The organism is Promicromonospora sp. NPDC052451, from assembly GCF_044547525.1.
Classification (GTDB): Bacteria; Actinomycetota; Actinomycetes; order Actinomycetales; family Cellulomonadaceae; genus Promicromonospora.
Genome location: NZ_JBIUAP010000017.1, coordinates 1 through 55359 on the forward strand (window position 1 = coordinate 1; position 55359 = coordinate 55359).

Below are 55359 nucleotides of genomic sequence, written 5' to 3' on the forward strand. Positions count from 1 at the left end.
TTCACACACGCGTGCACATCCAGGCTCGCGGCGAGCTCCTTGACCCGCGCCACCAACCGCCGCGTCCCCATCCGCGCCAGCTCCTCCAGGCGCGCGGGGCCGCAGACCTGCTCGTCGATCAGGACACGGTGCTCCACCGACAGGTGCGACGTCTCCCGCACCAACAGGGTGGCCCGCCACTGCGAGAGCACCCCAGCCCGCAACGCCGCGAACGTGTGGGGCATCTGCGTCACCCACACCCGGGACGTGGACACGAACCCGGCCCCGGCCTGCGGACTGACCCGCAACGCCGCACCCACATGGCACGGCACACCACGACCCTGACGCTCCACCCGAACCGACTGCCTCGACTCCTCAGCCCGCGTCGCCTCGTCCAGGGCGACCACCAGGCGGGCCTGCGTCGCGGTCACCGCAGCCTTCACCGCCTCCAACTCACCCAACACATCCACCCACTCGCCCTGGACCTCCCGCGAGACCAAGCCCGACACGGGCATGTCAGAGGCACCCGGCAGAATCAACCCCGCCAGCGCCTCCCGCACAGCCCGAACATCAGCCACAGTGCCGACGCCACCAAGCACGCGCTCTCCGGGTCCCCCTGCACCACCACCGGGCAGCACACCATCAGGCAGCCCACCCTCGGGCAGCACGTTGGGCAGCACCGACCCGACAGGCTGCCCGCCCGCCAGTCCCCGCACCCCACCCGATCGCGTCATACCATCATCCTATGGCACACCTGTTCGATGCGCTCGACGAAGATGCCCGCCTGTGGACAAGCCACGAACGACCACTCACCACCCCTCGGCGCCACACCAAGAGCGCAACGACAGGGCAGCACCCCACCCACCCGAGCAAGCCACCACCCGCACCCGCAGCCCCTCAGCCCTCCGGCTCCACGACACAGGAACGGACCCGGTCCAGCGCAGCGCCCATCGCCGCCCGCATCGGCTCGGCGGTGCCGAGAACCTGCGCCAGCAGGGAGCCGCCCTGCAGCGCCGCGAGGAGCGCGAGGGCCAGGTCGTCCAGGTCGGCGTCGGGCCGGAGCGTGCCACGGTCGCGCATGGCCCGCAGCGCATCGAGCAGGGCCACCCGCCAGCGCTCGTACCCCGCGCGGATCTCGGCGCGCGACGCCGCGTCCCCGGCACACAGCTCGGCCGCCAGCGTGCTGAGATCGCAGCGACCGCCGACCACTCCCTGCCGGGCCACCGCGGCGTCGGCCCAGGCCTCGAGCGCCTCCATGCTGTCGAGCACACCTGGTGCACCAGGTCCGACGGCGGCCTGGCGTGCGATGACCGCCCCGATCAGCGCCTGCTTGGTGGCGAAGTAGTGGTAGAGCTGCGACCCGCTGACGCCGGCGGCATGGCGCACCTGATCGGTGCTCGTGCCGGCGACACCGTGCGCCGCGATCAGGCCCGTCGCGGCATCCAGGATCCGAGTGCGGGTCGCCTCGCCCTTCGGCGTCAGACGCCGCACGATCCGCTCCACCATGAGCCGACCCTAGCAGTCTGGGTCACGTGACCCAGAAAACGGGCAATCAGCACTCAGTGTGGTCGGAGTCATGGCAGATCTTGACGTTACATAGAGCGATGCCGGACCCTCGAAGGAGACGGGGCACCTGCCCCGTCCAGCCCGTTCCCGTTCCACGCAAAGGAGATGGCAATGAGCGACAACCCCGAGCTCGTCCACGTGGCGACCTTCTGCGGCAAGTGCGACTGCGGCTGCCCGGAGCTCTTCGTCGACCCGACGGCCGACCCCCTGAAGCAGATCGTGATCACCGACGACTTCGGCCAGCGCATCCAGATGAGCCACGACCAGCTCGCCGACCTCGTGGAGCAGGCCCGCAGCGGCGCCCTGGACGCCGCGGCCCTCCAGCCCGCCTGACCGGCGCCGGAAACCCACGGCCGGAACCCGTCACCCGGTGAGCATGAGCACGCACATCACCACCGTCCCGCCGCTCATCAGGGCACCCGCAAGGTGGTCGGCACCGCCGCGCTCCCGTCCGGCACCATGGACCAGGAGCACGACGGTGCCGACCACGAGGGCAACGACCAGGGCAGCGCCCCAGGCCGCGGCCCCGTCCGTGACGGTGGGGTGCGGACCGTGCGCCGCGTGGTGCGCCGCGGGCCCACGGCCCATCACCGCCACGGCCCACACCATCGCCAGCATCATCACGGCGTGCACCGCCAGCGCCCCCGCGTCGGCCCCGCGGCCGGGTTCGAGGGCGCGCCACGCGGCGAGCGCCGCGAAGAACCCCGCCCCCAGCGCGAAGAAGGCGACCTGCGGGAGCACCGGGAGCGCGACCCACCACGGCCACATCATGGCCACCATGACGAGGCTCATGCCCAGGTGGAGCAGGTGCTCCGCGACGGCGAGCGGCAGCCGGGCGGCGGCCAGCCACCACAGGGAGCGGACGCCGAGCCCGCCGAACACCGCGGTCATCGCCCACTGCGCCACCGGCTCCGCCGTCATCCGCTCCCCCACCCCTCGCCCACGGACTCACGTGAGGAGAGTGTCACCGACGAAGCCCCCCTCGGCACACCCCGGCGGCACGGCGAAGACCGCCGAACCGATCGGGACGGTCCACTCGTTGAGCAGGTCGAGCTGGTCCAGGCGCCGCTGGATCGGCGTGAACTGCCGGTCGACGTCCGCCTGGAAGGACACGAAGATCAGCCCGGACCGGGAGAACGAGCCACCCGCCGGGCGCTCGTCATAGTTGTAGGCGCGCCGGAAGATCCGCTCGGCCGAGTCCTCGCTCCGTGCCCGCCGCAGGTGGGAGAACTCCGCGATGACCGGGAACCCGATGGCGGTGGTCGCCTCGAGGTCGGGTTCGTCGAGCTCGTCGGTACCCGTCAGCGGCGCGCCGTTGGACAGGTACCGCCCCACGGACTGCTCGCGGCCGCCCCGGTCGAGCCGGTCCCACGTGTCGAGGTCCATCCCGATCCGGCGGACGACCATGCTCGTCCCGCCCGACAGCCACCCGTCGGTGCTCCACACGACCTGGTCGAAGTCCGCCGTCCCCGGAACCGGGTTGGACGTCCCGTCGACCTGGCCGAACAGGTTCCGCATCGTGGTGCCGGGCCGGACGCTGCCGTAGGCGCGCCGGAACCCCTGCTGGCTCCAGCGCACCGACGCGAAGCTCCGGGCGTCCTTGAGCAGCATGCGGGCCGCGTGCGCCACGGTGAGCGCGTCGTCCGCGGCGATCTGGAGCAGCAGGTCGCCGTCGCTGAACTCCGGCAGCAGCCGGTCGACGGCGAACGGCGGCAGCGCCCGCAGCCACTCCGGGGAGCGTCCTCGGGCGCGAGCCACGAACCGTGGCCCGAACCCGAACGTCACCGTCAGCCGTGCAGGGGCCACGGCCAGCTCCGGCTCGGAGTCGGCCAGGGCGGGTTCGCCCCGGGTCAGCCGGGCGGCGTCGTCGGAGAGGATCCGCATCAGGCGCGTCAGGTCGTCACGGCCGGTGTCGTCCAGGAGGTCGAGGGCGACGAAGAGGCCGTGCGCCTGGGCGTCGGTGCCGATGCCCGCCTGGTGCGTCCCGTGGAAGGGGACGGTCCGGTCGCCGTTCAGGCCGGCCGCCTCGGCGGGCCCCTCGGTCGTGCTGTTCAGGGCGAGGTCCGCACCGATGGCCGTGGCCGCGCCGACGCCGGCGACAGCTCCTCCGAGGAGGAACTGCCGCCGGGTCGACCCGGTCCGGCCGGTGCGCGCGCCCGTTCCGGGCCGCGGCATCAGCCGTCCATGTCCATGCTGCCGTCCATGCTGCCGTCCATGCTGCCGTCCATGCTGCCGTCCATGCTGCCGTCCGTGCCGCCGTCGTCCCCGCCCACGTAGTTCTCGTTCGCACCCGAGTAGTCCTTGACGGGTGCCGTGAACTCGTAGGTGGAGTCGTCGGAGAAGGCCAGCGTGAACGCCACCTCGTCGCCGGCCCGCAGCGGCCCCGCGAGGTCCATCAGCATGATGTGGCTCCCGCCCGGCGCCAGGTCGAGCGTGCCGCCCGCGGGGATCACGAAGCCGCCCTCGACCTCGCGCATGACCATCTCCCCGGCCTCGCCCTCCACGGTCTCGTGGAGCTCCAGGGCGGACGACGCCTCGGTGGTCGCCGAGACCACCGTGACGTCCTGGGAGCCGTTGTTGCTGAGCTGCCCGAAGGCCGCGGACATGCCGGAACCGGCGGCCTTGACCCAGCCGTCGGCGAGGGTCACGCTCTGCCCGGCGGGCGCCGCGACGTCCTCGGGCGCGGCGTCGGCAGCGGTTCCGCAGCCCGCGAGGGCGAGCGTCGCCGCCACGAGGAGCGCACCCACCCGGGCGCTGGTCGTGCTCCGGCGGATGGTCGGCCGGTTGATCAGAAGGTTGTGCACAGGAGTACCTCTCACGCTGTTCCCGACGCGCCAGGTTCGTCCCCGGAGTCGTCGGCACCGGCCGCGTGACCGCGGCGGCGGAGAAACTGGACGAGTGCGAGCAGCGCCACCGCGACGGCGGCACCGCCCGCGCCGACGAGGACGACCCGCCAGGGCCCCTCGTCGTCCTGCGCGACCTGATCCTGCGTACTGCCCTGTGCGTCGCTCCCCGGGCCGGCCGACGGGTCGGCCGCGGGCGACGAGCCGGCCAGCGGCTCGCCGTCGCCCACCGAGAACGGCACGACGCCCGAGATGGGGTGCCCGTCCGAGGACACGACCCGCCACCGGATCTCGTAGCCGGCCTCCGGCATGCCCTCGTCGAGCACCGCCGTGACCGTGGGGCCGTCGATCGTGGGGGCCGCCGACACCCAGTCGGTGCCGTCGCCGTCGGACACGACGACGACGGCTCCCATGTCCAGCACGTCGGCCGAGAACGTCAGCGACACCGTGTCGGGTGCCCGGTCCAGGACCTGGTCGGACGCCGGATCGCTGGAGACCAGCTTGTCGTGGGCGGACGCCGGGGCGGCCGTCGCGAGCAGCGCGACGACAGCCCCCGTCAGCCCGGCCACGAGGGGACGGGTTCGGGGCATGGCAAAGACCTCTCCTCCGACGTCGCCGGGCGACGTCGGCACGCACAGGGAACTGGGATCAGATCGCGTGCGGTGCGGGAGGTCCCCTGCGGAGCAGGGGTGAGAGCTGGGGCCCCGGGTGCAGGGGCCGGAAGGTGGCCGCGACCACGGCCGGGAGCGCGGGGCGCACGACGAGGCGTGCGCCCTCCACGACGGCGCGCCCGCCCAGGAGCCAGGCCGCGGCGCGGACGGCGAGCTGGCGCAGCCGGAGCAGGAGCAGCTCGCCGCGGTACAGGACGACGACAGTGACCGCCGCCGCCAGGGCGTGCCAGACCCACATCGTGACGTCGGCGTGCGCCATGCCCGCCGCGTGGTCCGCCGCGGCGCCCGCGGCCGGCATCGGCGGGACGACCGCCCCGTGGTGGTGCCCTGGGGTCGGTGCGGGTCCGTCCGAGGCGGGTGTGCCGAGCAGGAACAGGACGTGGAAGAAGAGCTGGCTCGCGACGACGGAGGCGGACAGGCCCACGAGCGACAGGCGGCGCCCGGCCCAGGCGATGCAGATCGGCAGCGAGAGCGCCAGCGGGACCAGCACACCCAGGGGGCCCGGCATCGCACCACCGGCGGCGAGGTGGGACGCCAGCGCGACGAAGGTCGCCGACGAGGCCGCCAGACCACCGCGCAACGCACGCACGCGCCTGGCGTGGTCGTCGCGTCCGCTCGTCACGCGTCCTCCGTCCCCCCGGCCTGCCCGAGATCCTGTCATATTAGCGTCATGCGCTCGCTCTCCAGGCTGGTCCCTGCGCTGGTCCCTGCGCTGGTCCCTGCCGTGGTCCCCGCTCTGGTCGTCGCCACCCTCGTCGCCGGGTGCGGGACCGCCGGGCCCACCGCACCCACCTCGGCGACCACACCGTCGACCACCGTGTCCGGCCCCGCACCCCGGGCGCTCGCGACCGGGCTGGACGTCCCGTGGTCGATCGCCTTCCGCGACGGCACCCCGCTCATCAGCCAGCGCGGCACCGGGGAGATCCTGGAGCTGCTCGACGACGGCACCACCCGCGCGATCGGCACGGTCGAGGACGTCCGCGCCGTCGGCGAGAGCGGGCTGCTCGGCCTGGCCGTCGACGACCAGGACCGCCTGTACGCCTACTCGACCGGCCCGGACGGCAACCGCGTGCAGCGGTTCGACGTGACGGGTGAGCCCGGGGCCCTGCACCTCGGCGACGCCGAGACCCTGATCGACGGTCTCCCGGCCGCGGCCAACCACGACGGCGGCCGCATCGCGTTCGGCCCGGACGGCATGCTGTACGCCACCGTGGGCGACGCCGGGAACCCCGACGACGCCCAGGACCGCACGGTGCTCGCCGGGAAGATCCTGCGCCTGACGCCCGACGGCGAGGTGCCCGGCGACAACCCGTTCCCCGGGTCTCCCGTGTACAGCTACGGGCACCGCAACCCGCAGGGCATCGCCTGGGCCGACGACGGCACGATGTTCGCCGCCGAGTTCGGCCAGGACACCTGGGACGAGCTGAACGTGATCACCCCGGGCGCCAACTACGGCTGGCCCGTGGTCGAGGGCATCGCGGACGACGACCGGTTCGCCGACCCGGTCCAGCAGTGGAGCCCGGCCGAGGCCAGCCCCAGCGGCATCGCCGTCGTCGACGGCGCGATCCTCGTGGCCAACCTCCGCGGCGAGGTGCTGCGGTCCGTGCCGGTCGCCGACCCCACGACCGCCACCGAGCACTACGCCGGCGAGTACGGCCGGCTCCGCGACGTCACCCTCTCCCCCGACGGCGACGTGTGGTTCCTCACCAGCAACACCGACGGCCGAGGCAGTCCGGGACCCGAGGACGACCGCCTGCTCGCCGTCACTCCCGCACCGTGAAGCCCTGGTTCCTGCCGTACGTCACCATCGACTCCTCCCAGGCCACGAGTCCGTCCGCCAGCGACGCCGACCCGGTGTACGCCTGGCCGACGGTGTCGGGGAAGACGCTGTTGGCGTAGACCTGGTACGGCAGGTACTGCCAGCCCTCCACCACGCCGGTGGCCGACGCCGAGAGCACCTCGTTGATGCGCTGCCCGCCGAAGTACGCGGGTTCCTTGGCGAGGAACTCGGGGCTGGTGAGGTCGGCCGTCGTGGCCGGGAAGTTGCCGTGGTCCAGCCGGACCTGCACACCGTCGCCGGCGTTCGCGTACTGCAGGAAGCCGTAGGCCAGGGCCTTCTTGTCGCTGGCCTCGGTCACCGACAGCGCCGAACCGCCGTTCTCCGCCGTCTCGTTCGCGCCCTCGGTCCACTGCGGCATCGGGGCCACCCGCCAGTCGCCCGACGCCGGGGCGGCCCCCGACTCCAGGTTCGCCGGCATCCACGCACCGGTCACCAGCGCCGCGATGGTCCCGTCGCCGAGCCGCTGGAACCACTCGTCGGACCACTCGGGCACGTTCGCCACCAGGTCCTCGTCCAGGAGCCGCTGCCACATCTCGGCGAACTTCGCCGAGCCCTCGTCGGCGAGGTTCACGGTCACCGTCGTGCCGTCCACGGTGAACGGCCTGCCGCCGGCCTGCCAGATCATCGACGTGGCGAACCCGGCGTTGCCGTCGTCCGCGATGATGTGGGTGCCGGCGTCGTACGCGTGGATCTTCCGGGCCGCCTCGACGAACTCGTCCCACGTGGCCGGCACCTCGACGCCGGCCTCCTCGAAGGTCTTCGCGTTGTAGAACAGGGCCATGGGGCCGGAGTCCATCGGCAGGCCGTACACGGCGTCGCCGTCCGTCACCGCACCCCAGGTCCCGGGCGAGTACGCGCCGTCCAGGTCGCCCGCACCGAAGGGCGTCAGGTCCGCGAGCGACCCGGAGATCGAGAACTGCGGCAGGGCGTAGTACTCGACCTGCGCGACGTCGGGCACGCCCGAGCCGGCGCTGATCGCGTTCTGCAGCACCACGTAGTGGTCGTTGCCCGTGCCGACGTTCGCCAGCTCGACGTCCACGTTCGGGTACTCGGCCTCGAAGCCCTCGACGACCTCGTCCAGCGTGGGCTCCCACGCCCAGACCAGCAGGTCGCCGCCCTCCTCCAGCGCGCTGGTCACCGCTTCCGGGGACAGCGCGGCCCCCGCGGCCAGGCCGGCGTCGGGCGCGGTGGCGCACCCGGCCAGGGCGGCCGCCGCGACGCCGGTCACGGCGAGCGCCACGCGGGCGCGCCGGTGAGAGCTGAACTTGCCGAGGGGCACAGGGACTCCGTTCGGATCGACGTCGACGTCTGCCGGGCAGGCCTCCGTACGGTAACTCCAGATCTCTCACCCCTGCGGGTGCCGCGCCCGCCAGAGCAGCTTGCGCAGCTCGTCGAACCAGAGCACGGAGGAGGCCGCGCCGAGCGCCACGGCCCACTGGGCGGCGTCGAGCGCTGCGGTGCCGAACGCCACCTGCAGGACGGGCACGTGCACGACGGCGACCTGGAGCACGACGCCGAGCCCGACGGCACCCCAGAGCCAGGGTCCCCGGAACATCCGGTGGAACGCGCTGGTGGTCTCGGAACGGGAGTTGAGCACGTTGAAGAGCTGGGCCAGCACGAGCGTGGTGAACCCTGCGGTGCGCGCCACGGTGAGGTCGTCGGTGCCCTCGACGAGGCCGCCGGGCAGGAAGATGTCGATGGTCAGCAGGGTGGCGACACCCATGACGAGCCCGATGCCGAGCACGCCGGTCCACATGCGGGCGTCGATGATGCGCTCGTGCGGGCTGCGCGGGGGCCGGGCCATCACGTCGTCGGTCTCGGGGTCCACGCCCATGGCGAGCGCGGGGCCGGAGTCGGTGACGAGGTTGATCCAGAGGATCTGCGTGGCCAGCAGGGGGACGACGACGGTCTCGCCGCCCGCGGCCCCGTCCAGCCCGACGACGCCGGCGAGCAGCACGCCGAGCAGCACCGTGCAGACCTCGCCCATGTTCGAGGAGAGCAGGTAGCGCAGGAACTTCTTGATGTTGTCGAAGATGATCCGGCCCTGGCGCACGGCGGCGACGATGGTGGCGAAGTTGTCGTCGCCGAGGATCATCGTGGCCGACTCCTTGGTCACCTCCGTGCCCGTGACGCCCATGGCCACGCCGATGTCGGCGGTCTTGAGGGCGGGGGCGTCGTTCACACCGTCGCCGGTCATGGCCACGACGTGCCCGTCGGCCTGGAGCGCGTCCACGATCTGCAGCTTGTTCTGCGGGGCCACGCGGGCGTACACGGAGACGGTGCGGGTGGTCTCGCGCAGGCCCTCCGCGTCCAGGTGGTCCAGCTCGGTCCCCGTGACGGCGCGGGCACCGGGCTCCACGATGCCGAGGTCGCTCGCGATCCGGCCGGCCGTGACGGGGTGGTCGCCCGTGATCATCATGACGCGGACGCCGGCGCGGTGGGCCTCGGCCACCGCCGCCGCGACCTCCGGGCGCGGCGGGTCGATGATGCCGACCACGCCCAGGTAGACCAGGTCGGACTCGTGCTCCTCCAGGCCGTCCGGACCGGTGCCCTCCTCCACCCGGCGGTACGCCACCCCCAGCGTGCGGTACGCCTGGCCGGACAGACGCTCGACGTCGGCGAGCGCCGCCGCCCGCCGCTCGTCGTCGAGCGGGACCGTCTCCTCGCCGACCTGGAGGCCGGTGCAGCGCGGCAGGAGCACGTCGGGGGCACCCTTGGTGACGAGCGCCCAGGCACCGTCGCCGGGCGGGTCCACGAGCGCGGACATGAGCTTGCGCTCGGACGTGAACGGCACCTCGCCGCGCCGCTCGAACCCGGCGACGCGGTCCGTGGTGCCGGCGAGCTTGTGCGCCGCGACGAGGAACGCGGCCTCGGTCGGGTCGCCCTGGACGGTCCACTCCCCGTCGTGCTCGACGAGCTGGGTGTCGTTGGCCAGGGAGCCACCGCCCAGCACCATCAGGACCTCGCGGGTGAGCCGCTCGTCGGTCAGGGGCCCGGAGCCGGCCCGGACCTCGCCGTCGGGCCGGTACCCCACGCCGGTGAGCGTGGCCTCGCCGGAGGCGGTGACGACGCGCTGGATCGTCATCTCGTTCTTGGTCAGGGTGCCGGTCTTGTCCGACGCGACCACGGATGCCGAGCCGAGCGTCTCCGCGGAGTGCAGCTTCTTGACCACGGCGTTGCGGCGGGCCATGGCCTGGACCCCGACCGCCAGGACCACCGAGAGGATGGCGGGCAGCCCCTCGGGCACGGCGGCCACGGCGAGCGAGACGCCGAGGAGCAGGACCGTGACGAGGTCGGCGGGCGTGCGTACGTCGTTGACGAGCGCCGCCAGGACCATCACGACCACGGCGATGCCGATGACGGTGAGGCCGAGCACCTTGCTGACGTGCGCGATCTCGCGCTGCAGCGGGGTGTCCTCCTCCTGGGTGGAGTCGAGCAGGCGCGCGATGGCACCCATCTGCGTGTCCATGCCGGTGGCCACCACGACGGCGCGGCCGACGCCCTGGGCCACGGCGGTGCCCTTGTAGACCATGTCGAACCGGTCGCCCAGGGGCGCGGGCTGCGCCAGCACCGCCGTGTCCTTGAGCACCGCCTCGCTCTCCCCCGTCAGCGACGACTCCTGCACGCGCAGCGCCGTCGCGCTCATCAGCCGCGCGTCCGCGCCGACGGCGTCCCCCTCGGCCAGCACGAGCACGTCGCCGGGCACCAGCTCGGCGGACCGCACCGTGCGGCGCCGGCCGTCGCGCAGCACGGTCGACATGGCCTCGGTCATGGACCGCAGGGCCGCGACCGCGCTCTCCGCCCGGCTCTCCTGGACCAGGCCCAGCACCGCGTTGAGCACGACGATCGCGGCGATGACGACGGCGTCCACCGGGACGCCGTGCGCCCCCTCGACCCACCAGACCGCCAGGGAGATGCCCACGGCCACCAGCAGCAGCGTCACGAGCGGGTCCCGGAACTGGTCCAGCACCTTGCGCCACACCGGGACGGGCGGTCGGGACCGCAACTCGTTGGGGCCGTGGGCCGCCAGCCGGCGCGCGGCCTCGGCGTCGCTCAGCCCGACGGCGGGGTCGACGCCGAGACCGCGGGCCACCTCCTCGGCGTCCCGCAGCGACGGGTCCGGCGCAGGCGGTGCGGCGGACAGGGGCGGGGTGGGCTGCTGCGGGGTGGCCACCCTGCGATCATGCCCCCGTCACGGCGGCACGACACCCCCAGCACGAGGTGATCGCCGCCCGACCGATCATTTCCGCCCGGCGGCGTCGTCGACCCTGGCATGGACGACTTTCTCTCCGACGGTGCCGAGCTGTTCGCGACGAGCTGCGTGGCCGACTACGCGGCCGCCTACCCGTGGTGGGAGGCGGTGCTCGGCGCGAAGCCGTCGTTCGACGCCACCCCGACGGAGTCGGTGTGGGAGGTGGCGCCGCACCGCTGGATCGTGCTCGAGCAGCGGCCCGAACGCGCCGGAAACGCGACGCACACGCTGTTCGTGCAAGACCTCGACGCCCGTGTCGCGGCGATCTCCGCGCGCGGCATCGAGCCGAGCGACCACGAGACCTACGGCGACGTGCGCAAGGTGATCTACCGCGACCCGGAGGGCAACGAGCTCGGCTTCGGCGGCAACGGCGGGTGAGCCCGGCCGCGCCGTCCGACGACGTAGCCGGCCACGCCGCCCAGCAGCAGGGCGCCCGCGGCGGCGAACAGCGCGGCGGTGCCGGGCGGGAACGCGCCGCCCGGGACGTACGTCGTCTCCGGTGCCACGACCGTCCGTTGACGTGCGCCGACGCCCCTCACTAGCCTCCGGGTGGTCGGTGCGCGCCGGAGCCCGCCGACCCTGGCCCCGAACGAAGGAGTTCCGCCATGAGCACCTCGATCTCCCGCCGCTCCCTGCTCGTCTCCGGCGCCGCCGTGGGCGCCTCGACCCTGCTGGGCGTGCCGGCCGCGAGCGCCGCCGGCCGCGACCCGGACGACGCGGTGGTGACGCCGGTCGCCGAGGTGCTCGACAGCGGTGAGCAGGTGACCGCGCTGCGGGTGTCCTCGCGCGTGCTGGGCCGCGTGGAGCGGGCGTCGCTGACGACGTCGACGTTCACGGTGCACGTGACGGCCACCAACCCGCTGACCGGCCTGGTCGCCTACGAGCAGGACCGGGTGGTCACGGCGGCGGGCTGGACGAGGCGCGGCGAGATCCTGCTGGAGCTGGCGCACGGCTGGGGTGTGAGCGGTGGCGACACCCTGCAGTACCTGGGCGCGTTCGGACGCAACGTGGTCCTGGACCTCGACCACGCGGTGACGCAGGCCGAGCCGTTGCGGAGCCACGGCGGCGGCTCTGTCGTGCTCGGCCCGTTCCGGCAGGGTCGCCTGTCCGACCCGGAGGTGGACGCGTTCTCCCGGCACGTGACGGCGTCGGGGCTCAACTACCGGTTGTTCTCCCCGCCCGGCGGGGGTGGCCGGCACGGCGCGGCGCTGGTGGTCTGGCTGCACGGCGGCGGCGAGGGCGGGCTGCTGACGGACGGGTACGACTACTACGACAACGAGACGCCGCTGCGGGCCAACCGGGGTGCCCTCGGCTTCGCCACGCCGGAGGCCCAGCGCCTGTTCGGCGGTGCGTATGTGCTCGCGCCGCAGTCGACGTCGGCCTGGATGCTCGACGGCGACGGTTTCGCGCCCCTCGTCCTGGAGGCGATCGAGGAGGTCGTGGCGGCGCACCGGATCGACCGACGCCGGATCCACGTCGCGGGTTGCTCCAACGGCGGGTACATGTCGCTGAAGATGGTCGCCGAGCACCCGGACAGGTTCGCCAGCTCGGTGCCGGTCTGCTGCGGCATCGGTCCGCGCGACGGCTCCGGCACCTACTTCATCTCCGACGGCGAGCTCACGGCGATGACGACGCCGACGTGGCTCGTGGCCTCGGCCGACGACACCACCCTGGACCCCGAGGACAACACGGTCCACGCCCACGAGCGCATCGCCGGCTCGATCATGAGCCTGTACGACACCGTGACGTGGGACGGGAACTCCTATCCCGGGCACTGGTCGTGGATCTACGTCGCGCGCAACGACCCGCGGCACGACGGCGTGCGCCTCTGGGAGTGGATGGCCGCGGCCCGGCGCTGAGCCCGTCCGGCGCCCTGCCGCGTCGAGGTGCGCGGGGCGCCACTGCGGGCGGATCCTGGAGGTACCGGGACGTCCGGGCCCGGTACCGACGGGAGGCGGACGACATGGAGATCGTTCGAGGCGAACGGGCGGCGCAGGAGATCGTGGGCCTGCGCGAGACGGTGCGCATGGACGCGCTCAGCGACTTCTTCGCCCGCGCGATGCGCACGGCGAGCGAGGCCCTGGCGGCCCGCGGGATGGAGCCGGCGGGGCCGCCGGTGGCCCTCTACACGGGGATGAGCGACGAGTCGTGGGACGTCACCGCCGGGTTCCCCGTGCCGGCGGGGGCTGCGCCGTCCGACGAGGTGGTTGCCGCGATGCTGCCCGGCGGGGCGACCGTGGAGGTGGTGCACCACGGGTCCTACGACGGCCTGCCGGGCACGCACGGCGAGCTCGCGGCATGGTTCCAGGAGAACGGCATGGTCGTGCCGACGGTGGTGTGGGAGGAGTACGTCGTCGGCCCCGACACCGAGGCGGACCCGGAGCGCTGGCAGACACGGATCGTCTACCCGGCGGGCTGATCCGGCGTCCCGTTCCGGCCGCGCCACCACCCGACAATTCAGACAGGTTAAATTCACCCGCAGGACGGTGCGTCGTCGGGTCCGCGTCGGCGGGGCGCACCAGACTCTCCCCCGGTAGTCCCAACCGAGAGGGAGGTCAGCGTGTCCGAGAAGAAGAGCATCGCGTCCAGCCTGGTGAGTCTGCTCGTCGTCCTGTCCACGATGGTCGGCTTCGCCGCCGCCACCGTCTCCGTCGCGCCCGCGGCGGAGGCGACCGTCTACAGCTCCTGCACCCACAGCGGCTGCGCCGAGGCGTACGACTCGCGGGCGATCTGGAGCTCCAAGGGATACCCGAGCACGCGCGGCTGGGTGAGCTGGCCGGACGGCCAGTGCAACTTTGCCGGCGGCACGTACAACAACTACGAGGGTGAGCTCCCCGCCGGCCACTCCTACCTCGAGTTCGACGTCACGCCGCGCGCCTGCGGCGCCGCGCGGCAGTCCTACCGGCTCGTCCTGGACCGCACCACCGGCGTGGTCTACTTCTCGCCCAACCACTACGGCGACTTCTACCGCATGTGACCCGCCCCCGTGCGCCGCGTCCCGACCGGTCGCGGCGCACGGGCCCGGCCGACCGGGACGGATAACCTCGAACCATGACGCACGACCTGCCCGTGCTCGTCGTCGACGGGACGCGGTTCAGCGACCTCGACGGCTTCGCCCGCGAGTTCTCCCGGCTGCTGACCGGGTACACCTGGAGCGGGAACCTCGACGCCCTCAACGACGTGCTCCGCGGCGGGTACGGGACCCCCGCGGGCGGCTGGGTCCTGAGGTGGCTCGGCTCGGAGGCCTCCCGGGCGGCGCTCGGCCACGCCGCCACGGCCCGCCGCCTGGAACGGCTCCTGCCGTCCGTCGACCCGTCGAACCGGGCGGCGGTCGAGGCCCGGCTCGCCGCCGCGCGTCGTGGCGAGGGGCCGACCCTGTTCGACGAGATCGTCGCGATCATGCGTGAGCACGGGCCCGGCGGCCGGGAGGCGGCGAGCGGGGTCGTGCTGGAGCTGCGGTGAGGCATGCTGTACCCATGCCGAAGACCCTGCCCACGAGCCCCACGGTGATCACCGACGACAGCGAGGTACGCCTCGTCGCCGGGGCCGACCAGTTCGCCGTCCGTCTCAAGGACGGGCACCTGCACGTCCGTGCCATCGACACCAGCGGTGGTGAGGCCCAGCTCGTCGTGATCCCGACGTCGCGCAGCACCCTCAACCTGGAGATCTCCCACCCGGGGGCGCCCGGACCGGTGCCCGTGGAGGGGCCGACCGTCCGCTGAGCGTCACATTGGAGGTGCTCGGGCCACAGGCCGGGTATTGTCGATGCACCCTCGCGTCCGCGGACCGCACCGGCCCGGCGAGCGCGCGGGCCTGTGTCTCGGTCGGCGGGCGGGCGGGGTGATCGCATGAAGGTCAAGGCTCCTGACGGAGTCGATGCGGGGAAGCAGGCGCTCCCCAACGTCGACTTCTCGGCGTACCTCGAGACCGGCGGACTCCCGTGGCAGCGGCGTCAGCGCGTGTTCGAGGCCATGGCACGTCTGCAGGTCGAGCGGTACCGGGTGGCGAGCGCGCTGGAGCACAACCGGCGGGTCTCCGGGCGCATCATCGGCCGGGGCCCGGTAGGCATCAACCGCGCCCTCGCGGATGCCGCGAAGTCCTGGCGGAGCGTCGAGTCCGTACGCCACACCGGCACGGTCGGCCAGCTCATGACCAGCCTCCCGAACAACGCGTTCCTCATCGAGCGCGGCCTGCGGATGGTCAGTCTGTGGAGCTACTCGGGCCTCGAACCCGAAGCTCGCCTCGTCCTGTCCGGCGAGGACCCCTCGGTCTACTTCTTCGTGTTCGCCCCGATGCAGATGAAGATCATCGACGGCACCAGCGTGCTGCTGGACGGCCCCAGCCTCCGGGGCGACCTGACCGTCATGGAGGTCACCGACGCCGCGTGCCTGGCCGCTGCCCGCGGCTACTGGGACGCCGTGTCGGCGACCAGGTACCCGTGCGACGCGGAGACGGCGGCCCTGGTGGAGCTGTCGCCGCGGCAGCGCCGCATCGTGACGCTCATGCTCACCAGCTCCTCGGACGAGGAGATCGCCCGCAAGCTCGGCGTGAGCGTCCGGACCGTGCGGGCGGACATCGCCGCCGTCCTCAGCCTGCTGGACGCGCCCACGCGCTTCGTCGCCGGCCTGCGGCTGCGCGAGCGCCTCGGCGTGCCGGCCCCGCAGCCGACGGACCCGGTGCGTTAGTCACGCGCCGTCGACCGCCCGGTCGTCCTGGAGCCGCGCCGCCACGGTGCGCACGAACAGGAAGAGCCAGGTGAGCAGCAGGGAGAACCCGACGAACTCGACGGCGGTCAGGTTGAAGTAGCCCACGGGCCACATCAGCAGGACCACGAACGCGAACGCGCCCACGAAGAAGGACGACGTGACGAGGAAGGTCCGCGGCAGGCGGGGCACGAGGAACGGCGTGGCGACGATGAGCCCCGCGAACAGCACGGTCATCACCGACGCGATGACCGTGTGCAGCACCTTGGCGATCTCCACGGTCACCCAGCCCAGCGCCACGAGCAGGACGGCCACCCCGACGAGCCATGCCCGGAGCACCTCGAGCCGCCGCAGCTCCCCGGCGGCCGCACCGGTACGCAGGTCACCGATCACGTAGTGCGACAGTGTCGTCATCGCGAGGCCCGCGAAGACCAGGGTCATGTTGAACGCGTACGCCGAGAAGCCGCCGCCGACGCCCAGGGCGCTGAAGTTGACCTGCCACCAGTGCTTGTCGTTGGCCGAGAGCATGCTCGCCAGTGCGCCGCTGACCAGGAACAGGGCGAGCAGGTTCGCGATCGCAACCGACGTCAGGGCCGCGGCCACCAGCGTGAGCACGTAGGCCGCCACGGCGGCCGACACCCCGACGAGGACGGCGGCCATCACCGCGTCCAGGCGCAGCTCCCGGAACGCCAGGTCGAAGACCGCGAAGGCCGAGCCGGTCAGCAGCACGACGATGCCGGCCGCCGTCACGGTGAGCACGAAGGCGTCGAAGGCGCGCCGCCACCTGCCGGCCGTCATCCCCACGCGGGGCACGCGCGCGGAGCGGACGTAGCCGGTGCAGAACGCCACGGCCCCGGACGCCCCTGACGCGACCGCCGCGACCATGCCGACCGATCCCCCGCCGAACAACGGGACGGCCTCGCCCCCGAACACCACGACACCCGCCACCAGGCTCACCGCCAGCGCGGCGAGCGCGAGGAGCAGTGCACGGTTCTCCGTCGCGACCGACCCGGGTGCGGGCTGCAGCAGCCGCTCACGTACCGACATTCCTCGTTGCCTCCCAGGTTCGGATCCTATGCGGACCAACTGGTCGGCGGCCGGAAAGTTCCCGGAAGGCGCTTGACCCTACCCTGAGGGGAGGGTTGAGGGTCCTTCCCAGGAGGTGCGGTCCATGGCCTACACGATCACCCACGTCTCCCGGCTGTCGGGAGTAACGCTCAAGACGCTCTACCACTACGACCGGATCGGGCTGCTCGTTCCCGCGCGGGACGAGCGCAACGACTACCGGACCTATTCGGACGGCGATCTCGAGCGTCTGCAGCAGATCCTGTTCTTCCGCGAGCTCGACATGCCGTTGGACGCGATCGCACGGGCCCTCACGGACCACACCTCCCGGCTCGAGTGCCTGCTGGACCAGCGCGCCATGCTCCGTTCACGCGGTGCACGGCTCGCCCAGGTACTGGCGACGCTCGAGCAGGCCATCGCACACGAGAGAAGGGGAGAACCCATGACCGCCGACAGCATGTTCACCGGCCTGGACCAGGCCGGATGGCAGGAGGCGCTCCAGGACCAGAACGCGCACCTGCAGGAGACCTACGGTGTGGAGCTCGACACCGCGGGAGTCGACGCCGACGCGATGAACGCGGCCGCCGCCGAGGCGACCGCGTTCATGTCTGCCATCGCCGACGCGCTGCGGGGCGGGCTGCGCACCGACGACCCGACGGTGACCGGCGCGATCGAGCGTCACATCGCGGCGCTCGCCGTCGCACATCCGACGGATGCCGCCGGCTTCGCCGACCAGGCTCGGTTCTTCGTCACGGACGACTTCCACCGGCAGATGCTCGAGCAGCAGCAGACCGGGCTGGCGTACTACCTGCTGCACGCCGCCGAGTCGTACCGCGACGCCGCCTGACGAGCGAGGGACGACGTCCCGGAGGTTGCGGGGCGTCGTCCGCCGGCGCGGCGCGGATCCGACCCGGTCACAGCTCCTCGTACGTGGCCGGGTCCTGGTTCGCGGTGCGACCGTCCGGCCGGCCCAGGGCGGTGAGCCGGGCGACGTCCTCGTCCGTGAGCACCACGTCGAAGATCGCGAGGTTCTCCCGCTGCCGGGCACGTCCGGCGGCCTTGGGCAGGGGGATCGCGCCACGGGCCACGTGCCAGGCGAGCACCACCTGCGCCGGGCTGACCTCGTGCCGGGTCGCGAGCTCGGCGACCACCGGATGGCTCAGCAGGTCGTTGCCGCGCCCGATCGGGGTCCACGACTCGGTCAGGATGCCGCGCTCGTGGTGGAACGCCAGGGCCTCGGTCTGCGGAAAGTACGGGTGCAGCTCGATCTGGTTCACCACCGGCAGCACGCCCGTCTCCTGCGCGAGGCGGTCGAGGTGCTCCGGCAGGAAGTTGCACACACCGATCTGCCGCACCAGCCCCCGCTCCCGCGCCTCGACGAGGGCGCGCCACGCCTCGACGTACCTGCCCACGGACGGGTTGGGCCAGTGGATGAGGTACAGGTCGATCGCGTCCAGGCCCGTGCGCAGCACGCTCTCCTCGACCGTCGCGATCGCGTCGTCGAACGCGTGGTAGCGCCCCGGGAGCTTGGAGGTCACCACGATCTCCTCGCGCGGCACCGCGGAGCGCCGGACGGCGGCGCCGACGGCACCCTCGTTCTGGTAGCTCGCGGCCGAGTCCAGCAGCCGGTACCCGGCCGCGAGCGCATCACCCACCGCTGCCGCACCCGCCTCGCCGCGCAGCCGATAGGTGCCGAAACCGACGGCCGGAAGCGTGTAGCCGGACGGCGACGTGACTGCAGGGATGGACATCGGCGAAGCTCCTCGACATGGACGGCAGGTAGCTCGACGCTAGCAAGCCGCCGGGCCGGGCTCAGAGCTTCTGGGCGAACCGCACCGGCTCGACGCTCTCACTGCCGTGCCGGGCGGCCCAGTTCTCCAGCGACGTGCGACAGGCGTGGTCGATGTGGTGCAGCCCGGACAGGTCCACCTCGACGGGGCGGTCCCGCGGGAGCGCCTCCAGCTGGTCGAGCAGCCTGGGCAGCCGCAGGAACGTCGCGCTGCCCCGTAGGCGTGCGGTGAGCGGACCGGTGCCCGGGTCGATCACCTCGAGGTGCACGCGCGAGGTGTCCCACGCGGTCTTGACCACCGAGAGGGCCAGCCCCACGAGCACCCCCTCGAACATGCCGACCGAGACGATCGCCACCGCGGTCGCCATCAGGACGAGAGCCTCACCCCGGTGCCCGTGCCACAGCCGGCGGACCTCCGCCAACGGGATCAGCTTGAACCCGGCGTGGACCAGCACGCCGGCGAGCGCGGCGACGGGGATGAGGCCGAGCGCCGCGGGAACCAGCGCGGCGAACAGCAGCAGCCAGACGCCGTGCAGCACCCGGGACGCCCGCGTGCGGGCTCCCGCCTGGACGTTCGCGGCGCTGCGGACGATGACCGCGGTGAGCGGCAGGGCGCCCAGCACGCCGCACACGGCGTTGCCCGCGCCCTGTGCCATGAGCTCCTGGTTGTACCGGGTCCGGGGCCCGTCGTGCAGCCGGTCCACCGCAGCCGCGCTGAACAGGCTCTCGGCCGAGGCGATCAGCGTGAAGGCCAGGATCGTGCCGATGACGCCGACCTCGGCGAGCCGGGCGAAGTCGCCCGGACCGGGCGGCTGGATCGAGTCGAGCAGGCCGTGCACCTCGACCATGGCCACCGACGGGCCGAGGAGCGCACCCGCGCCGATCGCCAGGCCGACCGCCGCGAGCGGCGCGGGAACGACCCGCAGCCGCTGCGGCACCTTCTTCCACAGGACGAGCACGGCGATCGTGCCCAGGCCGAGAGCGAACGACGTCAGCGCCGTCGGCGAGCGCCAGACGTCGGCGAGCAGGCCGGGCAGGCCGGCGATCTTGGCCAGGCTCGCGCCGGGTGCGTCGAGCCCCGCCATGGAGTAGAGCTGCCCGGCGATGAGCACGAGACCGATGCCGGCGAGCATCCCCTCGACCACCGAGACCGAGATCGCCCGGAACCAGCGGCCCAGCCGCAGCGCGCCCATGAGGAGCTGAAGCAGGCCGGTGGCGAGCACCAGGACCCCCAGGACGGAGATGCCGAACTGCTGCACGGCCTGGTACACCAGCACCGTCAGCCCGGCCGCCGGGCCGCTGACCTGCAGGCTGCTGCCGGGGAGCAGGCCGGTGACCAGTCCGCCGACGATCCCGGTGACCAGTCCCAGCTCCGCCGGCACACCGGAGGCGACGGCGACGCCCACGCACAGCGGCACGGCGACCAGGAACACCACGAACGATGCGGTCAGGTCGGCCAGGAAGATGCCTCGCCTCGACGTCGGCACGCCCGCCGCCGCACCCCGTACGGCGCTCACAGCGGCAGGAACTGGTCGGCGTGCGCGCTGTGCGCGAGCACGGTTCCTGTGTCCACCTCGTAGAACCAGCCGTGGAGGCGCAGCCGGCGGTCGTGGCGGGGCACGATGTTCCCCGCGGTCCGGAGCTCGAAGAGCTGCCCCGGGCGGGCGCCGGTGATCAGCGAGGGAATGGCCCGGGAGCCGGAACAGGTCAGGAACAGGACCTGCGAGGACTGGCCGTGAGCCAGCTCGTCGAAGTGCTCGCGCTGCCGCGCGACGTGGTCGGGGAAGGACCGGGCGTGGTCGAGAAGATGCTGCATCAGATACCCCCTGGTGCGCCCCGTGGGCGCATCGGTCGTCAACGGTGGTGGAGAACGTCGGGTAGGTGAGGTGCACGGCGAACCCTGGACGGGTCGCAGCCGGGATTCGGCCGCTCTCGGCTGTACACAAGTCTTGCCACCGAATCTCAGAGCAACATCAGAGAGGGGGTGAAACAATCTGCCCATGGACCAGGACGCGCGCCGTGTGTTATTGGTCGAGGACGACGTGCGACTCTCCGACCTGCTCGTTCGGCTGCTCACGGCGGAGGGCTACAGCGTGGTCCCCGTCTTCGACGGCCAGGCCGGGCTGCACCACGGGCTGACCGGCACGTGGGACGCGCTGATCATCGACCGCACGCTCCCCGTGATGGAGGGAGTCGACCTGGTCCGCCGCCTGCGCTCCCGCGGGGTGACGACGCCGACGATGCTGCTCACCGCGCGCGGCACCACCGAGGACCGGGTGGAGGGGCTCGACTCCGGCGCCGAGGACTACGTGGTCAAGCCGTTCGACAGCGACGAGCTGCTGGCGCGGCTGCGCGCGCTCCTGCGCCGCCACTCCGACACGTCGGCCGTCATCGACCTCGGCAGGCGGCGGCTCGACGTCGGCACGCGCAGGGTGCTCTCCCCCGACGCCGACCCGGTCGAGCTGTCCGCCCAGGAGTGCGCGCTGCTGAGCGTGATCGCGGCCAACCCGGGCCGGGTCCGCAGCCGGGAGGAGCTGCGCCGGCGCGTCTTCCAGAACGCGGACAGCCCGAACGCCGTGGACACCTACGTCTACTACCTGAGGCGCAAGCTCGGCCACCAGACGATCCGTACCGTGCGCGGGCTCGGCTACCAGCTCGGGACATCGTGACCACTGCCATCAGCGACCGCCGGCTGCTGCGCAAGGCGTCCCTGGCCGTCGCGCTCCAGACCGGGGCGGCCGTCGCGGTCGTCGTCTCCGCGGTGATCGCCCTGGTGTACGTGGTCGGGCTCGAGGCCCGGCGTGACGCGTCGGAGAGCAAGCTGCAGGCCAAGGTGGCCGAGACGGGCAACCACCACGTCATGCTGGACGGCACCGACACCGTGGTCCTGGACGGCATGCCCGCGAACTGCCCCGAACGCCATGTCCGCGAGACCGCGGCACGGCTGTCCGACGGCCAGTCGCGCATCGACGTCTGCGGCAGCCCGTTCCTCGCCTACGTCGGTCGGGCGCCCGACGGCACCCGCGTCACCGCGATCATGAACTTCGTCGAGCAGCAGGAGGAGACGGAGCGCCTGACCCGGCTGTCCCTCGCGGCCGGCGCCCTCGGCGTCCTGGCGTCCGCGCTGATCGGCTGGGCGTTCGGTCGCCGCGCCGTCCGCTCGCTGGGCGAGGCCCTGGCCCTGCAGCGCCGCTTCGTCGCCGACGCCGGCCACGAGCTGCGCACTCCCCTGGCCATCGTGCTCACGCGCGCCCAGCTCCTGCTGCGCGGCCCCACCCACGACGAGGACCAGCGCCGGGAGCTGCAGCAGCTGACCATGGACGCGAAGGTCGCCGCGGAGGTCGTGGACGACCTGCTGCTCGCCGCCGAGATCCAGCACCGGCCGCTCCCCCGGCTGCCGGTAGACCTCGGCGCCCTCGTCCATGAGGTCCGCGCGTCGTTCGCGGCACGCGCGGAGCTGGCGGGAGTCGTGCTCGCGGTCGACACCCAGCCCGGCACCGAGCACGTCGTCGTCGGTACCGCGAGCGCCCTGCGCCGCGCGGTGTCGTCCCTCGTCGACAACGCCCTGGCCCACGTGGCCCACGGCGGCCGCGTCGTGATCTCGCTGCGCCCGCGCGGCCTCGGGACGGCCCTGACCGTGACCGACGACGGCGAGGGTCTCGACCCGGCACAGGCCCGGGAGCTGACCCAGCGGTTCCGGCGCGGGTCCCAGGACAGGGTGGGCGCCGTGCGCCTCGGCCTGGGCCTCGCGCTGGTCAACGAGATCGTCACCGCGCACGGCGGCGAGCTGACGATCGACGGGGCTCCCGGGCACGGGGCCTCCTTCACGCTGCTCTTCCCGACGTCGGGCGGCCCGTTCGGCCGCGTCCCGGCACCTCCGGCGGCCGGCGCTAGGCTGCGCGGGTGAGCACGACGCGTCGCGGTGAAGCGCAGGCCCCGGACGGCACCACCATCGCCTACCGCACCCACGGCGACGGCGCACCGGTCGTGCTGGTGCACGGCACCGGGCTCTCGCAGGTGGTGTGGCGGGGCCTGGGGTACGTCGAGGCCCTTTCCGGGTACCAGGTCGTCACCCTCGACCTCCGGGGCCACGGCCGCAGCGGCCGACCGACGGCGCCCGCCGACTACACCTCGACCCGGTTCGCCTCCGACGTCGTGGCCGTGCTCGACGCCCTGACGATCCCCCGCGCGCACTACCTCGGGTACTCGCTCGGGGCGCGGACCGGCTTCACGCTCCTCGACACCCACCCGGACCGGATCAGCTCGTTCGTCTCGCTCGGCGGCACCCACCGCGCCACCGCCGGAGGCCCGGCGGAGGTCTTCTTCCCGGACTTCGACGAGGCACTCCGGCTCAGGGGCATGACCGAGTTCGTGGAACGGTGGGGACGCCACCGGGGTGCGCCGCTGGACCCGCAGACCGCACTGGCGTTCATGGCGAACGACCCGGACGCCCTGCGCGCGATCCTCGCCGCGATCGAGCAGGAGCCGGGCGTGCCGACGGCCCGCCTCCGCGACATCACCACCCCCACGCTGCTGCTGGCGGGCGACCGGGACCGGGCACGGTGGGAGGCCGCCGCGGAGGCGGCGCACGTGATGAGCGACGCCCGGGCCGTGACGCTGGAGGGCGCCGACCACGCGACGACGCTCAGCGACCGGGCGCACGTGGTCGCCCATGTCCTCCCGTTCCTCCAGGCCGTGCCGGTGCCGGAACCCAGCCGCTGCCCGTAGGGCGGTGCAGGGTGACCGGCCTGTGGGGTCACCCGGCCACGGTGGTCATCGCCTGGAACCAGCCCTCCGCCGACACCGAGCTCAGGCGGTGCAGCAGGAGGAGCAGGAGGCCACCCAGGGTAGGGATGGCGCTGAGCAGGATGGTCAGCCACTGCAGCGCCCGGTTTCCCACGCCCGCCCGCATCCGGACGATGCCCCACACGAGGGTGACCGGCGCCAGTGGCTCCGTCGCCGATCTGCAACCATGAGGTTGCAACCCTGAGATCGATGTGCAACTCTGAGGTTGCACACATATCTCAGGGAGGACGTCATGGCACCGATCGGCAGACCCCGCGGCGGGACCCCAGCGGTCCTGGTCCTGCTGTTCGTGGGAGCGTTCGCGATGGGCAGCGCGGAGCTGCTCGTCATGGGCATGCTCGACCTGATCTCGGCCGACCTGGCCGTCTCGATCCCCGTGACCGGCACGCTCGTGACCGCCTTCGCGCTGGGGATGGCGGTGGGCGGCCCGCTGCTCGCGCTCGCCACCGCGCACCTCGACCGCCGGGCGGTGCTGGTCGGCGCCGTGGCAGCGTTCGCGCTGCTCAACCTGATGCCGGTGCTGGTGGCCGACTACACGCTGTTCCTCGTCGCACGGGCCGGGGTCGGAGCGACCGAGGGCCTGTTCGTCGCCGCCGCGCTCACCGCGCTGGAGAGCGTCGTGCCCCGCGAGCGTGCCGGCCGCGCGATGGGCGTGGTGATCACCGGCTTCGCCGCCGCGAGCGCCGTGGGCATGCCGCTCGCGTCGCTGCTGGGACGGGAGCTCGGGTGGCGGACGTCGTTCGTGGGGCTCGCGGTGATCGGGGCCGGGATCATGCTGGCCGCCCTGGTGGTCCTGCCCCCGGTCCCGGTGGCGCGCGCGAGCCGGACGGCCGGTGCCCAGCTGCGCCACGCGTTCGCACCGCGGGTGCTCGCCGTGCTGGCGCTGTGCTGCCTGGTCTTCGCCGGCGTCCAGTCGGCCCTGACGTACCTGGTGCCGTATCTGGGCGAGGTCACCGGCGTCACCGGCCCGCTGGTCGTGGGGGTGCTGTTCGCGTTCGGGGTGGCCACGACCGCGGGCTCCGCGGTGGGGTCGCGCTTCGCCGACGCGCACGCCCGCCTCGCCCTGCAGTGCGGGACGGTCGGACTGACGGTCTCGCTGCTGGTCATGTTCCTGCTCGGCGGGCAGGTCGCGTTCGCCGTGCTGGGCATCGTCGGCGTGGGCCTGTTCGCGATGGGGATGGCACCCGCGATGCAGAGCCGGGTGATGAGCCTGGCGGGGCCCGGCGCCGCCCTGGCGGCCTCGCTGCCGGCGTCCGCCAGCAATGCCGGGGACGCCGTCGGCGCCCTGCTCGGGGGTGCGGCGATCGGACGGGCCGGCCTGGAGGCCGCCGTCCTCGCCGGAGCCGTGGTCGCGGCGGCCGCGGTGGTCGTGGCCGTCGCGACCGGCCGGCTCCGCCCGCACACCCCCGCCAGCCAGGACTTCCCGCAGGCGGTCGAACCGATCGCCGCGCACAGCCAGTCCGCCTGAGGAGAGGATGAACGACATGACCGAGAACCCGCTGTCCGTCGCCGAGCAGGACACGTTCACCGTGCGCCGGACGATTCGGATCGCCGCCCCCGTGGAGAAGGTGTGGATCGCCGTCACCGAGCCGGAGCACATCTCCCGCTGGTTCGGGCGCACCGTGCTCGTCGGCGACGGCCGCGGCGCCCACGGCACCGTCACATGGCCGGACGAGCCCGGCATCCCGATCCGCGTCGAGGCGATCGACCCACCGCGGGCCGTCTCCTACCGGTGGTGCAACGACGACGCCGCCGAGAGCGTCCCGAGCGAGATGGACCCCGCGCACTCGACGGTCTTCACCTTCACGCTCGAGCCGGTGGCCGACGGTACCCGGCTCACCGTGGTCGAGACGGGGTTCGAGACGACCACCGACCCTGCGGGCAACCTGGAGAGCCACCGCCTCGGCTGGGACGAGCAGCTGGACCGGCTGGTCACGGCGATGGAGGCACTGCGATGAAGGAAGCACTGGTTCCGATGTGCGCTGCGCTCGGTGACGAGAACCGCTGGAACATCCTGACCAGCCTGGGTGAGGCCCCGGCCTCTGCGTCCACGCTGGCCGCCACCTTGCCGATCAGCCGCCAGGCGATCGCCAAGCACCTCAAGATCCTCCAGGGGGTCGGGCTGGTCGAGCAGGTCCCGGTCGGCCGCGAGGTGCGGTACCGGGTGCTGGGCGCCGAGCTCAGCGCCACCGCCCGGCGCCTGGATGCCATCGGCACCGCCTGGGAGCGGCGTCTCGGGGACATCAAGGCGATCGCGGAGGACCTCTGATGGCCGCCCGAAGCGCGGCCCTCGCTGGCGCGGGCCTGCCGCGGCCCGCCGACCGGGCGGCCTACGAGCACGAGATCGAGGCGCTGCGGCAACGGGAGAAGGCCCACACGCGCGAGGCGGACGCGATCGCCGCGGCCCGTCGCCGGCTGCCGATGGTCGAGGTGGACGGCGGCTCCGAGCTGCTCGGCCCCGACGGGCCCGTGACGCTCCTCGACGCGTTCGAAGGGCGCCGCCAGCTGCTGGCCTACTACTTCATGTGGTGGCCGGGCCATCCGGCGGCCGACCAGTGCGAAGGCTGCACCTTCTTCACGAACCAGGTGTCCGACCTCTCGGGCCTGCACACGCGCGACATCACCTTCGCGGTCCTCCTCCAGGGCCGGAACGTGACGTACGGCCCCCAGGACGCTCACCGGTCGTACGAGGCGAGCCGGCGCTACCGCGACTTCATGGGCTGGACCATGCCCTGGTACTCCGCCCAGCCGTCCCTCGAGACGCTGCTGGGTGGTCGCGAGCCCGGCATGTTCTACCTGGTGGGCTACGTCCGCGACGGCGACCGGGTCTTCGAGACCTACTGGACGAGCCGGCGGGGCGTGCAGGCCATGGACCACAGCTACGCGCTCATGGACCTCACCGTCTGGGGCCGCCAGGAGTCCTGGGAGGACTCACCTGCCGGCTGGCCACAGGGCTGTGTCAGCGGGCGCACCACCGCCGGCGCGCCGGAGTGGACGCCCGCGCCCGACTGGTCGGGCCGCCCGATCGGCCAGTGGCCCCGCCTGGCCGCCGGGCACGACGACGATCTGGGGCCCGTCGGCCCCGACCACCCGCCCGTGGCACCGCACTGCCACTGAGGCACTGCGACTATCCGCGGCCGGGCCCGACCACGGTCCACGGCACCGCCTGGCCCGTGGTCTCGCCCGACAGGGCCGCTCGTGCACACGCACGACCCTGCTCGCGCAGCGAGGCCGCCACCGACCAGACTCCTGCCGTGGCGGCCTCGCGTGAGGCGTCCCACCCGGTGAGCACCACCTCGCGCGGCACGCGGCTCACGGCGAGACGGGCCCCCAGCGCCAGCTCGTCGCTCATCGCCAGCACCACCACCGGCCCGGAACCGTCCAGCGTCTCGAACAGCGCCGCGGCGGCATCCTCACCCCGTGCGCGCTGGTTGCGCTCCACCACGGCCACGCGCACGTCGTCCCAGTCGTGCCCGGCCTGCGTCACCGCATCGCGGTAGCCGGCCAGCCGAGCCCCGGTCACGGGGAACGGGACCGCCTGCGGGTCCGTCAGGTCGGCCGGCAGGTCGCGGCCGCGCAGGATGCCGCTCGTACGACGCCGGTCCAGCGGGAAGCCGATGACGACAGGGGTGGCCTCGGCCAGCGGCGTCGCCGCCGCGACCGCTGCGGCCGCCGCGCGGTCGTCCGGCCCGATGCACGCGACCCCCGGGTGGGCGGGACCACCCTGGATGGCGGCGGGCCGACCGCTGCCCGCGACGGCGGCGAGCACCGGGTCGTCGGCCACCGTGGTCCACAGCACGTAACCGTCCACGGCCGCGGCCAGCACCCGGTCGACGTCCGAGGCGTCCCCTCGGGTGGGGATCAGCACCAGTCCTGTGTCCTCGCCCACGCAGACGTCGGAGATCCCGGCCAGGAACTGCGCCGCCTGCGGGTCGTCGAAGAGGTAGGACAGGTGCTCGCCGACCACCACGCCCAGCTGCCGGGTGCGCCCCGAGCGCAGGGCGCGCGCGGTGCTGTCGGGGCGGTAGCCCAGCTGCGCGGCGGCCTCCAGCACCCGGTTCCGGGTGGCCTCGGCCACGCGCGCGGGGTGGTTGAAGGCGTAGGAGACCGTCATCGGCGCGACGCCCGCCCGCGCGGCCACGTCCTTCACGGTGGGGCGACGGCGGGCAGGTGTGGACACGGCCACAGCATACCTGTGTATCGTTACGATCCATGAGTCGCGACCCGGTCCGCCCCGAGCAGGGACCACTCCTCCTCGACGCTCGTGCCACCTACGCGCCCTACGCGGCGTTCGCCGCGTTCGGCATCTTCTGGGGTGCGTGGGGGGCCGCTCTGCCGGTGCTGCGCACCCAGGCAGGGGTCAGCGACGGCCAGCTCGGCACCGCCCTGCTCTTCGTCGGCCTGGGGGCGTTGCCGTCCATGGCCTTCACCGGGCGGGCGGTGGACCGCTTCGGGCTCCGCGTCGCGGCGTGGCTGCTGGCGGCGCTGGCGGGTACCGGCCTGCTCATCACCGCCGGTGCCCACGGGATGGTGCCGCTGGTCATCGGCATGCTCGTGGTCGGCGCTGCCTCCGGCGCCGCGGACGTGGCCATCAACACCCTCGCCGGGCGCGCCGAGCACGCGACCGCCAGACCCCTGCTCACCCGGTCCCACGGGCTGTTCTCCGTGGGCGTGGTCGTCGCCAGCCTGTCCACGGGTGCGCTGCTGGGCGCGGGACTGACGCCGACCGCGACGTTCACCGTGGTCGCGGTGGTGATGCTCGCCCTGGCGGCAGCCGCGTGGCGGACCAGCACGTCGCTGCACGTGCCGGCTCCGCCGAGCGACACCGGCACCCCCACCGATGCCGACGAGGGCGGTACCGGGCTCCGGCACGCGCTGCGCCGGATCGGCCCGGCCTCGCCCCTGCTGGTCGTGGGGCTGGTGGCGGCCCTGGCGTACGCCATCGAGAACGCCCACCAGAGCTGGGGTGCGGTGATGCTCACCGACACCTTCGCCGCACCACCCCAGGTGGCGGCCGCCGCCCCGGCAGCCTTTGCCGCCACCGCCGCGCTCGCGCGCCTGAGCCTGGCCCCCCTGTCCCGCAGCCACCCCACCGCGGTGCTGCTCGGCGGCGGCGTGCTGGCCACCGCGGGCACCGCGACGCTGGCCGTCGCACCCTCGGTCGCGGTGGCCCTGGCCGGGCTGGTGCTGGCCGCCCTGGGCACCGCGACGCTCTTCCCCACGCTGCTCAGCCGCAGCCTGCGCCGCACCGACCCCGCCCGGCACGGCCGGGCCACCTCCCGGGTCGCGACCACGGCCTACCTGGGCTTCCTGCTCGGCCCGGCGTACGTGGGCCTGCTGGCCGAGAAGAGCGACCTGCGCGGGGCTCTGCTGGGCGTCGCCGCGCTCGCTCTGGTCTTCACCGTGACCGCGGCACCGGTCAGCGCCTGGGCCGCCAGGCGAGGCGCCGACCGTGAGCCGGTTGCCTAGCCCGCAGCCGCATAGGACGCCGTCCTGTCGGCCGTGACCGTCTCGTCGCCGACCTGCCCGGTGACGGTGACCCTCACCTCGCCGGCCGGGATCGACGCCTGGCGCGAGCTCATCGACACGTTCGCCGACGCTCCCGGCTGCACCGCGGTGAACGACCGCGAGCCGTAGGGCGTCTCGACCTCGAGGTCGAGGGCGATGTCCGCGCCGTTCGTCACCGCGACGGACACGTACTGCTTGCCCACCAGGGTGCGCGTCGTGGCGGACACCGACACCTGCCGGGCGGCCCTCCACGTCAGCTGGCCCGCTGCGGCGTCGAGCACGCGCTGCGCCTCGTCGGCCTCGTCCTGCGTCGGCCGATCGGCCGCGGCGACCCGCCTGGCCTCGTCGAGCGCGGCGCGGAAGACGGCGAAGTCGATGGAGACGTACCGGTCCTCGCGGGCGAGCAGCGGTCCGGCGGCTGCGATGGCCTCGTTCAGGCCCGTGAGGTCGACCTCCGGGACCTCCTGGGGATCCGGGCCGAACTCGTACCACTGCAGGTTCGCGACGTAGTTGAACTCCTGCCCCGGGACGGCGTCCGCCCGCATGACGACGAACAGCGCGTGCGTGCCGGAGACCGGCTCGTCCAGCTCCGCCGTCGTCTCCACGTAGCTGGCCCACCCACCGGTCTTCGGCAGCTCGACCGTCCCGATGCGCGTCGCCTCGCTCACCTCGTCGAGATAGAGCTCGAGCCGGCGGTTGTCGCCCACGCGCTCGTCGCGGGTGGATGCGCTGACCGTGACCCGGGTGAGGGGGTCCGGGCCGAGGTCCCGACTGTCGTAGGTCAGCCGGCCCCCGTCCCAGGTGCCACCGACGTTGCCGGCGGGCGGCTCACCGCCCTCCTTCTTCAGGCCGTTGCCGTTGTCGGCGTCATAGGTCTCGGCCTCGATCCGCACGGGTTCGGCCGTCACCGGGCCGTCCTCGGCCGTCGCGAGGAACTGCACCAGGTCGACGTTCGCGACCCACGAGTTCGGCTGGGCCGGGTCGGGCGTGCCGGCGAAGACGAAGTAGACGCGGTTCGATCCGTCGAGCACCTCGGGACGGTCGACCGCCGCCTCGGCGGTGACGTAGTCGCCCCACCCGCCGGTGACGTCCAGGTCGACCGTGGCGGCGACGGGACCGTCCACGGCACCGACGCGCACCTCGACACGCTCGTCCGTGGCGCTGTCGTCGGGGTGGTTGGCGTAGCGCACCCTGACCCGCTCGGGGAGCTTCGCGCCGAAGTCGAGGCCGTCGAACGCGATCCAGGAACCGACCTGGACGCCGCCGATGTTGCCGTTCTCCGGGCTCAGCCGTCCGCCCGAGGACTCGTCGAACTCCTCCGCCTCGAGCACCCGGTAGGGCGTCGGCGTGATCCGCAGGGCGTCCGCCGCCCGCGTGAGCCGGTCGAGCGCCGCCCGCAGGTCGTCGTCCGACGCCGACTCGGTCGCGAGCACCTGCGCCGCGCCGTCCCGGGCCGCCGTGAACGCGGAGAAGGACGTCGAGGAGTACGCCCCGCGGACGACGAGCCCGGCCTCGGCCAGCAGCGCGCCGAGCCGCTCCCGCCACCGCTGGTCCCGCTCGACGGTGACGGTCGCCAGGCCGGAGATGCCGTCGCCCCGGACGCTCGCCGCCGGCATCGCGTCGAAGGCCGTGTCGGCGAGGTCCAGGCCGAAGGCGGCGCGCTGCGCGTCGCCGAGCGAACCGGTCAGCCGCAGCGTCACCCGGTGCGCGTCGTCCAGGATCGCGGTCGCCGCCACGCCCGCGGGGAGACCGGCGAGCGCCAGCGCGCCGTCCGCGACGAGGTCACGCCCGGCCGCCCCCGCGAAGCGGGCGCCCGTCAGCGTGAGCGTCGCGGAGACGTCGACCGCACCGTCGGCGGCCGCCGTGAGCCGGGTCCGGTCCATCGTCAGCCTCGGGCCGTCGAAGTCCACCCGGAACACGAACTCACGGCCGCCGGTCGAGGGCGGGCGCGAGAAGGCCTCCTCGGAGATCGCGACCGTGAGGTCGTCGATGCCGTCGAGCTCCCCGGAGCGCTCCGCCGAGCCCTCGAGCGACAGCCGCGCGCGGCGGTCGCCCGTCCGCTCGGTGACGAGGATCAGCCCCGCGGGCACGTTGTCGGCGGCGACGGCGGCGGCGAGGCTGTCGCCGTCGGCGAACGTGCCGTTCGCGAGCGTCAGGTCGATGCTGTTGCCGATCGACCCGTCACCGGCCTGCGCCTCGGTGAACGTCCGCGACGACACCGAGACGGCGCTGATCGGGTCGTAGACCGAGCTCGGCAGCTCGTCGCTCAGCGACGGTGCCGCCACCCCGTCGGCGGCCCAGCCGGAGGGCTCCTCCCCCATCCGGAAGCTCAGCTCGCCCCCGGTGGTGAGCTGGTCGTACGTCACCCAGGTGCGTTCGAACGACGCACCGTTCAGGTGTGCCGACTGGATGTAGTAGGCCTCGGGCGACACCCCGTCCGCGGAGATCTCGAAGGTCCGGCCGGAGGGATAGCTGATCCGCACGTTCTCGAAGAACGGCGTGCCGATCTGGTACTCGTCGGATCCGGCGGCCACGGGGAACAGGCCCAGCGCGGCCGCGACGAACGTGGACGACATGGTTCCGGTGTCGTTGTCCATCGTGGGCAGGAAGCCCTGCGGATCGTTCCGGAACACCTTCGTCCGCACCGGCGGGGTGAGCTCACCACCGCTCGACGGCGCCTCGTGCGTGCTGCCGGTCGCGATGTAGCGGTTCCACGTCTCCTTCGTGTAGATGCTCCGCACCCAGTGCTGGGTCCTGGCCGGGGCGCCGACGTAGTTGAACAGGTACGGCGCCTGCAGGTCGATCTCGTTCGCGTTGGCGTGCAGCATGCGCCTGCCGTCCTCGGGCGCGTGCTCGCCGAACATGAAGCCGAGCGCCTTCCGCGCGGTCTCCTCGCCGCCCATCTTGCCGATGAGCCCGCCCATGTCGGCCGCGGTGTACCAGTGGTACTGCCACAGCGTGCCCTGGTAGAGGTTCGCGGCCTCGAACCGCTCGGGGTCCGCGTCGACCCAGACGCCGTTCGCGTCCTTGGGGAAGATCAGTCCGGTCGTGGTGCCGTCGGCCAGGGTGACGGCATCCGGCTTGAACAGGTTCGTCCAGTTGGCGGCGCGCAGACGGTACCGCTGCGCCTCGTCCGTCTTCCCGAGCGCGTCGGCGATGGTCGCCATGGCGCGGTCGTCGTAGGCGGTGCCCAGCGTGTCGTCCACCTCGTTCGCGATGTAGCCGCGGCGTGCGTTCCCCTCGTCGGCGTACCCGCCCTGCGACTGCGAGACGAGGGCGGGCCAGGCCTGGGCGAGGCCGCGCAGCTGAGCGCCCTTGGCGATCGCGTCCGCCACGACGACGGCCGCGCGCTCGAACCGTACGGTGGGCACCGAGTGGGTGACGTTCGACAAGGAGCCCTTTCCGGTGCTCGCGAACGATCCGTAGAGGTCGACCACCGACTGGGCCATGTCGCGGAACACCTCGGGGTACCCGACCGCGAGGATCTCGTACTTGCGGAAGTCGTCCCAGAACCCCCAGCCGTCGTAGTGCGTGTAACCGTCGGCCTGGTGCACCTCGCCGTCGAGGCCGCGGTACGTGCCGCTCGTGCTCGTCGCGTTCACCGGGGTCCCGAACATGCGGTACAGGTGCGTGTAGAACAGCGTCCGCAGCTCGCCGTCCGGATCACTCGTGGCGGACGCCGTCACGGCGAGCCTGCCGAGGATCTCGTTCCACGCGGCCCGCGTCTCCTCGCGCACCTGCTCGAAGGAGCGGTCCCCCATCTCGGCGGCCAGGTCGGTCCTCGCCTGCTCGACGCTGATCGGTGACACGGCCACCGTGAGCCCCACCTGCTGCCCCGCCTCGACCTCGAAGTCGACGACCGCGCCGACGTCGGTGCCCTCGCGCTGCGGTTGCGTGGTGAGGTCACCGGATCCGGCCCAGGTGCGCACGCCCGTGGCCGGGGCCGTCGTCTCGACGTAGTAGTACATCCGGTAGTCGTAGCCGTTGAAGTGGCCCGTGAAGTCGCCGGAGAGCGCGACGCGCCCGTCGTCCAGCGTCTCGTACCCGAGCGAGGCGCCCTTGCGGCTCGTGAAGTTGTTGCGCAGGTCGAGCACGAGGGAGGCGGTCCCGGCCGCCGGGAACGTGAAGCGGTCCTGCCCCGTGCGCACGTCCGTGGTGGCCTCGGCGCGGATCGCGCCGGCGTCGGTCGCGAGGTCGACGGCGTAGTACCCCGGCTCGGCCTCCTCGTCCGCGTGGCTGTAGTCCTTCGCGTACGTGCCGGTCCCCGGGCGGCTCGTGTACTCCTGGTAGGTCGGCACGACGAGGAGGTCGCCACCGGCGCCCGAGCCGCCCACGCCGTTGAGGTTGGTGTGCGTGAAGCCCGCGATCTGGTCCTCGGCGTGGTCGTAGCCCGAGTGCGAGCGGCCCGGAGCCGTCATCGGGTTGATCTTGACGATCGAGTTCGGTGCCTCGGCGCCGACGAGGTCCTGGCCGAAGTCGTCCTCGGTCGAGACGAAGGAGTTGACGAGACCGGCGTAGTCGGTCTCGTCCACCACCGCCGCGGCGGCGGCCGGTCCGGTGCCGGCGGAGACGCCGGCGAGACCGGCTCCGGTCAGGGCGAGCGCCGCGAGCGCGGCGAGCAGACGGGCAGGACGAGATGCGTGGGACATGACCAGGGTTTCTCCGGCTCGGTGGGGTGTCAGGGGTGGGGGACGCCGGCCTCGGCGAGCGCCTCCGCGCGCGCCCGTGCGACAAGCTCCTCGGTCCGCCGCCGGCCGCGACGACGGTGCAGGGCGGACCAGGTCGCCAGGAGCGCCGCCAGGAGCAGGACGAGCAGCTGCGGCCACGGCATCGCGAGCACGGTCGTCCGCGCGCTCGCCGGCTCGACGCCGCCGAACGAGAGCTCGTCGGAGACGGGCAGGGGCTGCGCCACCACGGTCACGTCGTAGGCGCCGAGCGGCCAGGCCTCCGTGAGGCGGACGGTCCCGTGCCGCGTCTGCCCCGGCGCGATCTCGACGATCTCCGCCCCCTGCACGGTGCGATCGCGGAGGCCGAACGGGCCGGACAGGGTGATCTCGGGCCGGGCGTTCAGGCGCATGTTCCCCGTGTTCCGGAGCTCGTACGCGACCTCGACCACGCCCGCCTCGAAGGGATTCGGACGGCCCGTGTAGGAGGCCGACGCCGCCAGGCCGAGCGACGGGTCGAGCTCGCCCGTGACCCGTGTCATCACCCGGAACCCGACCCCGACCTCGCCCCCGCCCGTCGAGTGCACGCTCGCGGCGACACCCGCGGCGTGGTCGCCCGGCTCGGCGTCGTCCGGGACGGTGACGGTGAACGGCACCACCTCGGCCGCGCCCCCGGGGACGGTCACGCTCTCCGGCAGCTCGATCCAGCGGCCGGCCGCGACCGACTCCTGGTCGGAGGGCAGCATGTTGAAGCGGCCGGTCTCGGTGAAGTACCCGTCCGCGGAGGACAGCCGGAACTCCACCGTCTCGTCGCCGTGGTTGGTGACGACCATGTGCTCGGTGCGCGACTGACCGGGGTCCGCCTCCCACTCGACCCAGGCACGACCGTCCTCGCCGTTCTCGTCGCCGGGACGCACCGACCACGTCACGGCGTCGCCCTCGGCGGCGGCAGGCGCGGCCACGAGTGCCGAGGCGGCGACGAGCGTCAGGCCGGCGAGCGTGGCGAGCGCGTTCACTCGAACAACGACAGGGTGATCGTCGAGGAGTAGCTTCCGGCCGTCACGTCCGCCGGGACCACGAGGTCCAGGTCGGCGACCGCGCTGAACCTGCCGCCCGCGGCGTTGGCGTCGGCCGACTCCGCGAGGTACAGCAGCTCCTGGTCACCCAGACCCGGGTCCGACGGAGCCACGTCGCCGCCGACCTCGACGAAGGGCTCCCCCTCGCCCTCGCCCGCGACGAGCCGGGGCGACCAGCCGAGGTGGCTCGCCTCGATCGTGTTCTGGCCCTCCTCGTCGTGGAAGTCGCTCGCGGTGCCCATCACGTACCAGAAGGCGTCGTCCGGGATGTCGCCGGGCGCACGGGTGTCGGTCACCGTGACCTTCGGCAGGGTGCCGGTGAAGACGCGCTCCAGCCCCGTCGATGGGCCCTCGGTGAGGACGGTCGAGTCGCTCTCGACCGTCATCGCGAGGGATCTCGGGCCGGTGAGCGGCTCGATCTCCACGCCGACGTCGACGCTCCGGGTGTTCTGGTCGTCGTCGGCCATGGCGGCCGAGCCCGCCGACGCGAGCAGCGCGGCGCCGAAGGCGATCACGCTGCCGCGCAGCACGAGGGTGTTCTTGTCCACGTTCGTTCTCTCCTGGTTCCGGGTCCTGTCGTCGCGAGGCCGCACGGCGTCGCGTGAGGGTTCGGGCGTGCTGGTCCGGGCGTGCTGGTCCGGGCGCTGCGGCTCAGCCGGCGGCCGGGTAGGACGCGGTCCTCGTCGTCGTCACCGTCTCGCCGCCGATCCGCCCCGTGACGGTGACCGTCACCTCGCCGGCCGGGACGGACGTCGCACGCGAGCTCATCGACACGCTCGCCGACCGCCCGGGCTGCACGGCGGCGAACGACTTGGTCCCGTAGGCCGTCTCCACCACGACGTCCACCGGGGCGTCCTCGCCGTTCGTCACGACCGTCGACACGTACTGCGTGCCCGCCAGCACCCGCGTCGAGACGTCCACCGACACGTCCAGCTCGGTGGCGTCGTCCGCCCTGGCGAGCACGACCTCGTCCACGACGCTGTTCACCGGGAGGGCGACGCCGTTGGCCTGGCTGCGCAGGGTGCGCACCGTGAGCGTCTCGTCGGTGACCTCGATCGCCGAGTAGTTGCGCACCTTCTCCTGGTTGATCACCGAGGCGAACCACGCCTCGGGCGCCCGGGTGTCGTAGTACTTCGAACCGCTGGCCGAGTTCGCCGTGACGTACAGGGCCTCGCCGTCCTCGGCCTCGACACGCTCCTGGCCGGCGACCTCGGCCGGGTCGGCGAGCTCGCCGTCCTTGATCAGGTAGCTGCGCGTGTAGTTGTGGTCGTGCCCCATCAGCACCATGTCGAAGCCCAGCTCGGAGATCTTCGCCGGCATGCTGGCACGCCGGTCGATGATGTCGCTGTCGTTCGTGTGCGCGGCCACCGAGTAGATCGAGTGGTGGAAGGCGAGCACCTTCCACCTCGCCCGGTCGCCCTGCTCCGCCACGACCTTCTCCAGGAAGGCGTTGTGGGAGCCGTAGTCGCGGCTGTTGGAGTTGATGTTGACGAACAGCACGTCCTTGTAGAGGAACCAGTAGTCGCCGCCCGACGACGTCCCGTTGGACGCCGCACCGGACGCCAGGTCCTCGTTCGGCACGTTGAAGTGCTGCTCGTACGCCTTCGACCCGACGTCGTGGTTGCCGTTGGTCACCACCAGCGGGACGCTGCGGACCTGCTCGGGCTTCAGGAAGGTGTCGTACTCGGCCTCGCTCGAGGCGGTGTTGACCTGGTCGCCCGCCGAGAACAGCAGCTCGGCGTCCGGGTAGGTCTGCGTCGCGACGTTCAGCGTGTCGATCCAGCCGGCTTCGTCGGCAGCCAGGTTCCCGGACGCGCCCACCTGGGGATCGCCGAAGAACAGGAAGGAGAAGTCGCCCGAGAAGTCCTGCGTGCGGAAGGTGTGGGCGTCGGACCAGCCGGTCTCCGCGCTGCCGACGCGGTAGGCGTACTCGGTGTTCTCCTCCAGGCCGTCGAAGGTCACGTCGCGGAAGAACTCGCCGCTCGTGGTCTCACCGCCCCGCGTCGGCTCGATCGTGCGGGCCGAAACGGGAAAGGCACCGTCGACGACGTCCGCCGCCCTCGCGAGCTGGGCGACCTGCGGCACGTCGGCGGTCGAGTACCAGGTCAGGTTGCGTTCGGCCTGGGTGGCGCCCACGTGGAGGGCGATGTCCGCGATCTCCGGTTCGGCGGCCGGCTCCGCCGGGGCCAGCGATGCCAGGTCGAGGTAGATGTCGCTGCTGGTCTCGCGGTCCTGGTAGAGCGCGACGGCGATGGTGTTCGCACCGGGCTCGAGCACGTCCGCCGGGACCGTGAACGTGCTGGTCAGCGGGTCGCCGTTGCTGGCTCCGGCGTAGGTGACGTTCTGGTTCGCGGCCTGCTCCACGCGGCCGTCCACGAATCCGGCGACCTTCGTCCCGTTGACGTAGACGCGCACGGCGTCGTCGTACGTGATCGTCCCCGTCAGCGAGTCGAGCTGGGCGAGCTGCGCCTCCGAGACCTCGAACCCGGTGCGGAGGTGGTAGGTCGGCACGGTGTTCTCCGAACCGTCCAGCCGGTACTGGAGCAACGTGTTCGCGACGAAGCCGCCCCCGAGGTCCGCAGCGCCGCGCTTCGACCCGAACGGCCCGACGGCCTCGTCCCACGCGGAGTCGTCGAAGCCGGCAGTGGTCCACGACAGCGATCCGTCGCCCGACGGGTCCGTGCCGTCGTCCGAGTACTTCCAGGCGTCGGCGGTCGTGAGGAACGCCTCGCCCGCGGCGGCCTCCGCCTCGGCACGGACCGGCTGGACGCCGGCCGCGGTGGCGGGGAGCGAGGCGGCGAGACCTCCCGCCACGACCGAGAGCAGGGCGAGGCCCGCGAGCCGGCGCCGTCCGCTCCTGTGCTTGCGCGAGTGGCCGACAGGGGTCGGCGACGCGGTGGTCTTCAGCAAGAGGTCACACGCCAATCTTGAGTTCCGTGCAGCGGGATGGGAGCGCGTCCATGGCGCCGACCGCCACCCTGCTCACCCCAGATGACCTGGTCAGGACGTTCCGATGAACACCAGGTGCCGCGCAGGGGAAGGATCACCGGAGGCCGTCGCACGCGATGTCAGCGCGGCCGCTCCGCCGCCCGGCCGAGGTGCAGCACGACACCGGTGACGCCGTCCTGGATGCTCGCCAGCCCCGCCTCGAGCGCGTCCTGGCCGCGGTCCTCCGCGGAACCGCGCGAGGTCGCACCGTCCCAGATCACGGCGGTGACGTTCCCGGTCGGCTCGGCGAGCTGCGCACCGACGACGAGGAACTGCTGGTCGAGGCGCTGCGCGCTCTCGAAGCCGAACACGTCCACCACACCGTCCCCCAGCCCGACGATCAGGTCCGGCTCGACGCCGAGCGCGCGGTCCAAGGCCTCGCCGACCGGATCCGTGCCCTCCGCCTCGACGGGGAACTCACGCAGGTCCGCACCGTTCGCCGAGGCCACCGCCCGGGTGGCGGACAGCAGGGTCGCGGAGGCATCCGAGTCGTCGGGCGTGATCGCGGCGATCCGGTACCCGTCCAGGCCCGGCACCGACGCGGGCGGCGTCACCTCGATCGTCCGCCCCGGCTCGGGCACGACCTCGTAGGCGGTGCCCGTCGGGCCGGGTGTCATGTCTCCCCCGCCGGCCGAGCACCCGGACGACACGGCGCCCAGGGCCACGAGCAGCACGATGCCGGATCTGGTACGTCCCTGTGTCACCGCGGTAGTGAAGCCCGGCACGATGATGCGGCGGTGGCCGCCAGGTGTCCGGCGGGCGAACGCGCGGACCGACGTGGGCCACGACTCACAGCACGAGGACGAGCTTGCCGCCGGGGCGGCAGCGAGGCGGCGAGCCCCCTCAGCCACGCAACCGGGTGGCCGACAGGCCGCCGTCCACGTCGATCGTCCCGCCGTGGACGAAGGCTGCCTCGTCGGACGCAAGCCAACGGACCGCGAACGCTATGTCGACCGGCCGCACCGGCACACCGGCGGGCGTCCCGGCGGTCATCATCGCGAGCGTCTCGCTCGAGCCGGCGTTCCCGGGGGTGGCCGTCGCGCCCGGTGCGACGGTCGACACCCGTACACCGCGGGGCCCGAACTCGGCCGCCCACGCACGCGTCAGCTGTTCGACAGCGGCCTTCGTCGCCGGGTAGAGGCCCATGATCGGCACACCGACGCGGGCCATCCACGAGCCGACGTTCACGATGACGCCCGAGCCGCGGGCGACCATCGCCGGAGCGAGCGCGGCGACGAGCACGTGCGGCGCCCGGATGTTCGTGGCCCAGAGCGACTCCATCTGGTCGTCGGTGATCGCCGGTGTCGGCGCGTTCGGGTAGACGCCGGCGTTGTTCACCAGGATGTCCACCCTGCCGCCGAGCGCCTCGGTGGCTCGCGCGGCGAGGGTGCGCACGTCGTCCGGTGCCGCACCGAGGTCCCCGAGCACGGCGACGGCGGAGCCGCCCGCCGCGGTGATCGCGTCCACGACGGCCTGCGTCCGGTCGGTGTCCCGCCCGGCGACGGCGACGCGCGCGCCGGATGCGGCAAGGACCCTGGCGATCGCCTCACCGATACCGCTGGAGGCTCCGGTGACCAGCGCTGTCCGACCCGCCAGCCGGTCGTCGGTGGTGAGGGAACCGAGGAGAGCTTCGTTCGTCTGCATGAATGGATCGTCGCCCGGCCCTGAGGGTCAGGGATTGCCCGGAACTCCGGACTCCTTGCCGAATCCCCTGCCGCCCGCCGCAGGGCGGCCCTGCTCGTCGTGGCCGGGCAGAATGGGCGTGTGGACCACGTCATCTCGGACCGGTTGGACCGTGCGCTGACCAGTGCGCTCCGCACCATGGGCAACGCGGAGCGCGCGACCCGGATCGGCCTACGGGTGTCGCACGTGTCTCGGCCGACCGAGCTCGGGTACCAGCGTTACACGCCTTCTCTCTCGGTGGTGCTCGCGGGTCGCAAGCGGTCGATCGTCGGGGACGACGACGACACCTGGGGCCGGGAGCGGTTCATCATCACGCCGGTGGACCTGCCCGTGATCGCCGGTGTCGTCTCGGCAGACCCGGACGCCGGCTTCGTGTCCGCGATGTGGCAGCTGGACACCCGGATCGTGACGGAGGTCGCCGCGGCGATGCCCCGGCCGCACCGGGACGACGTCCCCACGGCCCGGCTCGGCACCTGGACGCCTGGTCTTGCCGACGCGTTCGCTCGGCTGATCGGGCTCCTCGACGCACCCGAGGACATCCCGGTGCTCGCACCGCTCGTGTCGCGAGAGGTCGTCCTGCGGCTGCTGCAGACCGACCAGGCGCCACGGATCCTCGCCGCCGTCGGGAACCGCGAGGGTGACGTCGTCGCCGAGGCCACCGCCCTGCTCACCCGACGGATGGCCGAGCCCTGGTCGGTGCCGGACCTTGCCGCGGCAGTCAGGACGAGCGAGTCCACCCTGTTCGCGCGGTTCCGCCAGGTCACCGGGATGACGCCCGTGCAGTACCTCCGGCGGCTCCGGCTCGGCGAGGCCAGGCACCGCATGGTCGTGCTGGGTGACAGCGCGGCCCAGGCGGCCGCCGCGGTGGGGTACCGCAGCGCCTCTCACTTCTCCCGGGACTACCACGCACTGCACGGCCGCCCGCCGGCCGCCGACGCCGAGCGGGTACGTCAGCAGATCATGCTCAACGGGTCGAGCGTGCGCTGACCGCACCCTGCGGGCAGGTCCGGGACCAGGCTCACTCTCAGCCGGGTTCGTCGCCCTCGTCGACCCACCGCAGCACATCTCCCGGCTGACAGCCGAGAACCTCGCAGATCGCATTGAGGGTCGAGAACCGAACCGCCTTCGCACGGCCGTTCTTCAGCACCGACACGTTGGCCGGACTCAGGCCGATCGCATCGGCGAAGTCGCCGACGGACATCTTCCGTCTCGCCAGGAGCACGTCGATCTCGACGACGATCGCCATCAGAGCACGCCATCCAGCTCGGTCTGGGCGTCCGTCCCGCGTTCGACGAGTCGATGGGTCACGAAGACGACACCGAGCAGGGCGACGCCGACCAAGGATCCCAGGCCGCTCGCCATCCACAGCCCCAGCTCCCCCATGTCCTCGTCGGGCATCGGGATCCCCACGAACGTCAGGTACAGGAAGAAGCCGCCGGTGAGCAGCGTCGCGACGCCGACCGCCGCGCCGATCGCGATCACCCAGGGCTGCGTGCCCGGCCGGAAGAAGGTGCCCGCCTGGGCACGGAAGACGAGGGCCCCGAGGGCGGCGAGCGACACCTGCGCGCAGGCGATGAACGCGATCCCGGCGGCCAGGAGGGGCACGCGGTAGGGCTCGTACGGTGGAAAGTGCCTGACCTCGTCGGCCGCGATCCCGGGCAGGATCACGACCTGGGCGAACAGGCCGAGGGCGATCCCGCCGAGGATCAACAGTGCGAGCATGCCGAAGACGATGCGACTCATGCAGCGAGCATCGTCGCGTATCGATCGATTGTCAATGGATTTCTACCGATATTCGAGCGATCATTCCCGGCCACCGCAGCCCACCTGCGCGACGACGGCGACCCACGATTCGAACGACACCTCGGTGCCGACCCGTCAGGTGCCCAGGTAACGCAGCACGGCGAGCACCCGGCGGTTGTCGGCGGCGTCGTACGGCAGGTCGAGCTTCTGGAAGATCGCCGCGACGTTCTTCTCCACGGCGCCCTGGGAGAGGAACAGCCGTTCCGCGATGCCGCCGTTCGACCGGCCCTGCGCGATGAGCTCGAGCACCTCGCGCTCCCTGCCGGTCAGCCGCACCTGGGCGACGTCCCGCTCCGAGGCGCCCATGAGCTGGGAGACCACCTCCGGGTCGAGCACCGTCTCACCCCGGGCGACGCGCGCGAGCGCCTGCGTGAACTCTCCCACGTCGACCACGCGGTCCTTCAGGAGGTACCCCACGGCGCGCGCGTCGCCCCGGAGCAGGGTGCCGGCATACCGCGTCTCCACGTACTGCGAGAAGAGCAGCACGGGCAGCCCGGGGAACTGCTCCCGCAACGCGACCACGGTGCGCAGGCCCTCGTCGGTGAACGTGGGCGGCATCCGGATGTCCGCGACCACGACGTCCGGCAGCGCCGACTCCTGCGCGAGGCGCAGGACCTCGCGCTCCAGGCTCTCGCCGTCGGGCACCGCCGTCACCTCGTGCCCCCGCCGTGTCAGCAGCGCGACGAGCCCGTCGCGCAAGATCCCGGAGTCCTCGGCGAGCACCACCCGCAGTCCGCCCGACGGCGTCGTGTCCGGCCCGGTCATGCGGGGCGCCCGGTGCCCGTGCGGTGCGCACCCGCGGTGCCGGCGCGCACCGCGGGGAGCGTCATGGTCACGACCGTCGGCCCGCCGACCGGGCTGGACAGGTCGAACGTGCCGTCGACCGAACCGACGCGCTCGGCGAGCCCCGCGAGACCTGACCGCAGCCCGGACCCGTCGGGAGCGACGACGGTCGCGCCCCCGCTGCCGTCGTCGCGCACCTGGATGTGCAGGACGCCGCTGCCGCCCTCGACCCGCACGTGGACCCGCGACGCGTGCGCGTGCTTGGCCGCGTTGGTGACCAGCTCGGCGATCGAGAAGTAGACGATCGACTCGATCGCCGGGGCCAGGCGGCCGCCCGCCTCGACCGCGGGGTCGATGTCCGCCGTGACCGGCAGCGGCGCGCGTGCGGCGAGCGTCTCGAGGGCCACCGCGAGGCCGCTGTCCAGGGCCGGCGGGTGAATGCCCCGGGCCAGCTCGCGGAGCTCGGCCAGGGCGTCCTTGGTCGACGCGTGCGCCACCTCGAGGAGCTCACCCAGGGTTTCCGTCTCTCCGGCGACCAGCTGCTCGCGCGCCTCGCCGAGCTGCATGCCGACGGCGACCAGGCGCGCCTGGGTCCCGTCGTGCAGGTCTCGCTCGATGCGGCGCAGGCGGGCGTCGGCGTCCTGCACCGTGCCCGCGCGGGAGCGCTCCAGCTCGGCGACCCGCAGGCTGGCGGCCGTGGGGCCGAGCAGCACCCTGGTCAGCAGCGTCAGCAGGGCGACGAAGCCCGACTGGGCCAACGGCCACAGGACCAGCACCACCAGGCCGCCCAGGGCCACGAGCGCCAGGCCCGCCGGGTTGTGCCACGAGCTGTCCATGGCCAGCTCGGGGGGCAGCGACCAGAACCAGGTCCAGTAGGTCACGCCGCCGAACCCGAGCACGAGACAGGCGGTGCTCACGATGAACCCGAGGAGCGTCACCGGCAGTGCCGCGACCATGAACAGCAGTGCTCGCCAGCCCGCCGTGTCGCCGAGCGCTCCCCCGAGCCGCGGCCAGAAGCCTTCCCGCCTCCGGCCGGGCACGGGCGCCGCGACGTGCGTGTCCAGCAGGTCGGCCGCCAGGCGGCGGTACGTGGCGCCCCACCATCGCCCGCCCACCACGAGCCCGCCTGCGACGAACAGCCCGACGACCGTCACGGCGGCCCCGACCGTGACCGCCACGGTGGCCAGCGTGTAGAAGAGTGCGAACGGTCCCAGGAGCAGCATGCACCACAGGTAGCCGTACGCGCGCCACGTGCCGGCGGAGTACGGCGCGCTCAGCAGGCGCGACGCGCCCGGTCGCAGCGCAGACCTCAGCGCCTGCGGGTCGAGGGTCATGGTCTTCATACTGCCAGCCTGGCGTGGGGCGGCGCTGTCGGAACAGGGTGCGTTCCCCCGGAGGTGGTAGGGATTTCCTCCGTGTCGGAGCGCTCGGCCGGCGGATCTGACCGAGCGCTCCGGACCGGGCTCAGGACGTCGGCGCGGGCTCCGGCAGCACGAGGGCCGAGTGGGCGGGCTGCGGCGTCGTCGCGGGCATGGCGACCAGGCCACGAAGCATGGCGTTGCGCCGCTCCAGCGCCTCGGCGGTGGTGGGGAACAGCCGGGCGCCACCCTTGTCGACCAGTGCCTGGTTCAGCGTGACGAACTCGCGGGTGTCACGCTCGTAGGCGGCGAAGGCGTCGACGTGGTCACCGTGCGTGGCCAACGACCTGGCGAGCATGTAGGCGCCCACCAGTGCCAGGCTGGACCCCTGTCCGGTCAGGAACGACGGCGCGTAGGCGGAGTCCCCGACGAGCGCCACCCGGCCGCTCGACCAGCGGGGCATGCGGATCTGCCCGGCCGTGTCGAAGAACAGGTCGTCCGCCTGGTGCATGGCCTTGACGATGGTGCCGACCTCCCAGCCGGCGTCCGCGTACGTCCGGGCGACCAGGTCCCGCTGCGCGTCCGGGTCCCGCCGGAGGTGGAGCGGCTGTTCCGGTTGGTGGAAGTTGAGGAAGGCATGCAGGTCGTCGTCGGCGCCTCCGGTGGCGTAGAGCGCGGCCGCCCGGCCCGGGGTGTTCCACATGAGCAGCTCGCGCGACAGCCCGAGGGTGTTGGGCATGGTGAACACGGCGAAGCTGTAGCCGAGGTACCGATGGAACTGCTCCTCGGGCCCGAGGAGTGCTCTGCGGGTACCCGAGTGCATACCGTCGGCGCCGACCACCACGTCGAACGTGCGCTGTCTGCCGCTACGGAAGGTGACGTCGACCCCGCGCTCGTGCTGGTCGAGGGTGTCGACGGAGTCGTCGAACACGAACTCGACGTCGTCCCGGACCGTCTCGTAGAGCGCGGCGGTCAGGTTGCCACGTCCCACCTCAAGGTCCTGGCCCTCGACGCTCCCGGCGACTGCGGAGGGGCGCAGGACGGCCACCTCGGCGCCGTCGGCGTCGAGGAAGGTGAACCGTCCGGTGTCGATGTGCGCGGCCTGCAGCGTCGGCAGGATGCCCATGCGCCGGACCACCTCGATCGCGGTGCCGCGGACGTCGATCGGGTAGCCGCCCCCACGGGGTGCGTGCGCCTTCTCGACGAGCGTGACGGCGAACCCGTACCGGTGCAGCCAGTACGCCAGGGTGGGGCCGGCGAGGCTGGCTCCGGTGATCAGGACGGTGTGCGCAGCGGTGTCGGATCGAGATGTCATGACCGGACTTCCTTCTTCAGGTGACGGACGACGAGCAGGGACAGTGCGGCCACGAGGGCCGCCACGAGAAAGCCGGTGACGAAGGCCGACTCGGCGGGCACCCCGGTCACCGGGTCGTTCCCGGCGTCGAGGATCGAACCGGCGGCCTGGCCCCCCGCGACGGCACCGATCAGGCGGATCACGACCAGGAGGCTGGTGGCGATCCCCGTGTCCTTCGCTGCGACGGAGGTCGCGGTGCTGGCGAGCAGCGCCGTGGTGATCAGGCCACCGACGAAGGCGGCGAGCGCCCGCGCGACGACGAGCTGCCACACCGTGTCGTGCAGCGCCGCGACGGCGACGAGGATGCCGGCGGTGGCCACGGCGCCCGTGGTGGCCACGGTGCGTGCACCGAACCGCTGCACGGCGAGCCCGCCGACCGATCCGGCCAGCACGCCGGCGATGGAGGCGGGCATCATGAACAGCCCGATGTCGGTGGTGCCAAGCCCCAGGCCGTAGCCCTCCCCCGACACCTGGAACAGCTTGGGGACGAACGTCTGCAGCATCGCGGAGATCGCCGCGACGGCGACGGTGAGCACGGCCGCGCTCCACAGGGCGGGCGCTGCCAGCATGCGCAGCTCGACCATCGGGGAGATCGCCCGGCGCTCGACGGCCACCCAGGCCGCGGCGAGGGCGGCGACGACGAGCACCACGCCGCCGACCGCCAGCGGCGGAAGGCCGCCGCCCGTCACCACCAGCAGCCCCAGCATGAGCGCGACCAGCGTGGCGCTCAGCAGGGCCACTCCGGCCCAGTCGATGGTGGCGCCCTGGTCACCTGGCGGGTCGTTCGGCATGAGCCGGAGGACGGCCGCCGTCGCTCCGACGATCACGATCGTCGGAGCCGCGAAGATCCAGTGCCAGGACAGGCCCTCCGCCAGCGGCCCGGCGACGAGCGTCCCGACGATGCCCCCGGCGGTGAACAGCGCGCTGACCACCCCGACGGCCACCTGCGTCTGCCCCTCCGGGAAGTTCTTGCGCACCAGGATGAACGAGAGGGGCAGTGCGCCCACCATCGCGCCCTGCAGCGTCTGACCGACCAGCAGGACCGGCAGGTTCGGCGCGAGGCTCGACACCACGCCACCTACCGAGACCAGCGCCATCAGCACGAGCAGCACCCGCTTGCCGCCGAAGCGGTCGCCGAGCTTGCCCGCGATGGGCGCGACGATCGCGCCGGTGATCAGCAGGGTGCTGGCGATGAGCGCGGCCGCCGCCGTGTCGACACCCAGCTCGCGCTCCAGCAGCGGGCGGGCAGGGTCCACCACCGTCTGCAGGGTGCCGAGGGCGAGGGCGAGAGCGCCGAGCGCCCCGATCGCGGGGCCTCCGATACGGGCAGGGGCCGGCCTCTCGACGGGGGCCGGAGAAGCAGGAGCGATAGTCATCTCAGTCCCTTTCCGGGCTGGTCACGGGCGGGAGCACGAACGAGGTCGGTCTGATCTCCATGTCCTCGAACCTAGGGTTCGGGCCCGGTGCCCTGACATGGTGGGAACCGCCGTGCACCCGGGAGATTTCCTCCGCCCTGCCGGGATCGCACACCCCGGCCGCGGGCACAGGTAGCTGCCCCCACCGCACCCGCGATGGGGGCAGCTACCTGGTTCGCTGCTACTCGACCGAGGCGGCCGCCTCCGCCGCCCGCCCCCGCGTGGCCCGCCACGCGGGCAGCAGCGTCGCCCCGAGGGTCAGCAGGACGACCAGCGCGACGATCGCCGCGTAGACCAGCGGGGACCCGGCAGGTATCACGGATCCGAGCCGCTTGAGGCTCACCGGGACCAGGATGCCCAGCGCCGCGATGCTGCCCAGCGCGAGGCCCGTGACCGCGACGATCGCCGCCTCCAGCCCGACCATCTGCATCACCTGGCGGCGGGTCGAGCCCACGAGCCGCTGGAGCCCGAACTCGCGCTGCCGCGCCGCCGTGCTGGACACCAGGGTGTTGATCACGGTGATCGCCGAGTATCCGACGAGCAGGAGCACCATGATGTAGATCGCGTAGGACGCCGTCTTCTTCTGGTCCTCGTACTCGTCGAACAGGATCTCCCGGTCGGCGACGGTCACCCCGTCCATGGCCGTGGTCAGCCGGGTCAGGTCCGCCACCAGCTGCTCCGGATCGGTGCCGTCCTGCGCGCTGACCAGGATGCGTGTCGGGAACCCGGCGGTGGTGCGCGCGGCCAGCGTGTCGGCCGGGAGCAGGAGCGTGTCGTAGTCGTCCGCGGCGGAGAACAGCGCGGCCACCCGCACGTCGAGGAGGGTGTTGTCCCCCATCCGGAGCGTGATCGGGTCGCCCACGCCGACGCCGAGGGTGCCGGCGTGCTCGTCCTCGATCGCGACCGTCGCGCCGTGCAGGTCCGCGAGCGTCCCCGCAGTGACGTCGACCGGTGTGCTCGCGGCGGCGCTCCGGGCGGTGACTCCCTGGAGGGTCCAGCCCTCGCCCATCGGTGACACGTCGTGCGGGCTCTCGATGAAACCGACGCTGCTGACGTGCTCGGACGCTCCGGCAACACCGGGCAGCCGGCCGATCTCCTCGACGAGCCGCGGGTCGACACGGTCCGGCGCCGTCACCACGGCGTCGGCGACGATGCCGTCGGCGAAGGCCGCCCTGTCGGCGGCGTCGTTCGTCGTCTGCAGGTACAGCATTCCGGTCGACACCCCGGTCAGCAGGATGACGGGACCCATGACGGCAGCGAGCCGACTGCTCCGGCCGCGTGCGTTGAGCACCGCGAGGTCGCCCGTGAGCCCGCCGAGAGCGCGCACCGGCCACTGGACCGCGACGATCATGACCTTCGCCAGTGCGGGGGCCAGCAGCGCGAGCCCGACGGTGAACACGATGGCCGCGGGGGCGGCCGTCGCCGGGGCAGCCGGGCCGCTCAGCACCGCGACGGTAACGATGGTCAGCGCGATCCCGGCCGCGACGAAGAGCAGCCCGGCCAGGACCCGCCATCCGCCGATCGCCCTGTCGTCGAGCGAGGCCTCCGCGAGCGCCTGGCTCGGCTTGGTCCGTGCCGCCCGTCGTCCCGCGCCCAGAGCGCCCCCGAGAGCCGCGAGGATCGCCACCGCCATCGCCGCCACGGACGGTATCCAGCCCTGGTGGAAGGCCACACCCGCCGTGGCGATGCCCTGTCCGGCCAGGAAGTCGAACACGAGCTTGCCCAGGAGCTGGCCCGGGACGTAGGACGCGGCGGTGGCGACCAGCGCGAGCACCAGCGTCTCGCGGAGGACGAGCCGGCGCACCTGACGAGGCGTCGCCCCGATGGCCCGCAGCAGGGCCAGCTCCTTCTGCCGCTGAGCGATCGACAACCCGAGCATCGATGCCACCCCGAAGATGGACACCAGCAGTGCGAAGGCGCTGAAGACGCCCGCGAGAGAGACCACGTTCACGCTGGTCGCCGTGGCGTCACGCAGCTCCGCCCGGCCTCGTTCGTCACCGACGAGGGTCACGGTCTCGCCGTCCAGCTCGGCGTCGATCCGCTCGCGCAGGTCGTCGACGTCCGCGTCCCGTTCGGCGACCACGCCGATGGCGTCGACGGTCCCCGCCGGCGGGGAGCCCTCGAAGACGTAGGTCCTGGTCTCCTGCACGCCGGGCAGCGCCGAGATGACGCTCTCCAGCCCGGCGTCGACGCGGACGCGCTCGGGCAGGATCGCCGGCTCGTCCTCGTCGCCGCCGGGCGCACGGTGCGTCTGGTCGCCGGCGACGACGACGTCGGCGGTGCTCAGCTGCTGGGGAGGGGCCGCTGCTCGGATGCCCGTCTCGATCAGTCCGCCGCAGGCCATCAGGACGATCGCGGCGAAGAACATGGCGAGGAAGGCGGCGACGAACGTGCCCGTGCGGAAGCGCAGGGTGCGGAGTGCGAGCTGCAGCATCAGCGCTGCCCTCCGACGGCCGTCGACGGCGCCAGGGGCCCCGCGTCCGCGGAGGCGCCCAGGTGGGTCATCCGCTCGGCGACGGCGTCCGCCGTCGGGGACCGGAGCTCGCCCACCACGCGCCCGTCGGCGAGGAACAGCACGCGATCGGCGTAGGACGCCGCGACCGGGTCGTGCGTGACCATCACGATCGTCTGGCCGTTCTCGTGCACCGAACGTCGCAGCAGACCGAGCACGTCCCGTGCGGTCCTCGTGTCCAGCGCGCCGGTCGGCTCGTCGGCGAAGATGACGGCCGGTTCGGTGATCAGTGCCCGCGCGATGGCGACCCGCTGCTGCTGCCCGCCGGACAGCTCCGCCGGGCGGTGCCTGCGCCGTTCGCGCAGGCCCACCTGTTCGAGCACGCTCGCCACCCGGCCCTTGGCCGGGCTCCGGCCCGCGAGCCGCAGCGGCAGCGTCACGTTCTGCTCCACCGTCAGGACCGGGAGCAGGTTGAACGCCTGGAAGATGAACCCGACCCGGTCGCGCCGCAGCTCCGTCAGCTCGGTCTCACTCATCGTGCTCAGCTCGCTGTCCTCCAGGACGACCGAACCCGACGTCGGCTGGTCGAGCCCCGCGGCGCACTGCAGCAGCGTGCTCTTGCCGGAGCCGGACGGACCCATGATCGCCGTGAACGTGCCCCGCCCGAACTGCGTCGACACGTCGTCGAGCGCGACGACCTCGGTCCCGCGCCTGCCGTAGACCTTGCGGACAGCGGTCAGCCGGACCGCATCGGTGGCTGTACCTGTGCCTGTGAGCATTCCTCGCACCGTTCCCCCGTGCCGCGCCGGGTTGCGCGGGCACGACATGACGCTACGAAGGAGCGCGGTCGGCCCACCATGGTGCCAGCCGGTCGGCCGCGGTAAGGAAAACTGCATCCTGCGCCGGGCGGCTGCGACGCCCTGGGCGGATCATTGCCCGGACAACCGCTGGTGCACCCGCTTCTGCGCGCTCTGGAAGACGATCTGGCTCCGGAAGGTGACGACCTCCCGTGGCTGGCTGAGGCGGTCGATGAGGAACGCGTGCAGGTGGTCCAGGTCCCGGGCTGTCACGTGAGCGAGCAGGTCCTCGTCCCCGGCGAGGACGTAGACGGCCATGACCTCGGGCAGCTTGATCAGGGCGGCCTTGAACGAGTCGATCACATCGCGGTTGAGCGGGCGCAGCCGGATGGAGACGAACGCCTCGACCCTGCGGTCGAGCGCCGCCGGGTCGATGTCGGCGTGATACCCGCGGATGACGCCGCGAGCACGCAGGTGCCGTACCCGTTCCAGGCAGGTGGAGGGTGCGATGCCGAGGTGCCGGGCCAGGTCGCGGTTGGTCTGCCGTGCATCGCGCTGGAGCTGTTGCACGATCGCCGAATCAAGTTCGTCCACGATCAGGATCGTATCGATCGTTCCGAACGACGTTCGGCCTCGGCCCCAGGTGCGCGTTCCAGTGCTTACGCTCACGCCGATTTCCTGGCCATCCGGCACAGGATGGCCATCGGGCAGAGGACGGTACATGGGAGAGAAGGTTCGCCCCGGCGCACGCCGCGCCCCCGGGCTCGGTGTCGTGACAGGTGCGGTCATGCTGCTCGGCGCGGTGCTCGGACCGGGGGCGCTGGCTCTGCCCGCGCTGGCGGCCGAGGCCGCCGGACCCGCGTCCCTGCTGGCGTGGGCACTGCTGCTCGTCGCCGGCATCCCGGTCGCGGCGACGTTCGCGGCGCTCGGTGGCGCCTATCCCGACGGCGGAGGCGTGGCGCACTTCGCGGCGATCGCCTTCGACGGACGGATCGCCGCGGCGGTCGGCTGGTGGTTCCTGGCGGCAGTGCCGCTCGGCGTCACGGCCGCCGCGCTGATCGGCGGGCACTACGTCGCGGCCGCCGTCGGTGCAGGTCCCGGGTTTGCCACGGGTGTCGGCCTCGGGCTGCTCGTGGCGTCGTTCGTCCTGAACGCCGTCGGGCTCCGCGCGACGGGGCGGATCCAGGTCCTGAGCGCCGCCGTCATGGTGATCCTCCTGGTCGTGGCCGTCACGGTCTCGCTCGGCAGCGTGCGCTCCGAGGCGTTCGCCCCGTTCGCCCCTCACGGGTGGACGAGCGTCGGCACCGCGGCCACCACCCTGTTCTTCGCGTTCGCCGGCTGGGAGGCGGCCACCCATCTCTCGGCGGACTTCGCGGACCCTCGTCGCGGCCTGCGGCGCGCGACGACGCTCACACTTGCCCTCGTGAGCGTGCTCTACCTCGGGCTCGCGGTCGTCACGCTCGGCGTCCTGGGCCCTGCCGCCGGACGTGATCCGGCGCCGCTGCTCACCCTCCTGCACCGGGCGTTCGGCACCACCGGCACCGCGCTGGCCACCACCGCCGCTCTGCTGCTGACCTTCGGAGCCATCAACGCCTACCTGGCCAGCGGCGCCCGGCTGGGCGCGGCGCTCGGACGGGACCGCGCGCTGCCGCCCTGGCTCGTGGGCAGGACGATGCCGGGGCGTGAGCCACGCCGCAGCCTGGCGTTCCTCGCCGCCTGCTGCCTGGTCGTGGCCGGCCCGGTCCTCGGTGGTCTCGTCACCCTCGACGGGCTGGTCCGCGCCACGTCCGCGCTGCTCGCGGCGGTGACCCTCACCGGAACCCTCGCCGGTGCCAGGCTCCTCCGCGGAGGCGCGCGCGGCAACGCCGTCGTCGCCTCGGCATTCCTCGCTGTCGTAATGGTGTTCTGCGGCGCACTGCTCGCTGTCCCTGCCGTCGTCGGCGGTGCCGCGTTGACCCATCACCGCCTCGGCGAATATCATCGACGCCTCAGCTAATTCCATTAGCCACACGGCTAATGAGAGTTGCCCATTGGACGGAAGAGTGAACATGGCAACCGCATCCGAGAACCACCAGCTCCTCACCGACTACTACGCCGCCTACGGCGATGGCGGCCCCGAGGGCCTGGCCCGCATGGCGAGCTTCTACACCGAGAGCAAGCCGTCCTACACGGCGGGCCGCTCGGAGCTCTCCGGAGAGACCAACAGCCCGGAGGAGTCGCTGCGGGTGATGCGACGACTCCAGGAGCTCAGCGGCGGGAACATCACGTTCGCGGCACCGCCGACCATCCTGGTCGCGGGCGACGCCGTCGTCGCCCTTGTCGTCCACGAGAAGCACGCACGGATCGGCAGGCCCGAGCTGGTGGTGCCACGGCTCTACGTCTACGAGATCACCGACGGCAAGATCAGCCGGTCCTTCGGCTGGCAGCTCGAGTCGCAGGCGTTCGACGCCTACTACCCGGCGGCGTGACCCACACCCAGCCGGCGAACCGGCCCTGACCAGGCAGTTCGCTCTCCGGCGCGAGCGGGTGGGACGTCCCACCCGCACCTCAGGAGGGTGCGGGCGGGCGACCCGCACCCCATCGCAGGGTCCGCCGTCTCAGTCGTGGGACCAGGACACCGCGTTCATCGCCACATCAGCGACCCGGCGCAGCTCCGCCCCGCTCCTGCCCGTCGCCGCCTGAACGGCGATGCCGTACGCGACCGTCGTGATGTAGGTCGCCAGCGTGCGCGGATCCTCGGTCTCCGGCAGATCGCCCTCGGCCCGCGCACGCAGGAACCGGGACTCGAGGCGCGCAGCGCCATCTTGGCGCCAGTCGACGAGCACCTTCTGGGCGGTGAGCCCGTTGTCGCCGGCGGACAGCGCAGCCTGGACGCCGAGGCATCCGTGGGGCGCCTCGCGACTCGTGCTGGCAGCGGCTGCGCCGCGAAGAATGGACTCGGCGACTTCGCGTGCGGTCGGCTCGGACAGCGCACGGATTCCGTACGAGGCCGGGCCTTCCGTGTACCGCTCGACCACTCGGCGGAACAGCTCGTCCTTGTTCCCGAACGCCGCATACATGCTGCTGCGAGTGATGCCCATCGCCTCGGTCAGGTCCGACAGGCTCGCCCCTTCGTATCCCTTGGCCCAGAACACTCTCATGGCTTGTTCGAGGGCGTGGTCGGGGTCGAACTCGCGGGGCCGCCCCAGCTTGGTCTGCGATACGGGCATGGCAACCATTATGCCCCCTTACGGACCAGGCAGTCCAGATAACGCGAAGGATCGGGCGTCTGGCCACCGTCGACGGTGAGCACGACCATCGATCTCGCACGGGCCGAGCACGGCGCGAACACCCCGGCCTGACGCCCTGAGCCGTGACGCCTGTCTGCACGGTCGGGGCCTTGCCAAGAGATCTCCGCTCGTCTACGTTACATCTGTACCGATCGGTCCTGAAGTGATGTGCTGGACCTTCGGACGACCTCGCTACCGGGCCCCCGTGAGCGAGCACGCCGCAGCGGAAGTGCTGCCGGCTCGATGTGAGGAGACGAAGAATCATCATGAAAGCCGCCGTCATCACCGCGTTCGGCGAACCCTCCGTGTTGCAGGTTGCGGACGCTCCACGACCGGTACCGGGTCGGGGTCAGGTACTGGCGCGGGTTCACGCCGCCGGGGTGAACCCGGCGGAGATCCAGGCACGCGCCGGAGCGTTCGGCCTCCGGGCTCCCGCCATCATCGGATTCGAGTTCGCCGGCGTCGTCGAGGCGGTCGGACCGGGCGTCGACGAGGGCCTGGTCGGCGGCCGCGTCGCCGGGTGGCCGGACTCGGCCGCCCAGGGCTCCTACGCCGAGTACACGGTCAGCAGCAACTTCGCGACGATCCCCGACGGCGTTTCGTTCGAGGAGGCAGCGGCTACCGTCATCGGCGCCGACAACGCGGCGAGGGGGCTCGCGCTCCTGAACCTTCGCCCGGGTGAGACGCTCGTGGTCACCGGCGCGAGCGGTGCTCTGGGCGGCGCCGCCGTGCAGTTCGCGCGACAGCGCGGTGTGACGGTGATCGGCGTCGCCGGGACCGCCAACGCAGACTTCGTCAGGAGTCTCGGTGCGATCCCCGTCGCCCACGGCCCCGGCCTGGTCGACCGCATCCGCGAAGCCGCTCCCGACGGCGTCGATGCCGCGCTCGACACCGCCGGCAAGGGACTTCTTCCCGCCCTCGTCGATCTCCTGGGCGGCCCAGGCCGGATCGTGACGCTCGCCGACCGCGATGCCGCACGATACGGCGTCGAGTTCAGCCCGGGCGGCAGCGGGAATCGCGACCACGGCCCCGTCCAGGAAGCCCTGGATCTGATCGCCGCCGGCACATGGACCGCACGCATCGGCCGGAGCTTCCCGCTCGACGAGGCCGCGGACGCCCATCGCCTCGTCGCCACGGGCCACACCCACGGCAAAGTCATCCTTCTTCCCTGACTCGGCCGACCGGCCGTTCCACCACGACAACAATCACTGGGAGAGTCCGAAATGCCTGCAGTCCTCATCCATGGTGTACCTGATACCCACCGGATCTGGGACACCGTCCGTCCCTATCTTCGACGCGAAGATGTTGTGACGATCGATCTCCCCGGGTTTGGCACACCCCTACCAGCGGGATTCACGTCGACGAAGGAGGAGTATCTCGACTGGCTCATCACGAAGATCGAAGAAATCGGCGAACCCGTCGACCTGGTCGGTCATGACTGGGGATCTCTGCTGACGGGCCGCCTCGCATCTCTCCGCCCCGATCTGGTGCGGACATGGACAGGCATCAGCGGGCCGATCGATCCGGAGTACCCGTGGCACTATCTTGCCAAGATCTGGCAGACGCCCGGCGAGGGCGAGCAATGGATGGCGGACCTCGATCTCGAGGCGTTCGCAACAAGCCTCAACGAGGCGCAGATGCCGCGCGACGCGGCAGACGAATCGGTCCGGCATCTCGACGCCACGATGAGGGCAAGCATTCTCGCCCTCTACCGTTCGGCGATCGAGGTCGGGGCGGAGTGGAAGCCAGGTTTGAGCAGCGTGACCGCACCATCGCTCGTGATCTGGGGCCTGGACGACCCGTTCCTTCCTCACCGGTTCGCCGACGAGCTCGGTAATGCCACACGCGCACGTGCCGTCTTCAAGCTGCGCAGCTCGCACTGGCCGATGATCGAGCGTCCGGCCGATGTCGCGCGCGAGCTCGAGGCCCACTGGGCTCACGGGTAAGACCTGCGCTTGATCCACTCGGGCTCACCATGGCGAACGGCAACAGCTGCTCGCTCGCCATGGTGAGCCAGAGCGCCCACGCATGTGTCCGGAAACGAATCATCGTGACGCGGCCCGGAGGGCGTTGCCAGGGCTGCGCGAGGCAGGAGAATCCTAGTGACGAATTCAGCAAGTTCCCGGATCGGCGTCGGCCTGATCGGAGCTAGTGCCGATCGGGGTTGGGGCGGAATCGCTCACGTCCCGGCGCTGCAGGCGCTCGACGCGTTCCAGATCCGCGCCGTCAGTACGACTCGTATGGAGAGCGCGAACGCGACCGCTCGTCGGCTGGGCGCCGATCTCGCCTTCGACACACATGAGGCTCTGGTCGCGCGACCGGAGGTCGACCTGGTGGTGGTTGCGGTCAAGGTGCCGGAGCACAAGCAGATCGTTTCCGACGCGCTGGCCGCGGGCAAGATGGTCTATTGCGAATGGCCGCTCGCAAGAAACCTGTCGGAGGCAGAAGCACTGGAGGGGTTTGCCCGCGAGCGGCGGCTGCGGACGGTTGTCGGGTTGCAGGGTGGCCTGCACCCGCCGGTCCTCTTCCTTCGCGACCTCATCGCGCAAGGCGTGATCGGCAAGCCGCTCAGCACGAGCATCCGAGCGCATGTGGCCGACGACATGTGGGTCGGCCGATATGACCCGCCGGTCGAGTACATGGCTCACGCAGAGCATGGCGCCACGCTTCTGAGCATCATGCTCGGCCACGGGCT

At 72.5% G+C, this 55359-nt stretch carries 54 protein-coding genes and 3 pseudogenes (1 of these 57 only partly in view); 24 read left to right on the plus strand and 33 right to left on the minus strand.

Annotation, left to right across the window (positions count from 1 at the left end; all coding sequences use genetic code 11):
• Together ACIG47_RS23410 and ACIG47_RS23415 are read right to left on the minus strand one after the other, a co-directional pair.
• Window positions 1-494: pseudogene (locus ACIG47_RS23410) on the minus strand (hypothetical protein); the annotation flags it as partial.
• A gap of 382 nt (window positions 495-876) precedes the next feature.
• Window positions 877-1485: a TetR/AcrR family transcriptional regulator gene (locus ACIG47_RS23415; protein WP_397433470.1), complete on the minus strand. Its 609-nt coding sequence runs from the start codon at window positions 1483-1485 to the stop codon at window positions 877-879.
• A gap of 171 nt (window positions 1486-1656) precedes the next feature.
• Here ACIG47_RS23415 and ACIG47_RS23420 point away from each other — a divergent pair, with 171 nt between their 5' ends.
• Window positions 1657-1878: a hypothetical protein gene (locus tag ACIG47_RS23420; RefSeq protein ID WP_397415419.1), complete on the plus strand. Its 222-nt coding sequence runs from the start codon at window positions 1657-1659 to the stop codon at window positions 1876-1878.
• A 30-nt stretch (window positions 1879-1908) separates the two neighbouring features.
• On the opposite strand, the gene ACIG47_RS23425 is transcribed toward ACIG47_RS23420, so the two are convergent.
• From ACIG47_RS23425 to ACIG47_RS23445, 5 genes are read right to left on the minus strand one after another with little or no spacing between them, the layout of a single operon-like run.
• Window positions 1909-2466 (minus strand): DUF5134 domain-containing protein, encoded by a 558-nt coding sequence (locus tag ACIG47_RS23425; protein ID WP_397433471.1) that lies wholly within the window; start codon window positions 2464-2466, stop codon window positions 1909-1911.
• Between the two features lie 27 nt (window positions 2467-2493).
• Window positions 2494-3720, minus strand: coding sequence for a Dyp-type peroxidase (locus ACIG47_RS23430; RefSeq protein ID WP_397433472.1), 1227 nt, complete (start codon window positions 3718-3720; stop codon window positions 2494-2496).
• Complete coding sequence (locus ACIG47_RS23435; protein ID WP_397433473.1) at window positions 3720-4349, minus strand: copper chaperone PCu(A)C; 630 nt, start codon at window positions 4347-4349, stop codon at window positions 3720-3722. Before ACIG47_RS23435 ends, ACIG47_RS23430 begins: the two co-directional genes overlap by 1 nt.
• 11 nt (window positions 4350-4360) lie before the next feature.
• Window positions 4361-4978 (minus strand): copper resistance protein CopC, encoded by a 618-nt coding sequence (locus ACIG47_RS23440; protein ID WP_397433474.1) that lies wholly within the window; start codon window positions 4976-4978, stop codon window positions 4361-4363.
• A gap of 58 nt (window positions 4979-5036) precedes the next feature.
• On the minus strand, window positions 5037-5681 hold the full coding sequence (locus ACIG47_RS23445; RefSeq protein WP_397433475.1) for a hypothetical protein: 645 nt from the start codon (window positions 5679-5681) through the stop codon (window positions 5037-5039).
• Window positions 5682-5729: 48 nt separating this feature from the next.
• Between ACIG47_RS23445 and ACIG47_RS23450 the strand changes: the two genes are divergently transcribed.
• Window positions 5730-6839, plus strand: a complete 1110-nt coding sequence (locus ACIG47_RS23450) for a PQQ-dependent sugar dehydrogenase (RefSeq protein ID WP_397433476.1) — start codon at window positions 5730-5732, stop codon at window positions 6837-6839.
• Here the strand turns inward: ACIG47_RS23450 and ACIG47_RS23455 are convergent.
• Entirely contained in the window at window positions 6823-8178 is a 1356-nt protein-coding gene (locus ACIG47_RS23455) for an ABC transporter substrate-binding protein (RefSeq protein WP_397433477.1), read from the minus strand. The two genes, ACIG47_RS23450 and ACIG47_RS23455, sit on opposite strands and share 17 nt — an antisense overlap.
• Before the next feature lie 66 nt (window positions 8179-8244).
• Window positions 8245-11073 carry a cation-translocating P-type ATPase gene (locus ACIG47_RS23460; protein WP_397433479.1) on the minus strand — a complete coding sequence of 943 codons (2829 nt, stop codon included), beginning with the start codon at window positions 11071-11073 and terminating at the stop codon, window positions 8245-8247.
• A gap of 99 nt (window positions 11074-11172) precedes the next feature.
• Between ACIG47_RS23460 and ACIG47_RS23465 the strand changes: the two genes are divergently transcribed.
• The 7 genes from ACIG47_RS23465 (at window position 11173) to ACIG47_RS23495 (ending at window position 15836) form a co-directional block, all read left to right on the plus strand.
• Window positions 11173-11529, plus strand: coding sequence for a VOC family protein (locus tag ACIG47_RS23465; RefSeq protein WP_397433480.1), 357 nt, complete (start codon window positions 11173-11175; stop codon window positions 11527-11529).
• Window positions 11530-11756: 227 nt separating this feature from the next.
• A complete protein-coding gene (locus ACIG47_RS23470; protein WP_397433481.1) occupies window positions 11757-13010 on the plus strand; it encodes a prolyl oligopeptidase family serine peptidase in 1254 nt (417 codons plus the stop codon).
• Window positions 13011-13114: 104 nt separating this feature from the next.
• A complete protein-coding gene (locus ACIG47_RS23475) occupies window positions 13115-13570 on the plus strand; it encodes a GyrI-like domain-containing protein (RefSeq protein WP_397433482.1) in 456 nt (151 codons plus the stop codon).
• A 141-nt stretch (window positions 13571-13711) separates the two neighbouring features.
• Entirely contained in the window at window positions 13712-14128 is a 417-nt protein-coding gene (locus ACIG47_RS23480) for a ribonuclease domain-containing protein (protein WP_397415386.1), read from the plus strand.
• Between the two features lie 74 nt (window positions 14129-14202).
• Window positions 14203-14613, plus strand: a complete 411-nt coding sequence (locus ACIG47_RS23485; RefSeq protein ID WP_397433483.1) for a barstar family protein — start codon at window positions 14203-14205, stop codon at window positions 14611-14613.
• A gap of 14 nt (window positions 14614-14627) precedes the next feature.
• A complete protein-coding gene (locus ACIG47_RS23490) occupies window positions 14628-14873 on the plus strand; it encodes a hypothetical protein (RefSeq protein WP_397415381.1) in 246 nt (81 codons plus the stop codon).
• Window positions 14874-14999: 126 nt separating this feature from the next.
• Entirely contained in the window at window positions 15000-15836 is an 837-nt protein-coding gene (locus tag ACIG47_RS23495; protein ID WP_397433484.1) for a sigma factor-like helix-turn-helix DNA-binding protein, read from the plus strand.
• On the opposite strand, the gene ACIG47_RS23500 is transcribed toward ACIG47_RS23495, so the two are convergent.
• A complete protein-coding gene (locus ACIG47_RS23500) occupies window positions 15837-16901 on the minus strand; it encodes a hypothetical protein (RefSeq protein WP_397433485.1) in 1065 nt (354 codons plus the stop codon).
• A 124-nt stretch (window positions 16902-17025) separates the two neighbouring features.
• On the opposite strand from ACIG47_RS23500, the gene ACIG47_RS23505 reads away from it, so the two are divergent.
• Window positions 17026-17766 carry a MerR family transcriptional regulator gene (locus ACIG47_RS23505; RefSeq protein ID WP_397433486.1) on the plus strand — a complete coding sequence of 247 codons (741 nt, stop codon included), beginning with the start codon at window positions 17026-17028 and terminating at the stop codon, window positions 17764-17766.
• 67 nt (window positions 17767-17833) lie between these two features.
• Here the strand turns inward: ACIG47_RS23505 and ACIG47_RS23510 are convergent, their stop codons facing one another.
• The 3 genes from ACIG47_RS23510 to ACIG47_RS23520 form a co-directional block, all read right to left on the minus strand.
• The gene (locus ACIG47_RS23510; protein WP_397433488.1) at window positions 17834-18670 is read right to left on the minus strand and encodes an aldo/keto reductase; all 837 of its coding nucleotides are present in this window, start codon (window positions 18668-18670) and stop codon (window positions 17834-17836) included.
• 61 nt (window positions 18671-18731) lie between these two features.
• On the minus strand, window positions 18732-20225 hold the full coding sequence (locus ACIG47_RS23515; protein WP_397433489.1) for a SulP family inorganic anion transporter: 1494 nt from the start codon (window positions 20223-20225) through the stop codon (window positions 18732-18734).
• Window positions 20222-20524, minus strand: a complete 303-nt coding sequence (locus ACIG47_RS23520) for a carbonic anhydrase (RefSeq protein ID WP_397433491.1) — start codon at window positions 20522-20524, stop codon at window positions 20222-20224. Before ACIG47_RS23520 ends, ACIG47_RS23515 begins: the two co-directional genes overlap by 4 nt.
• Window positions 20525-20708: 184 nt before the next feature.
• Between ACIG47_RS23520 and ACIG47_RS23525 the strand changes: the two genes are divergently transcribed.
• The 3 genes from ACIG47_RS23525 to ACIG47_RS23535 are packed head-to-tail and all read left to right on the plus strand — an operon-like array spanning window position 20709 to window position 23436.
• Window positions 20709-21377, plus strand: coding sequence for a response regulator transcription factor (locus tag ACIG47_RS23525; protein ID WP_397415367.1), 669 nt, complete (start codon window positions 20709-20711; stop codon window positions 21375-21377).
• Window positions 21374-22615 carry a sensor histidine kinase gene (locus ACIG47_RS23530; protein WP_397433492.1) on the plus strand — a complete coding sequence of 414 codons (1242 nt, stop codon included), beginning with the start codon at window positions 21374-21376 and terminating at the stop codon, window positions 22613-22615. The genes ACIG47_RS23525 and ACIG47_RS23530 overlap by 4 nt, the downstream gene beginning before the upstream one ends.
• On the plus strand, window positions 22612-23436 hold the full coding sequence (locus tag ACIG47_RS23535; RefSeq protein ID WP_397433493.1) for an alpha/beta fold hydrolase: 825 nt from the start codon (window positions 22612-22614) through the stop codon (window positions 23434-23436). Before ACIG47_RS23530 ends, ACIG47_RS23535 begins: the two co-directional genes overlap by 4 nt.
• 28 nt (window positions 23437-23464) lie before the next feature.
• Here ACIG47_RS23535 and ACIG47_RS23540 read toward each other — a convergent pair whose 3' ends face one another.
• Window positions 23465-23638 carry a hypothetical protein gene (locus tag ACIG47_RS23540; RefSeq protein WP_397433494.1) on the minus strand — a complete coding sequence of 58 codons (174 nt, stop codon included), beginning with the start codon at window positions 23636-23638 and terminating at the stop codon, window positions 23465-23467.
• A gap of 108 nt (window positions 23639-23746) precedes the next feature.
• Here ACIG47_RS23540 and ACIG47_RS23545 point away from each other — a divergent pair, with 108 nt between their 5' ends.
• Genes ACIG47_RS23545 through ACIG47_RS23560 form a run of 4 tightly spaced genes read left to right on the plus strand, consistent with a single transcriptional unit; the run spans window position 23747 to window position 26631 of the window.
• Complete coding sequence (locus ACIG47_RS23545) at window positions 23747-24982, plus strand: MFS transporter (RefSeq protein WP_397433495.1); 1236 nt, start codon at window positions 23747-23749, stop codon at window positions 24980-24982.
• A 16-nt stretch (window positions 24983-24998) separates the two neighbouring features.
• A complete protein-coding gene (locus ACIG47_RS23550; RefSeq protein WP_397433496.1) occupies window positions 24999-25472 on the plus strand; it encodes an SRPBCC domain-containing protein in 474 nt (157 codons plus the stop codon).
• A complete protein-coding gene (locus ACIG47_RS23555; RefSeq protein ID WP_397433497.1) occupies window positions 25469-25783 on the plus strand; it encodes an ArsR/SmtB family transcription factor in 315 nt (104 codons plus the stop codon). The genes ACIG47_RS23550 and ACIG47_RS23555 overlap by 4 nt, the downstream gene beginning before the upstream one ends.
• A complete protein-coding gene (locus ACIG47_RS23560) occupies window positions 25783-26631 on the plus strand; it encodes a DUF899 family protein (protein ID WP_397433498.1) in 849 nt (282 codons plus the stop codon). The genes ACIG47_RS23555 and ACIG47_RS23560 overlap by 1 nt, the downstream gene beginning before the upstream one ends.
• Before the next feature lie 10 nt (window positions 26632-26641).
• Here ACIG47_RS23560 and ACIG47_RS23565 read toward each other — a convergent pair whose 3' ends face one another.
• Window positions 26642-27694 (minus strand): LacI family DNA-binding transcriptional regulator, encoded by a 1053-nt coding sequence (locus tag ACIG47_RS23565; RefSeq protein WP_397433500.1) that lies wholly within the window; start codon window positions 27692-27694, stop codon window positions 26642-26644.
• A 32-nt stretch (window positions 27695-27726) separates the two neighbouring features.
• Here ACIG47_RS23565 and ACIG47_RS23570 point away from each other — a divergent pair, with 32 nt between their 5' ends.
• Window positions 27727-28983, plus strand: coding sequence for an MFS transporter (locus ACIG47_RS23570; protein WP_397433501.1), 1257 nt, complete (start codon window positions 27727-27729; stop codon window positions 28981-28983).
• On the opposite strand, the gene ACIG47_RS23575 is transcribed toward ACIG47_RS23570, so the two are convergent.
• The 8 genes and pseudogenes from ACIG47_RS23575 to ACIG47_RS23610 all read right to left on the minus strand — a co-directional run bounded on the left by ACIG47_RS23575 (window position 28980) and on the right by ACIG47_RS23610 (window position 39394).
• Window positions 28980-31343 (minus strand): carbohydrate-binding protein, encoded by a 2364-nt coding sequence (locus ACIG47_RS23575; protein ID WP_397433555.1) that lies wholly within the window; start codon window positions 31341-31343, stop codon window positions 28980-28982. The genes ACIG47_RS23570 and ACIG47_RS23575 overlap by 4 nt on opposite strands.
• Before the next feature lie 3 nt (window positions 31344-31346).
• Window positions 31347-32849: pseudogene (locus tag ACIG47_RS23580) on the minus strand (glycoside hydrolase domain-containing protein); the annotation flags it as partial.
• A pseudogene (locus ACIG47_RS23585) lies at window positions 32838-33671 on the minus strand (hypothetical protein); the annotation flags it as partial. The pseudogenes ACIG47_RS23580 and ACIG47_RS23585, both read right to left, overlap by 12 nt.
• A 29-nt stretch (window positions 33672-33700) precedes the next feature.
• Window positions 33701-34702, minus strand: a complete 1002-nt coding sequence (locus ACIG47_RS23590) for a WxL protein peptidoglycan domain-containing protein (RefSeq protein ID WP_397433502.1) — start codon at window positions 34700-34702, stop codon at window positions 33701-33703.
• The gene (locus ACIG47_RS23595; RefSeq protein ID WP_397433503.1) at window positions 34699-35310 is read right to left on the minus strand and encodes a hypothetical protein; all 612 of its coding nucleotides are present in this window, start codon (window positions 35308-35310) and stop codon (window positions 34699-34701) included. The genes ACIG47_RS23590 and ACIG47_RS23595 overlap by 4 nt, the downstream gene beginning before the upstream one ends.
• A 103-nt stretch (window positions 35311-35413) precedes the next feature.
• Window positions 35414-37672: a fibronectin type III domain-containing protein gene (locus ACIG47_RS23600; RefSeq protein WP_397433504.1), complete on the minus strand. Its 2259-nt coding sequence runs from the start codon at window positions 37670-37672 to the stop codon at window positions 35414-35416.
• A gap of 158 nt (window positions 37673-37830) precedes the next feature.
• Complete coding sequence (locus tag ACIG47_RS23605; RefSeq protein ID WP_397433505.1) at window positions 37831-38454, minus strand: hypothetical protein; 624 nt, start codon at window positions 38452-38454, stop codon at window positions 37831-37833.
• Window positions 38455-38593: 139 nt separating this feature from the next.
• Window positions 38594-39394: an SDR family NAD(P)-dependent oxidoreductase gene (locus tag ACIG47_RS23610; protein ID WP_397433506.1), complete on the minus strand. Its 801-nt coding sequence runs from the start codon at window positions 39392-39394 to the stop codon at window positions 38594-38596.
• 120 nt (window positions 39395-39514) lie between these two features.
• On the opposite strand from ACIG47_RS23610, the gene ACIG47_RS23615 reads away from it, so the two are divergent.
• Window positions 39515-40420 (plus strand): AraC family transcriptional regulator N-terminal domain-containing protein, encoded by a 906-nt coding sequence (locus tag ACIG47_RS23615; RefSeq protein WP_397433507.1) that lies wholly within the window; start codon window positions 39515-39517, stop codon window positions 40418-40420.
• Window positions 40421-40457: 37 nt separating this feature from the next.
• Here the strand turns inward: ACIG47_RS23615 and ACIG47_RS23620 are convergent, their stop codons facing one another.
• From ACIG47_RS23620 to ACIG47_RS23660, 9 genes are all read right to left on the minus strand, one after another.
• A complete protein-coding gene (locus tag ACIG47_RS23620) occupies window positions 40458-40679 on the minus strand; it encodes a helix-turn-helix domain-containing protein (RefSeq protein WP_397415328.1) in 222 nt (73 codons plus the stop codon).
• On the minus strand, window positions 40679-41176 hold the full coding sequence (locus ACIG47_RS23625) for a DUF2975 domain-containing protein (protein ID WP_397433508.1): 498 nt from the start codon (window positions 41174-41176) through the stop codon (window positions 40679-40681). The genes ACIG47_RS23620 and ACIG47_RS23625 overlap by 1 nt, the downstream gene beginning before the upstream one ends.
• A 135-nt stretch (window positions 41177-41311) precedes the next feature.
• Entirely contained in the window at window positions 41312-42001 is a 690-nt protein-coding gene (locus tag ACIG47_RS23630) for a response regulator (protein ID WP_397415324.1), read from the minus strand.
• Window positions 41998-43362, minus strand: coding sequence for a sensor histidine kinase (locus tag ACIG47_RS23635; protein ID WP_397433509.1), 1365 nt, complete (start codon window positions 43360-43362; stop codon window positions 41998-42000). The genes ACIG47_RS23630 and ACIG47_RS23635 overlap by 4 nt, the downstream gene beginning before the upstream one ends.
• A gap of 121 nt (window positions 43363-43483) precedes the next feature.
• Entirely contained in the window at window positions 43484-44692 is a 1209-nt protein-coding gene (locus ACIG47_RS23640) for an FAD-dependent monooxygenase (RefSeq protein ID WP_397433510.1), read from the minus strand.
• Window positions 44689-46107 (minus strand): MFS transporter, encoded by a 1419-nt coding sequence (locus ACIG47_RS23645; protein WP_397433511.1) that lies wholly within the window; start codon window positions 46105-46107, stop codon window positions 44689-44691. The genes ACIG47_RS23640 and ACIG47_RS23645 overlap by 4 nt, the downstream gene beginning before the upstream one ends.
• 220 nt (window positions 46108-46327) lie before the next feature.
• On the minus strand, window positions 46328-48580 hold the full coding sequence (locus ACIG47_RS23650; protein WP_397433512.1) for an ABC transporter permease: 2253 nt from the start codon (window positions 48578-48580) through the stop codon (window positions 46328-46330).
• Window positions 48580-49377, minus strand: a complete 798-nt coding sequence (locus ACIG47_RS23655; RefSeq protein WP_397433513.1) for an ABC transporter ATP-binding protein — start codon at window positions 49375-49377, stop codon at window positions 48580-48582. Before ACIG47_RS23655 ends, ACIG47_RS23650 begins: the two co-directional genes overlap by 1 nt.
• A 150-nt stretch (window positions 49378-49527) precedes the next feature.
• Window positions 49528-49989, minus strand: a complete 462-nt coding sequence (locus ACIG47_RS23660; protein WP_397415311.1) for an Lrp/AsnC family transcriptional regulator — start codon at window positions 49987-49989, stop codon at window positions 49528-49530.
• 127 nt (window positions 49990-50116) lie between these two features.
• On the opposite strand from ACIG47_RS23660, the gene ACIG47_RS23665 reads away from it, so the two are divergent.
• Both ACIG47_RS23665 and ACIG47_RS23670 read left to right on the plus strand, forming a co-directional pair.
• A complete protein-coding gene (locus ACIG47_RS23665; protein WP_397433514.1) occupies window positions 50117-51391 on the plus strand; it encodes an amino acid permease in 1275 nt (424 codons plus the stop codon).
• Window positions 51392-51443: 52 nt separating this feature from the next.
• Window positions 51444-51863, plus strand: a complete 420-nt coding sequence (locus ACIG47_RS23670; protein ID WP_397433515.1) for a hypothetical protein — start codon at window positions 51444-51446, stop codon at window positions 51861-51863.
• Between the two features lie 129 nt (window positions 51864-51992).
• On the opposite strand, the gene ACIG47_RS23675 is transcribed toward ACIG47_RS23670, so the two are convergent.
• Window positions 51993-52604 carry a TetR/AcrR family transcriptional regulator gene (locus tag ACIG47_RS23675; RefSeq protein ID WP_397433516.1) on the minus strand — a complete coding sequence of 204 codons (612 nt, stop codon included), beginning with the start codon at window positions 52602-52604 and terminating at the stop codon, window positions 51993-51995.
• 326 nt (window positions 52605-52930) lie between these two features.
• Here ACIG47_RS23675 and ACIG47_RS23680 point away from each other — a divergent pair, with 326 nt between their 5' ends.
• The 3 genes from ACIG47_RS23680 to ACIG47_RS23690 form a co-directional block, all read left to right on the plus strand.
• A complete protein-coding gene (locus ACIG47_RS23680) occupies window positions 52931-53836 on the plus strand; it encodes an NADP-dependent oxidoreductase (RefSeq protein WP_397433517.1) in 906 nt (301 codons plus the stop codon).
• A gap of 51 nt (window positions 53837-53887) precedes the next feature.
• Window positions 53888-54610 (plus strand): alpha/beta fold hydrolase, encoded by a 723-nt coding sequence (locus tag ACIG47_RS23685; RefSeq protein WP_397433518.1) that lies wholly within the window; start codon window positions 53888-53890, stop codon window positions 54608-54610.
• 156 nt (window positions 54611-54766) lie between these two features.
• On the plus strand, window positions 54767-55359 hold the 5' portion of the coding sequence (locus ACIG47_RS23690; protein WP_397433519.1) for a Gfo/Idh/MocA family protein. Its footprint extends 550 nt past the window's final position; 593 of the gene's 1143 nt are visible here — the first part of the coding sequence; its start codon is at window positions 54767-54769; its stop codon lies beyond the right edge, outside the window.

What these genes read in the sequence shown, in the direction of transcription:
- ACIG47_RS23415 (WP_397433470.1), bottom strand. Translation starts at nt 1,485, where the DNA reads ATGGTGGAGCGGATCGTGCGGCGTCTGACGCCGAAGGGCGAGGCGACC.
- ACIG47_RS23420 (WP_397415419.1), top strand. Translation starts at nt 1,657, where the DNA reads ATGAGCGACAACCCCGAGCTCGTCCACGTGGCGACCTTCTGCGGCAAG.
- ACIG47_RS23425 (WP_397433471.1), bottom strand. Translation starts at nt 2,466, where the DNA reads ATGACGGCGGAGCCGGTGGCGCAGTGGGCGATGACCGCGGTGTTCGGC.
- ACIG47_RS23430 (WP_397433472.1), bottom strand. Translation starts at nt 3,720, where the DNA reads ATGCCGCGGCCCGGAACGGGCGCGCGCACCGGCCGGACCGGGTCGACC.
- ACIG47_RS23440 (WP_397433474.1), bottom strand. Translation starts at nt 4,978, where the DNA reads ATGCCCCGAACCCGTCCCCTCGTGGCCGGGCTGACGGGGGCTGTCGTC.
- ACIG47_RS23450 (WP_397433476.1), top strand. Translation starts at nt 5,730, where the DNA reads ATGCGCTCGCTCTCCAGGCTGGTCCCTGCGCTGGTCCCTGCGCTGGTC.
- ACIG47_RS23465 (WP_397433480.1), top strand. Translation starts at nt 11,173, where the DNA reads ATGGACGACTTTCTCTCCGACGGTGCCGAGCTGTTCGCGACGAGCTGC.
- ACIG47_RS23470 (WP_397433481.1), top strand. Translation starts at nt 11,757, where the DNA reads ATGAGCACCTCGATCTCCCGCCGCTCCCTGCTCGTCTCCGGCGCCGCC.
- ACIG47_RS23475 (WP_397433482.1), top strand. Translation starts at nt 13,115, where the DNA reads ATGGAGATCGTTCGAGGCGAACGGGCGGCGCAGGAGATCGTGGGCCTG.
- ACIG47_RS23485 (WP_397433483.1), top strand. Translation starts at nt 14,203, where the DNA reads ATGACGCACGACCTGCCCGTGCTCGTCGTCGACGGGACGCGGTTCAGC.
- ACIG47_RS23490 (WP_397415381.1), top strand. Translation starts at nt 14,628, where the DNA reads ATGCCGAAGACCCTGCCCACGAGCCCCACGGTGATCACCGACGACAGC.
- ACIG47_RS23495 (WP_397433484.1), top strand. Translation starts at nt 15,000, where the DNA reads ATGAAGGTCAAGGCTCCTGACGGAGTCGATGCGGGGAAGCAGGCGCTC.
- ACIG47_RS23500 (WP_397433485.1), bottom strand. Translation starts at nt 16,901, where the DNA reads ATGTCGGTACGTGAGCGGCTGCTGCAGCCCGCACCCGGGTCGGTCGCG.
- ACIG47_RS23505 (WP_397433486.1), top strand. Translation starts at nt 17,026, where the DNA reads ATGGCCTACACGATCACCCACGTCTCCCGGCTGTCGGGAGTAACGCTC.
- ACIG47_RS23510 (WP_397433488.1), bottom strand. Translation starts at nt 18,670, where the DNA reads ATGTCCATCCCTGCAGTCACGTCGCCGTCCGGCTACACGCTTCCGGCC.
- ACIG47_RS23520 (WP_397433491.1), bottom strand. Translation starts at nt 20,524, where the DNA reads ATGCAGCATCTTCTCGACCACGCCCGGTCCTTCCCCGACCACGTCGCG.
- ACIG47_RS23525 (WP_397415367.1), top strand. Translation starts at nt 20,709, where the DNA reads ATGGACCAGGACGCGCGCCGTGTGTTATTGGTCGAGGACGACGTGCGA.
- ACIG47_RS23545 (WP_397433495.1), top strand. Translation starts at nt 23,747, where the DNA reads ATGGCACCGATCGGCAGACCCCGCGGCGGGACCCCAGCGGTCCTGGTC.
- ACIG47_RS23550 (WP_397433496.1), top strand. Translation starts at nt 24,999, where the DNA reads ATGACCGAGAACCCGCTGTCCGTCGCCGAGCAGGACACGTTCACCGTG.
- ACIG47_RS23555 (WP_397433497.1), top strand. Translation starts at nt 25,469, where the DNA reads ATGAAGGAAGCACTGGTTCCGATGTGCGCTGCGCTCGGTGACGAGAAC.
- ACIG47_RS23560 (WP_397433498.1), top strand. Translation starts at nt 25,783, where the DNA reads ATGGCCGCCCGAAGCGCGGCCCTCGCTGGCGCGGGCCTGCCGCGGCCC.
- ACIG47_RS23570 (WP_397433501.1), top strand. Translation starts at nt 27,727, where the DNA reads ATGAGTCGCGACCCGGTCCGCCCCGAGCAGGGACCACTCCTCCTCGAC.
- ACIG47_RS23575 (WP_397433555.1), bottom strand. Translation starts at nt 31,343, where the DNA reads ATGGGGGAGGAGCCCTCCGGCTGGGCCGCCGACGGGGTGGCGGCACCG.
- ACIG47_RS23610 (WP_397433506.1), bottom strand. Translation starts at nt 39,394, where the DNA reads ATGCAGACGAACGAAGCTCTCCTCGGTTCCCTCACCACCGACGACCGG.
- ACIG47_RS23620 (WP_397415328.1), bottom strand. Translation starts at nt 40,679, where the DNA reads ATGGCGATCGTCGTCGAGATCGACGTGCTCCTGGCGAGACGGAAGATG.
- ACIG47_RS23625 (WP_397433508.1), bottom strand. Translation starts at nt 41,176, where the DNA reads ATGAGTCGCATCGTCTTCGGCATGCTCGCACTGTTGATCCTCGGCGGG.
- ACIG47_RS23630 (WP_397415324.1), bottom strand. Translation starts at nt 42,001, where the DNA reads ATGACCGGGCCGGACACGACGCCGTCGGGCGGACTGCGGGTGGTGCTC.
- ACIG47_RS23635 (WP_397433509.1), bottom strand. Translation starts at nt 43,362, where the DNA reads ATGAAGACCATGACCCTCGACCCGCAGGCGCTGAGGTCTGCGCTGCGA.
- ACIG47_RS23640 (WP_397433510.1), bottom strand. Translation starts at nt 44,692, where the DNA reads ATGACATCTCGATCCGACACCGCTGCGCACACCGTCCTGATCACCGGA.
- ACIG47_RS23645 (WP_397433511.1), bottom strand. Translation starts at nt 46,107, where the DNA reads ATGACTATCGCTCCTGCTTCTCCGGCCCCCGTCGAGAGGCCGGCCCCT.
- ACIG47_RS23650 (WP_397433512.1), bottom strand. Translation starts at nt 48,580, where the DNA reads ATGCTGCAGCTCGCACTCCGCACCCTGCGCTTCCGCACGGGCACGTTC.
- ACIG47_RS23655 (WP_397433513.1), bottom strand. Translation starts at nt 49,377, where the DNA reads ATGCTCACAGGCACAGGTACAGCCACCGATGCGGTCCGGCTGACCGCT.
- ACIG47_RS23665 (WP_397433514.1), top strand. Translation starts at nt 50,117, where the DNA reads ATGGGAGAGAAGGTTCGCCCCGGCGCACGCCGCGCCCCCGGGCTCGGT.
- ACIG47_RS23670 (WP_397433515.1), top strand. Translation starts at nt 51,444, where the DNA reads ATGGCAACCGCATCCGAGAACCACCAGCTCCTCACCGACTACTACGCC.
- ACIG47_RS23675 (WP_397433516.1), bottom strand. Translation starts at nt 52,604, where the DNA reads ATGCCCGTATCGCAGACCAAGCTGGGGCGGCCCCGCGAGTTCGACCCC.
- ACIG47_RS23680 (WP_397433517.1), top strand. Translation starts at nt 52,931, where the DNA reads ATGAAAGCCGCCGTCATCACCGCGTTCGGCGAACCCTCCGTGTTGCAG.
- ACIG47_RS23685 (WP_397433518.1), top strand. Translation starts at nt 53,888, where the DNA reads ATGCCTGCAGTCCTCATCCATGGTGTACCTGATACCCACCGGATCTGG.